Source organism: Bacillus australimaris (assembly GCF_001307105.1).
GTDB lineage: Bacteria > Bacillota > Bacilli > Bacillales > Bacillaceae > Bacillus > Bacillus australimaris.
In genome coordinates, this window is sequence record NZ_LGYN01000001.1 from 287,361 (window position 1) to 343,766 (window position 56,406).

Below are 56,406 nucleotides of genomic sequence, written 5' to 3' on the forward strand. Positions count from 1 at the left end.
GGATAATGTATTCCAAATCGGGTCCATAACAGAGTTGATAATAATTTGACCGTGGAGCCCAAAGAACCAAAGAATTTGTATAAAGAAAACAGCGATCAATGTCGGAATAAGACCGCTTCCAAGACCGACAAGCGGCGCCTGAATTGCATGATAAATCAGGTCATGCATATTTGTATGAAAGACTTGTGTAATGATGATATTGATCAATAAAAAGGTTGTGAGTGTCAAGGTAGCCGGGATCAATGCAGCAAAAGACTTTGAAACAGCCGGCGGAACCCCTTGCGGCATATTGATCACAAATTTCTTTTGGACAAAATAACGATAAATTTCAGCAGACAAAAAGCCTGTGATCATCCCAAGGAACATCCCTTTTGCGCCTAAACGATCGACTGGGATCACGCCTGCAATCGTTGCACCGCCTTCTTGTTCTAGTAAAAACGGAGTCAAAAGCAAGAAAGAGGCTAAAGCAATCACACCGCCAAATACAGCTTCCACATCATAGCTTTTTGATAAATAGTAGCCAATCCCAAATACAACAAACACACTCATAATGCTGATGGTCGCACTCGGTGCGATACTCAGTGCAGACTGGACGCCTTCCAGTACAGTTTGACTCATGATTTTATCTAAGAATGGCAAATTCATTAGCACGACCATAATAGAACCAAAGATGGTAAGCGGGAACGCAAGCATAAAGGCATCCCGTAATACACCTAAATAGCGGTTGTTGTTCAATCTCCCAGCAATCGGAACCAAAATGGCACTTATTCTATCAAACATTGGTTTCCCCCCTTGTTTATACCCTTTATTGTTTAAGCGATTGGAATATCGGCAGAAGCTCTCCCACAAGCTCCTTGATGGTAATGGTCGACATTAAGTGATCTTCGGCGTGCATGAGCAGCAGGGAGAAGGATGTTGTTTCCCCGCCCGCCTCTCGCTGCACGAGCTGAAAATGAATGTCGTGTGCATCCTGTAAATCTTCTTGTGCTTCTTTCATGAGACCAAATGCCTCTTCTTCTGCACCTTCTCGAAATTGTTTAAGAGCTTGAAGCAATTTGCTGCGTGCATTTCCGCTGTGTAAAATCAATTGAAAGCTGACTTGTTCCTCCGTGAGCCCTTCGAGTGTTTTCTTTTCCATGCTTTAAGATTCCCCCATCAATGTTAGCGCTTGTTCATACGCTTTTTGTCCATCGGCAAGACCGTACGCTTGCATATCAATGACTTCTACCTCAATCCCATATTTTTTTGCTTCTTTTTGAAGGTCTCCTTTTAAAAAGCTCATTTGCGGTCCAATTAACACAACATCTGCATTTGCCATTTCTTTTCTTGCTTGATCTTGCCCTACTGCCCAAATTTCTGCTTCGTCCCCAATTGAATCGGCATGAGCTTTCATCTTTGTGACTAGTAAACTCGTAGACATTCCAGAACTGCATGCTAATAAAATACGTTTCATTTCTCTCACCCCATCGTTGTAATAAAAGCGCTTCCATTTAATATTATATATTTTTATTTCTAAATGTCTAGACATTTAATTTTATTTGTCTGTATTTAATATAAAAAAGAGCGTACAATACGCTCTTCGACTTTGTCTTTATCCTTTTCCCGCCTGAAACCCAGGATACTTTGTCATGCCCCCATCTACATATAACGTCAAGCCTGTGACATAGCTCGCCTCTTTTGACGCCAGCCAGACAGCGCATGCTGCCACTTCTTCTGGCTTTCCAATATAGCCGATTGGAATCAGCTCAATCACACCTTTTTTCAATTCTGGATCATCAAATTTCTCTGCATTGATCGGGGTATCAATGGCGCCTGGTGCAATGCTGTTTACACGGATTTTTTTAGGTGCATATTCTAATGCCAATGTTTCTGTCAAAAGTTTGGCGCCTCCTTTACTTGCTGCATAATGCACGAAATGAGGCCAAGGAATTTGCTGATGAACCGACGACATATTAATAATCGAGCCTTCTATCCCGTGTTCCGTCATATACTTGAGTGCATCACGGCACCCTAGAAACATACCTGTTAAATTGGTAGACATGACTTTGTTCCAATTATCCAGCGTCATTTCAGTGGAAGGCACTTCATTTTCAATGCCTGCATTATTAATCATGACATCAAGACTGCCGAATGTATCAATGGCTTTATCAATCATCGCCTGCATATCCTCTTCCTTTGAAACATCACCTTTGATTTTCACAGCCTGTCCGCCATTTTTTTGAATATCTGCAATGGTGTCGTCTGGATTCTCTTTATCGGAGAAGTAATTGATCACCACATTGGCTTTTTCTTGTCCAAACCGGCGGGCCATCGCTTGACCTATCCCTGTACCTGCGCCTGTAATCAGGACTGTTTTTCCTTTTAAATCTGGATACATTTGTGTAACCTCCTATTTTGTAAAGCCTAGCAGCACGCCGCCTGCAATGATCATCAAGCAGCCTGTAATCACAAAGCTTGTTCTAGATGCTTTCTCTTTTAATAAGTAAATACCGCCCAAAGTTGAGATCACAATACCTGTTTGTGACATTGAAAAACTTACAGCCACGCCAATTAGGGGAATGGCTAAAAGCAGCCCTAGATTTCCTGTCGACCAAACAAGACCGGCAATGATATTTCTAAACGTATATTTGCTAAACGGATCCTGTTTTAAACTAATCGCTAAGGATGAAAGCAGCATGCCGACAGATTGCGGAACAAGGGCAGACCAGCCGTCAATATCAAACCATCTTAAAATAACGACATATCCGACGTAGCCGACGGTTGAGATGAGCAGAATGATGATTCCTTTTTTAAAATTGCCTCCGCCACTCTCGCCTTCATTCCTTTTTTGACCGAGCGATGTCATGACAACACCTGCAATGATCAGTAAAATGGCACAAGAACCAATGAGTATGACCGTCATCGTTTGCCATTCTTTAAAGACCATGACGCCAAATAGGGTTGTGCTCACAAGCTGCATACCCGTTGATAAAGGAACAGCCTTGGACACTCCGAGAAAAGCAACACTTGAAAGCTGATTCATTTGTCCAATACTCCAAAAGATACCTGAAATGACGGAGACCGCAAAAATAAGCGGTGTCAGCTCTGGCATTTTGATGAAAAAGGCTGCTATTGAAAACAAAAACGCGCCGATCGTAATGCCGAGGGTTTGCTGATACGCATTCCCGCCAAGTTTGACACTGATGAGAACAATACTTCCCCAAAATATCGCTGGGAGAAGTGCATATAAGATGCCCACTTCTATCCCTACTTTCCTATCTTTTTTTATAGCATCCCTCTTTTTCACATTTTTAGCCGAAAATAAGCAAACAAAAAAACCTTACCAAAGGTAAGGTTTTTCAGTCGCTCTATTTTTATTTCATCCATTCAGTATGGAATACGCCTTCTTTATCTGTACGCTCATACGTATGTGCACCAAAATAGTCACGCTGTGCTTGAATTAAATTCGCTGGAAGGACAGCTGTGCGATAGCTATCAAAGTAAGCAAGTGCACTTGAGAATGAAGGAACAGGAACTCCTTGTTCCACTGCAAGTGAAATGACTTTACGTAGTGATGATTGATAGTTTTGAGCAATATCCTTAAAGTATGGATCAAGCAATAGATTTTTCAGTTCAGGATTACGGTCATAAGCTTCTTTAATTTGTTGTAAGAAGGCTGCACGAATGATACATCCACCGCGGAAGATCATCGCAATCTCACCGTATTTCAAATCCCAATTATATTCATCAGACGCAGCTTTCATTTGCGCAAAGCCTTGTGCGTAAGAGCAGATCTTACTCATGAATAGGGCTTTTCTAACCGCTTCAATCAGCTCTTGTTTATTCTCAGCTGATTGTGCCGGCTCAGGACCTTGGATCAATTGACTTGCTTCCACACGCTCATCTTTCATTGCTGAAATGTAGCGCGCAAAAACAGACTCAGTAATGATCGGAAGCGGAACACCTAGATCAAGTGAGCTTTTGCTTGTCCATTTTCCAGTTCCTTTTTGACCAGCTTTATCTAAGATGACATCCACAAGCGGCTGGTTTGTTTCTTCATCCACTTTTGTGAAAATGTCAGCTGTAATTTCGATTAAATAACTGTCAAGCTCGCCTTTGTTCCACTCTGAGAAGACTTCATGAAGCTCCCCTGCTGACAATCCAGCAACATGCTTCAAGATAAAGTATGATTCAGAGATCAATTGCATATCTCCGTACTCGATGCCATTATGGACCATTTTGACATAATGTCCTGCTCCATCTGGGCCGATATACGTTGTGCAAGGCTCGCCATCTACTTTTGCAGAGATCGCTTCTAAAATTGGTTTTACTAGCTCATGCGCTTCTTTTTGACCGCCTGGCATGATGGAAGGACCTTTTAGAGCACCTTCTTCACCGCCAGAAACACCTGTACCAATGAAGTGAATACCACTTTCTGCAAGCTCTTGATTACGTCTTTGTGTATCCTTGTAATATGTATTTCCACCATCAATTAAAATGTCACCTTTCTCTAGGTGAGGGAGTAATGATTGAATGGTTGCATCTGTTGCTGCACCAGCTTTCACCATTAAAAGAATTTTACGCGGTGTTTCAAGCGACTGAACAAATTCTTCGATGCTGTATGTGCCAACAACGTTTTTCCCTTCGGATTCTTGGAGAAACTCTTCTGTTTTGCTGCTAGATCTGTTATAAACTGATACGGAGAAACCGCGGCTTTCAATATTGAGGGCAAGGTTTTTCCCCATAACGGCTAGTCCAACCACACCGATTTGTTGTTTTGACATAATTCTGACGTCCCTTCTAACACACTATATTGATTACTGCTGAAATGATGTACCCTTTGAAATTACCACAACATCACCTCTTTTATCAAGTTTTCAGTCTAGTCATTTCCTCTTTCGTCCTGAAAAAAGTCTTTATTAAAACTTGTACCGCTTGTTTTGCTCTCTTTTTCCTTAATCGTCATCCCTCTTTGAACCAATGATTTCCCATATTTTTCTTTCAGTCCATCTAAAATGGTTTGGAGTGGCTCTTCTTTTGCATCTTCTTTATATGAAAATAAATCCAGCTGTTTGACGGCTGCTTTTCGTTCTACAAGGTCTGTACCCGTCACACCTAAGAGCCTCACCGGCTGGTCATTCCAATGTTTAAGGAATAACTGCTTTGCTGCTTCAAATATGTCTTCCTTTCGATCTGTTGGATTTGTGAGCATGACACTTCGTGTGATGTTTTTCCAGCTTGCATATCGAATCATAATAAGTAGCCGATTCGCCATCACTTCTTTTCTCCTTAATCTTGCACTCACAGATTGTGACAGCTTATCAATTAATGTGACAAGTTCATCTGAATCATCAGAATCATGAGGAAGGGTTGATGAATTGCCGACAGATTTAAATTCGTAAATCCTTTCAGGATCTACAATGCCGTCATGGTCACCATTCGCCTTTTGCTTTAATCTCGGTCCATTAATGCCTAGCAATTCTTTTAGCGTATATTCATTCGCTTTCGCTAAGTCTTCAATGGTATGAATTCCGATGGTTTTCAATTTATCTGCCGTTTTTTGTCCCACCCCGTGCATATCACCAGCAGGGAGCGGCCAAAGCATGTTCGGAACATCTCGTTTCCGTAAAATGGTGATGCCCATTGGTTTTTTCCAATTAGACGCCATTTTCGCTAAAAATTTATTCGGTGCAATGCCGATGCTTGAAGGAAGCATCAGCTCCTCTACAAGCCTCGTTTGAATATCATGAGCTGTTTTGACCGCATGCTCAGCATATGGCGTATGCGTTATATCAATATAGCCCTCATCGATCGATACAGGTTCGACTAAATCACTATATTCTCTTAGGATTGTAAACATCTCCTGTGAGGAACTGCGATAACGGTCAAAGTTCGGTGTACGGACAATTAGTCCCGGACAAAGCCGCTTCGCTTCCCACAAGGGCATCGGGGGCTTGACACCTAACGCTCTTGCCTCGTAGCTGCACGTCACAACAATCCCTTTTCGCTCTTTCGCATTACCGCTAATGGCTAAAGGTTTCCCTCTCAAGGAAGGATCATACGCCATTTCTACATTGGCATAAAAAGCATTCATGTCTATATGAAAAATAATATTTGACATTGGCATAACCCCATTTTCTAGTATACCTATCTTTTGATCAGTTGTTCCTCATATATCAAACATGATGGATCTCTTTTATGTTCGATTATACATTGATTTATTTCATCTTTCCTTAAAAAAACCTTCTCTAAAAAAGAGAAGGTTCCACGGACATTTAAACTTTTTCTTCAATTATACCATGTTGATATTGAATGTCTTCATATGTTAATACTTCATTTTTATGTTGATATAAATGTTTCACAACCGGGGTAGGCTGTTGATTAAACGTCATGCTCAAACTTTGATTGGAGTAGTGTCCAGCTGGATCAATATAATACTTGTAATCAATGACTCTTGCTACATCAATGTCTGCGTAAGCAATTCCTTCTGTTTCAGCTGGAACCATTTCACTGATCGGTTCTCCATCCGGACCGTAAATGCACGTATGCCCACTCTTAAATGTTTCAAAGTAATCTCTTTGTTCCTGCGTTAAACAAATCATCTCTTTCATTTCTTCCGTATATATAGATGAAGTCATCAGCACAAAGGTTTGAGTCGCGATGGCATAATATCTGCTTGAAATTTCATCATCAAAATAACCCGGCCAGGATGCTACATGTACCTGCTCATTTTGGGCATTCATCGCCATAAGATCTAGGGGGACTTGATGCTCCCAGCACATCAATCCGCCAAGGTTTCCAATTTCAGTTTGAAAAACCGGCATCATACTTCCGCTTCCATCCCCCCAAATCAGTCTTTCTGCTACAGAAGCTCTCATTTTCCGATGTTTTCCTATTAAATCTCCATTTGGATTAAACCAAAGCTGAGCTAAATAGAGAGAACCACCATCTTTTTCACTGCATGATATACAAACGTACGTTTCATTTCTTTTTGCTGCCTCGCTTATTTTTTGAATAGCTAAGCTAGGAATTTCAACTGCATTTTTATACAATTCATGATAGAACTTTCGTGTATATTCTGGATGACCAATAAAAGCAAACCAAGGATAACCAGGTAAAAATGCTTCTGGGAATGCCACAAGCTTTGCGCCATTTGAAGCTGCCTCATCAATTAGTTCACACGATTTCTCAACGGTTGCCTCCAAATTTAAGTAGATAGGTGCTGCTTGTACCGCAGCTGCTCGAAACTTTGGGTAAATACTTGTCATATTCAAAACCTCCATTTCTTCTATTCCCCTTCATTATAAGATGGGAATTATGAAGTTTGGATGACAATTGACATTTTATACAAATAAAGGATTTTTATTTAATAGAGAAACCACTGGCTTCTGTTAGACATTTAACAATGTGTATAGTACACTGTGAGTAATGAAATGGATGTGATAATCATGATTATTGATACATTCAATGAAGTCTTTTTCCTTGTTGAATTCTTTACGATTATTCTTCCAGCGCTGACGGCCATCGGCATTGCGTTTTTATTAAAAGACTGCCGAATGAACGAACATCTTGGCGGACATCGTTTGGAAGAGTTGGACGCATCTTGCTTGAGTCGAACAGACTTTCTGTTTATCATATATGATCGCATTACAACTTGGATTAGTAAAGTCATTCGAATGAAAAGATCATCAAATGATGATGAAGACCATTCGCTTCCTCTCACTAATTAAATTTTTTTAATCATGAGGAGGAAACGAATTGAAACGTTTATTGACTGTTTTTACGACTTTATGTTTGATGATGATTGCGTCACCTGCATTTGCAGCGAGTGCGCAAACGAATACGAACTCTGATGGGTTTTTCCATCATTATTTTGTCCAGCCTTTTTCTGAACTGATCATTTGGCTTGCGAACTTCTTCAATGATGATTATGGTTTATCCATTATGTTCGTCACCTTGATTGTCCGTCTGCTGATTTTCCCGCTTTTTGCGAATCAATTTAAGAAGCAAAGAGTCATGCAGGAGAAAATGGCACTGGTGAAACCACAGATTGACCAAATACAAAGCAAATTGAAAAAAACAAAAGAACCTGAAAAACAAAAAGAATTGCAAATGGAAATGATGAAAGTATACAAAGAGAACAACGTGAACCCGCTGGCAATGGGCTGTCTGCCTATGCTGATTCAAATTCCAATTGTTCTTGGCTTTTACTCAGCGATCCGTTCAACACCTGAGATCGCAACACACTCGTTCTTATGGTTTAACTTAGGACAAACTGATCTATTGGTAGCAATTTTTGCAGGGGCTATGTATTTCTTGCAATTTTATGTTACGCAAAAATATGCGAAGCAGTCTGGTACCCAGACAGAGGCTGCGCTGAAGCAGGCAAAAGTGATGGGCATGATTTTCCCAATCATGATGCTGTTTCTTTCAATCAATGCACCCGCTGCTCTTCCTTTATACTGGATGACAAGCGGACTATTACTCACGATTCAAACGATTATTTTAAATGTGATGTACCAAAAATCAAAAACGAAAGCGGCCGCTAACGAACAAGCCAAACCAGCTGCTGAATAAAAATAAACCCCTTATCTAATGATAAGGGGCTTTTCATTATGCCAATTCTTCTTTCAACCGCTCTGGCAATTGTTCGAGATCCTCAATTTTCCCAAGGAACTTATTTGGGTCCACTTGTAAAATCATTTTGTTTTCTCTCTCCACAACGCCAAAGAAATATTCAGAGGCTTTCGTGTTCATATGAAATGGCTTGATCTCGCTTTGCTCAATATCGATGATATCTTTTGCATCTGAGACAAGACAGCCAATCATTTGATCGTTTAATTCAAATAGTAACACCTTGGACTGTTCGTTCACATCAAGAGGCTTTCCGTGAAGCATCACGCCTGTGTCACTGACAGGAATAACCTCTCCTCTTAATGACATCAGCCCTTTAATTTCTTTTGGAAGATTCGATACTTCTTGTAAATAAGGGACCTTCTCAATCGAACGAATATGCTCTACACTGATGCCAAACTCCTCTTGCCCCACCTGAAAAATAATGATCTTTTGCGTGCTCACAGAGTCTCCTGCCTTTACGATGGATTTGTCGTTTCTTCGATAATGGCGAGAACCATTTCAGCTGTTTTGACTAATTCTTCAATCGGCATTTTCTCATTTTTTGTATGAATATCTTCATATCCAACAGCTAGGTTGACAGTTGGTACGCCGTTCCCTGCAATGACGTTTGCATCACTGCCTCCGCCGCTTGTCTGTAGTTCTGATGGTCGGTCAATTTTCGCAGCCGCTTTTTTCGCCACTTCTACAACTTGATCGCCGTGTGAGAATTTAAAGCCTGGATACATGATGTCAATTTGTACATCGGCACTTCCGCCCATTTCTTTAGCGGTTTTTTCAAAGGCTTCTTTCATCTTCGCTACTTGAGCTTCCATTTTTGCAGGCTCTAAAGAGCGTGCTTCAGCCAGAATATCGACTTGATCGCACACAATATTCGTTTGTGTTCCGCCTTCAAAACGGCCGATATTCGCTGTTGTTTCTTTATCAATTCGGCCAAGCGGCATGCTCGCAATCGCTTTTGAAGCAATGGTAATTGCAGACACGCCTTTTTCAGGGGCGACACCCGCATGAGCTGTTTTTCCGTAAATCGTTGCACGTACTTTTGCCTGAGTTGGCGCAGCTACAATAATCGTACCGACCTTGCCATCTGAATCAAGGGCATAGCCGTATTTCGCTGTCATCAATTTCGGGTCTAACGCTTTTGCTCCAACAAGTCCTGATTCCTCACCAGCTGTGATGACAAATTCAATCGTCCCATGTCGTACATTTTTCTCTTTCAGCACACGGATCGCTTCAAACATAGCGGCAAGCCCTGTTTTATCATCAGCCCCTAGGATTGTTGTTCCATCTGTTTTTACATAGCCGTCCTCAATGACTGGTTTTACACCATTTCCCGGAACAACTGTATCCATATGAGAGGTGAAATAGATCGTATCTGCCTCTTGATTTCCTTCCAGTGTGCAGACGAGGTTGCCTGCACCGTGGCCTGTTACTGCTTTTGAATCGTCTTCAACCACTTTAAGACCAAGCTGCGAAAATTTTTCTTTTAATACTTCAACAATTTTCTCTTCGTGTTTTGTTTCTGAATCAATCTGAACTAATTCTAAAAATTCGTCTAGTAAGCGTTTTTCATTAATCATGATCATGCTCCTCCTCTTATAGCGGCATGTTGCCATGTTTTTTTAACGGTCTATCTTCTTCCTTACTGCGAAGCACATCAAATGAGCGAATCAATCGCTCTCTCGTTTCAGCTGGCATGAAAATATCGTCTATGAGCCCTGCCTGAGCCGCTTTCCATACACTTGGTTTCTTATCAATCTCACGCAAATCAGGATGAACGATTTCGTCTGCGAACGTTTTCCCCATCACATCAATTTCAGCTTCTGGCCATGCATAAACAAAGTCAGCACCTAAGCCCTTACTGTTCATCGCGACATATGCACCGCCAAACGCTTTTCTTAAAATCACAGTGATTTTTGGAACAGTCGCTTCAGCGTACGCATATAAAAGTTTTGCGCCGTGGCGGATAATTCCCGCATGCTCAGCTTTCTCCCCTGGTAAGAAACCAGGAACGTCCACAAAGGTTAAGAGCGGAATATGAAACGCATCGCAAAATCGAATAAACCTGGCCGCTTTATCGGCTGCGTTAAGATCAAGGCTTCCTGCCAGCACCTTTGGCTGATTGGCAACAACACCAATTGAGGCCCCTTGTAATCTGGCAAAACCTGTGACGATATTTTTTGAGAAACAAGGCTGCGTTTCAAAGAATGAGCCTGAATCAGTTATCCCTGCCACCACTTGTTTGACATCATAGGTGCGTGATGGATCCTTTGGCAGTAATCTGCCCGGATCGGCAGTATCATGCGTTTGTGCTTCAGTATGCATGACCGCCTGTTGTTTCGTTTGTATGTACGTTAAAAGAGTTCGAACCGCTTTTAACACGTCTTTCTCATCTTTCCCAGTATAGTGCACATTCCCGCTTGTCTGATGCTGAACACTTGCACCGCCAAGACGGTCAGGACAGACCGTTTCTCCTGTTGCCTTTTCTATTACTTTCGGACCAGTTAAAAACATATGAGCTGTCTGCTCTGTCATGAAAACAAAATCAGTTAATGCAGGTGAATAAACCGCACCTCCAGCACAAGAACCTAAAATAACAGATATTTGCGGGATTTGACCAGAGTACAACACATTCCGTTTAAAAATCTGTCCGTATCCCTCTAATGATACCACACCCTCTTGAATTCTCGCACCACCTGAGTCTTTTAGACCGATGACCGGCATGTGATTTTTAGCCGCCAGATCCATTAAAGACACAATTTTTTTAGCATGCATGTGACCTAAGGAGCCCCCATAAACGGTTGCGTCTTGTGCATAAACACATACTGGCTTTCCATGAATGAGTCCCGTTCCAATGACAACGCCGTCACCGACATGCTCTGACAAGTCGCCGGTTGCAAATGATTGAATTTCCATCAAACTGCCCTCGTCTAGAAGCTCATGCAGCCGCTGACGAACCGTCAGCTTTCCTTTGTTTCTGTGAGCCGCAGCTCGTTTTTCACCACCGCCAATTAATGCTTGCTCTCGCCACTTTGACAAGTCATTGAACGATTCATTCATCGCCATGTTCCTCTCCTTTCAAGGACTCGCACAACTCAAATAACACACCTGATGTTTCTTTAGGTGAAATAAAAGCAATCTGCTTTCCGCTGGCGCCCATCTGTGCAGATTTTTGGAGAAGCTGCACACCAAGGTGATCAAGACGGCTAAGATCCGCCTGAATGTCACCTGACCTTAACGCAATATGATGGAGCCCCTCTCCTCTTTTTGTTAAAAAGGTATGTAGTTTACTGCGCACTGACATCGGTTCAATTAATTCAATGAGCAGCTTATCAAGTGAAACGAAGGACGCTCTAATCTCCTGCTCAGGAATTTCTTGTATGTCTGAAAAATGCCAGTTAAATAGCCGGCGAAGTGTTTGAGATGTTTCTTTAATAGAGAAGACCGCAATGGCAATATGATCGATTTGCTTCATCCGTTCACTTCCTTTATAGATCACTTGTCGCATATGAAAAAACCAGATAGAATAAAGACAGGTGCGCTTGTCGCAAAAATCTTCGGTTATAGGGGTGCGATATGTCTCAGAAATTCATGAAATTTATGGTATTGCTTATGATTAGCCTGCTGTTAATTTCTTCACTTTTAGCAGGAGCGGCAGCCTTTTTATAAGGTTTCTATAAAAGCAGACAAGCAGGTGATTCGTTTTCATCAACGAATGGCCTGTTTGTCTTTGGCAAGCGTTTCAAAAGAATCACTTGATTTTGTAATCCATACCTTTGTACCAACTGGAAGCTGATCAAACAGAAGCTCTACATCTTGATTATGAAGCCTCACACAGCCTGCTGTAATAAATTTCCCAATCGATGTTTCGTCACTCGTTCCATGAATTCCGTAGGTTCTACCATCTGTTCCTCGTGCATCAAATCCAATCCATCTTCGCCCAAGAGGGTTATTCTTCGCACCGCCTTCAATATTCTTCCTCCTGTAATAGGGGTCTTTCGCTTTGATCATAATGGTAAATTCACCTTCTGGCGTTAAATCCGCTGTTTTTCCTGTAGAAGCAGGATATACTTTTTGTATTTTTCCTTGATCAATAAAGGCTAATTCATTTGTTTGTTTATTAATAATGACAAACGGGTCTCCTGGAAGCGGGTTTTGTCCGAGCGGCCAGATAGGCGAAAGGGACATGGTTAGTACGGTATAAAATAAAAGACGCATAGGCTCCTCCTTTTTCATTAGATTGACCAATGAAGGAGGAACTCATGCGTCTCTATTCTTTCATCCCTTTAAAATAGCTTTTCAGTACTAAATATTGTTCCATTTCCCCGAGGAAATGAAAGAGTGCAGCTCTTGCCTCAAATTCTTCTCGTGTTTGCGGGAGAGGAAGTGCATCGAACTCTTCTTTCATATCAATGAGGCGTCTTAAAAACTTATGCGCTGTGTTCCCAGGGTGAATATGTTCGCGTAAGTCTCTAATATATTCTGCAATGATTTGTCCATGCTCCGTTGTGACGGAAATGGACGTAATTTTGGGCAGCACACGCTCAATGATTTCAAATTGCTTTTGTCTCATGTTGAAATAATGATAATACAGGTTTTCATGTCTTAACACATGGTTTTCAACATCACGATATGCAAGAGCTTTCGCTTCTTTAATCAACTGATGTGTCTCTGGTATTTCCTTTCCTGTCCAGTCTTGTTTCCCTGTCATTAAGTATTGCTCAATTTCCTCAAAGATTTTTGCAAAGTTGGCTTCAATCTGTTCGCTGTAGCGTTTAAGCTTTTTATCAACACTAGGCATATATAGGTTCATAATTAGTGCAACCCCAACACCAATGGTAATCAGCAGTAGTTCATTCCAGATGAGATGGAGGGTAATCCCGCCAGACATGTATAAATGGAGGATGATGACTGAACTTGTCACAATCCCTTCTTTAATTCGAAGCAAAACCGTTGTTGGAATAAAGACAAGCAGCATCAAACCAATGACAAAAGGATGATACCCAATCAGGTCGAAAAATAAGTAAGAAAACAAAATAGCAAGACTGCATGCGGCAAAGCGGGCTCCCGATGCTAAGAGGGACCTTTTCTTCGTCACCTGAATACAAAGGATCGTAATAATCCCTGCAGCTGAATAATTTTGCAAGCCAAGCAATTGTGCAATATAAATAGCGATCGCTGTTCCTAATGCTGTTTTCAGCGTTCGGTAGCCGATTTTAAACATGATGTGATTCACTCTTTTCTGTCTTGTTTCCATTCACTTTTGTGAAGTGATGAACTTTTTTTACTTTCCCCATTATAATCAAAAAAAGAAGGAGATGTTAAGTCTCCTTCTCTTTTTTCTTTATAATATTTTTTGTAAGAAGTCTTGCGCACGCTTCGAAGACGGTGATTCAAAAAATTGCACAGGGTTTGCATCCTCTACAATTTTCCCGTCATCCATAAAGATCACGCGGTCAGCCACTTCTTTTGCAAAGCCCATTTCATGTGTGACGATGACGAGGGTCATACCAGATTGAGCCAGCTCTTTCATAACCTCTAACACTTCCTTCACCATTTCAGGATCTAGTGCTGAAGTGGGTTCGTCAAACAGCATAATGTCTGGTGTCATGGCAAGCGCACGCGCAATCGCCACACGCTGCTTTTGACCGCCGGACAAACGGTTTGGGAAGTCATCTTTTTTCTCTAAAAGCCCTACCTTTTTCAGCAGATCTTCAGCTTGTTTGATGCTCTCTTCCTTCGATTGATTCTTCACATTCATTGGCGCATACGTGATATTTTCCAGCACAGTTTTATGCGGGAACAGATGGAAATGCTGAAACACCATTCCGATGTTCTCACGCACTTTAAGTGCATTCGTTTTTGGATTTGTGATTTCGGTGTCCTTAATTGTGATCACACCGGAAGTCGGCTTTTCAAGTAAGTTGATGCAGCGAAGAAATGTCGATTTTCCTGAACCAGATGGTCCAATCACCGCTACAACTTCCCCTTCTTTAATGGTGGTGTCGATCCCCTTTAATACTTCGTTTTTCCCAAAAGATTTTGTGAGTTTCTCTATTTTAATCATTTGATTTTAACTTCCTTTCCACCGATTTGCCGACAAAGGTGAGAACAAGCACGATGACATAATAGATAAGACCCGCAAAAATAAGCGGTTCAAGATAATTATACGTAACGGCCCCTGCTTGATAGGCTCGTCTCATGACATCGCCCAGTCCAATGACTGTCACAATAGCTGATTCTTTTGTCAGTGTAATCGTTTCATTCACAAGTGCAGGTGAAATATTTTTAAATGCCTGCGGAAGCAATAAGTCCTTCATCATTTTAGCATAAGGAATACCTAACGCAACGGCTGCTTCTTTTTGACCTTTATCAATTGCATTAATACCTGCACGAATGATTTCAGAGACGTATGCCGCTGAGTTGAGTGAAAATGCCGCTACAGCAGCCCAGTATTGATCGATTTGAAACCCAAGAAGCTGAGGAAGACCAAAATAAATAATGAGCAATTGAAGCACGAGCGGTGTGCCTCGGAAAATTGACGTATAGAAATCCGCAAGCCAAATGAGCGGCTTAAATACACTAATCTTACAAAGGGTTAATAAAATTCCTAAGATAAATCCAAGAAAAAGCGATACCACTACAATAGAAAGCGTGACCTTAAGTCCTTCTAAAATAAAGGGCATCTGAGGTATTACATCTTTAAAATCCAACATGACATTCTCCTTTTTTTGCTTTCATACGACATCAAAACAGGAAAAAAGTTCAACTCGTGTTGAACTTTTCAGCGCTTTCTACTTGATTTTCATGTATGACGCTGATTCTTTTCCTGACTTACTTTTCATCAGCAAACCATTTTTTAATTAATTTATCAAGTTCACCATTATCTTGCATTTCTTTTAATGATTTATTAAATTTCGCTGTTAAGTCGCTATTTTTCTTGAATGCAATGGCTGAACCTTCGTTTGAGCTATTCAATCCAAATGCTTGGAAGTCTTTTTCCTTTTTCAAGTAACCAGCAGCTACTTTATCTTCAATAATAGCTGCATCAAAACGGCCTGCTTTGATCTCTTGAATGATATCAGAGATTTTATTACGGTCTTCAACTGTTAGGTTATATTTCTTTTGCAAACCATTTGCTTCTTCCTGTTGAATAGAACCTAATTGAACGCCGACTGTCTTGTCTTTTAAGTCTTTCTCTGCTTTAATTCCGCTAGATTTTTTTGATACAATTAAGTTTTTAGCATTGTAATAAACATCAGAGAAATCCACTTGTTTTTTACGTTTTTCTGTAGGTGTCATTCCTGCAAGGACAATATCAGCTTTGTTTGTTTTAAGGGCGGATACAAGGCTTGCAAAGTCCATATCTTGTATTTCTAGCTTGTAGCCGTTCTTTTTTGCTATTGCTGTTGCCAGGTCTACATCAAATCCAACAATTTTATCTCCGTCTTTTGATTCAAATGGCGGATAATCTGCTGATGTCGCCATAACGAGTGTTTTGTCGTCTCCTGATGCGTTTGAATTATTAGAAGAAGTTCCGCAAGCTGCGAGTGCAGCTGCAAGACCAGCTGTCATAAGTAATAATAACCACTTTTTCATATGATGATGCCTCCCAGTATTTAAAATCATGTGTTGATTTGAATATTTATTCACTATAATGTATTTTAAACACTTTCTTTTTAAGATGCAATAGTATTTTGCTAAAATTATTTTGATTCCATTGTCTTATAAAACAAGAAGCAGCCCGATCTAAAGACCGAGCTGCTTCTATTTATTCATTCAAAAGTCACATGTTAGATTTCTTCGCAATGCTCATCAAAAGCGGCTTGTAGTTTTGACACTACTTCCATTGGCTCGTGCCCTTCAATTTCATGACGTTCAACCATTTTGATGATTTTTCCGTCTTTTAATAATGCAAAGGATGGTGAAGATGGTGGAAAGCCTTCAAAGTATTCACGGGCTCTTGCTGTTGCCTCTTTGTCTTGTCCAGCAAACACTGTCAGCAATTGATCTGGACGCTTATCATAATGAACAGAATAGCCTGCAGCTGGTCTTGCAATACCGCCTGCGCAGCCGCATACTGAATTCACCATGACAAGTGCTGTTCCTTTTTGAGTCAGGGCTTCGTCTACCTCTTCAGCTGATGTAAGCTCAGTGTAGCCTGCCTGCTTAATCTCTTCTCTCGCTTGTTTCACAATATCATTCATAAATAAATTAAAATCAATATTCATGTCCGTCCACTCCTTTTGCGTACCATAACCATTTTAACTCCATCATATCAAGGAAAACGCCTGCGGGCAAATGTGTTGTCTTTTCCTTCGCAACCTTTTTTTGAACATCGTTTATGAGCTGTCAAATTGGGGAAAAGTGATGATAAAGAGATGAAAGGGAGAACTGCGTGATGGCAAAATTCAAAAAAGCGATGCTCATTTATAATGGAAATGCTGGACAAAAAAACATGGAAAAAACACTTGGTCAAACAGTGCCTCTTCTTTCTCTACATATTGATGAACTCATTCTTAAACCAACAAAACAGCCAAAAGACGCCTATGATTTCTGCCGCCATATCGATGAAACGGTGGAACTGCTTATTATTTTAGGCGGAGATGGGACCGTGCATGAATGCATGAACGGTATCGGCGGTTTAGCAAAAAGGCCCGCTGTAGCGATATTACCAGGCGGGACATGCAATGATTTTTCTAGAACGCTTGGAATTCCTCAACAAATGCAAAAAGCTGCTCAAATGATTGTTGACGGCTTAGAAAAAAAGGTCGACTTAATCAAGGCAGAAGATCGATACTTATTAAACTTTTGGGGAATTGGGCTTATTGCAGAAACCTCCAACAATATCAATGACAAGGAAAAAGCCGTACTCGGTAAAATCAGCTACTTCACAAGTGCCCTGCGCACCCTGCAGCAAACAAATCCTTTTCCCGTACGGATTGAGACTGAAAAGGAAAGCTGGGAAGAGGAAGCTGTCATTGTTCTTGTAATGAATGGACATTTTATTGGTACAAATAAAATTGATTTGCCAAATGCAGCTATTGATGATGGAAAAGCGGAAATCTTAATTTGCAGAAATACGAGTTTCTCCGCTTTAAAGGAAATCTTTTCGATGAACCGTGAAGAGTTAGAGGATTTCACTGGCGATCTATCTCTCATTCAAGCGTCCAGTATTCGTATCCACACGGAAGAAGAAATGGATGCCGATACGGATGGTGAAGTTTATATGAAGGCCCCCTCATCTTTAGAGGTGTTAAAACAGCATTTGACCTTTATTGTTCCAGCAGAATAAAAAACGCCCGACATCATTTTGATTCGGGCGTTTTTTTAATATAGCGTCTGTATAAATATTCAAGTACATATCCGAGCAATGTCCCGGCGAGAAGTGATATTCCTAAAAAGCTATTGGCTACTCCTTTAAACCCGCCGACAATCAGCAAGCAGTACGCAATTTGAATAATTGAAACGATCGATATGATGAGCAGTAATCTTTCAGGATGATTGCGTGATTTAGATATGTACCGCAGAAAAGCAAACGCAATCGCTGTGATAAACATGAGTCCAATCGTTAGAAAAGCAAAAAAGTCTAGTCCAGACATATCATCGCTCCTTTCTCTTAGATGTGGAAATCCCCCTCTCATGACCGGGAGGGGGGAAAAAATGATTAATAAACAGATGTCTGTTCGTCGATGCCTTCAAGAATTTGTTTAATTCGTTGAAGGAATCTGCCGCATACAAGACCATCTAGTACTCTGTGATCTAATGAGAGACAAAGGTTGACCATGTCTCTAGCCCCAATCATGCCATTTACAATCATTGGACGCTTCACGATCGATTCTACTTGTAAAATCGCCGCTTGCGGGTAATTAATGATTCCCATAGATTGAACCGAACCAAATGATCCTGTGTTGTTGACAGTGAATGTACCGCCTTCCATATCACTTTGCTTCAGTGTTCCTTGTCTCACTTTAGACGCAAGCTCATGAATTTCTTTGGCGATGCCCTTAATGGTTTTTTCATCTGCATCCTTAATGACTGGCACAAAAAGAGCGTCCTCTGTAGCGACAGCAATCGAAACATTGATTGCTTTCTTTTGCACAATTTTATCTCCAGCCCACATGCTATTCATTTCAGGGAATTCCTTTAAGGCTTGAGCCACTGCTTTGACAAAGAACGCAAAGAACGTCAAATTAAAGCCTTCTTTTGCTTTAAATTGATCTTTCAGCTGATTTCTTCTTGTCACAAGATTTGTCACATCGACTTCCATCATTGTCCATGCATGCGGAATTTCATGCTTGCTTCTCAGCATATTTGCCGCAATTGCCTGCCGAATTGGCGTGACTGGCAGTTCAACATCACCAGGCATGGAAGAGATGGAAGGCGCTGCTTTTGCTTTTGATGGCTGTTCAGGCTTCGGTTGAACAGCATGTTCATTGATAGGTGCTGTATTCTCTTGAACGCCGCCATTTTCAATGAGCTGCAGCAGATCTTTTCTTGTGATTCGGCCGCCTGCTCCTGTTCCTTGAACAGCCGCTAAATCAATTCCGTGCTCATCTGCTAAACGAAGGACTGCTGGAGAGTAACGTTTCTTTTGACTTTGATTCTCTTTAGTTTGATCTGCTTCAGGCGCTTCGCTTTGCTCAGGTGCTGCTGCTTCTTTTACACTCTGAGGCGCGCTACCTTCTATTTCAATTTCACAGAACACTTCTCCTACTTGCAGCGTTTCGCCTTCTTGAGCCGATAGCTTTGTAATCGTTCCTGTAAAGGATGACGGAACTTCTGCGTTCACTTTATCTGTCATGACTTCCGCAATCGGATCGTATTTATTCACATGATCGCCAGGTGAAACGAGCCATTTGCTAATCGTTCCTTCTGTTACACTTTCACCTAGCTGAGGCATTTTCATTTGTTCAATTGCCACTTGAAACCCTCCTCTTTCTTAAAACGCCGCTAGCTCTCTCATTTCAGCTTCTACCTTATCTGGATTGACCATGAAGAATTTCTCCATAGTTGGTGCATAAGGCATTGCCGGAATCTCTGGTCCTGCCAGGCGTTTGATTGGTGCGTCTAAATCAAATAAGCAATGCTCCGAAATGATCGCCGCAACCTCACTCATGATGCTGCCCTCTTTTGTATCTTCCGTTAACAGAAGCACTTTGCCTGTTTTTGATGCAGCTTCAATAATCGCTTCCTGATCAAGCGGATACACTGTTCTCAGATCGAGAATATGAGCGGAAATACCGTCTTTTGCAAGGCGGTCTGCTGCTTGCAGCGCAAAATGGACACACAGGCCATATGTAATGACCGTAATATCATCGCCTTCACGTTTCACATCTGCTTTTCCAATCGGAAGTGTATAATCCTCTTCAGGCACTTCTCCTTTAATAAGACGATATGCACGTTTATGTTCAAAGAACAATACAGGATCTGGATCACGCACTGCTGCCTTTAAAAGACCTTTTACATCATAAGGAGTAGAAGGCATCACAATCTTCAAACCAGGCTGGTTGGCAAAAATCGCTTCGACCGATTGTGAATGATAAAGTGCCCCGTGTACACCGCCCCCGTAAGGTGCGCGGATAACCATTGGACAGCTCCAATCATTATTTGAGCGGTATCTAATTTTTGCAGCCTCTGAAATGATTTGGTTGATTGCAGGCATAATAAAATCCGCAAATTGCATTTCTGCGATTGGACGCATCCCATACATCGCTGCCCCAATACCTACACCCGCAATGGCTGATTCTGCAAGAGGTGTATCCATGACGCGCGCTTCTCCAAATTGCTCGTAAAGTCCCGCTGTCGCTTTAAATACGCCGCCCTTTTTCCCGACATCCTCTCCGAGCACAAACACTTTCGGATCTCGCTCCATTTCTTCTTTCATTGCCAGTGTAATGGCGTCTATATATGACATAACAGGCATTTTTCTTCCCCCTTACTCCGCATACACGTAACGAAGTGCGCTTTCTGCATCAGCATAAGCTGCGTTTTCCGCTTCATCAGTGGCTTCGTTTACGATTTGCATGATTTCTTTTGTCATTTCTTCTTTCATTTCAGAAGTCATGACGTTTCCTTCGATTAAATACGTTTCATATTGGATGAGCGGATCTTTCTTTCTCGCTTCGAGCACTTCTTCTTTTTCTCGATAGCTTGAATCATCGTCATCACTTGAATGCGCAGTTAAACGGTAAGAGATTGTTTCAATCAATGTCGGGCCTTCGCCTCTTGCTGCACGGTCTCTCGCTTCTTTGACTACGGCATATACTTCAAGCGGATCATTTCCATCAACGGTTACGCCTGGCATTCCATAGCCAATCGCACGATCTGAAATACGTTCACATGCCACTTGTTTGTCATACGGCACAGAAATCGCGTACTTATTGTTTTCACACATGAAAATAACAGGCAGTTTATGCACAGCAGCGAAGTTAGCGCCTTCGTGGAAATCGCCTTGGTTTGATGAACCTTCACCGAACGTGACAAAGCTGACAAAATTTTTCTGTTCTAGACGTCCAGCAAGTGCAATCCCCACCGCATGAGGAACCTGCGTTGTAACAGGCGATGATCCGGTCACAATGCGATTTGCCTTTTGTCCAAAATGACCCGGCATTTGTCTTCCGCCTGAGTTTGGATCGTCTTGTTTTGCAAAACCAGACATCATTAAGTCTTTTGCTGTCATCCCAAAGGCAAGAACAACCCCCATATCACGATAGTAAGGTAAGACGTAATCTTCTTCTCTATTCAGCGCAAAAGCAGCGCCGACTTGCTGCGCTTCCTGTCCTTGACAAGAAATAACGAATGGAATTTTCCCAGAACGGTTTAAAAGCCACATCCGTTCATCAATTTTCCTTGCTAGAAGCATTGTTCTATATATATCAATTGCTTGTTCATCTGATAATCCTAGTTCCTGATGACGCATGTTACTCATCATGTTTCCCTCCTTGATTAAAAATGGATCGCCTTCCCGTCAACAGCAAGGGCTGCTTCGCCAATCGCCTCTGATAAGGTCGGGTGAGGGTGTATCGTTTGCCCCACTTCCCACGGCGTTGCATCAAGTACTTTGGCTAATCCAGCTTCAGATATCATATCTGTTACATGAGGACCAATCATATGAATTCCTAAAATATCATCTGTCTTTTGATCGGCAATGATTTTGACGAATCCATCAGACTCCCCGTTCACAAGCGCTTTTCCAATCGCCATAAATGGAAATTTTCCTATTTTGACTTCAAAGCCCTGCTCTTTTGCCGCCTGTTCAGTCAGTCCAACACTAGCGGTTTCCGGGTGAGAGTAAACACATTTCGATACGAGTGTTTCATCGAGCGGTTTTGGATCTTTCCCAGCCATATGTTCTACGGCAATCATACCTTCGTGTGAAGCCACATGTGCCAATTGAAGTCCACCAATGACATCTCCTATTGCGTAAATATGCGATTCTTTCGTTTGATAATGCTCATTTACGACAATGCCTTGTTTTTCGGTTTGGATGTCTGTGTTTTCAAGACCTATTCCTTCGATATTAGGTACTCTGCCAACTGAAAGAAGAAGTTTTTCCGCTTCAAAGGTCTGTACGTCTCCATCCTTTTCCGCTTGAATCGCAACGTGATTTCCCTGCTTTTCTACAGTATCTGTCAGTACCTTCGCATTTGTCACAAAGGTGATGCCTTTTTTAGATAATAACTTTTCCATTTCTTTGGAAATATCATGATCCTCTGTTGGCAAAATGCGATCTGCAAATTCGATCACTGTGACGTTTACACCAAAATCGTTGAGCATGGATGCCCACTCAATTCCAATGACACCTCCACCGACAATCAGGATCGACTGCGGAAGCTCTGACATTTCAAGTGCATCATCTGATGTGAGGATGTGTGTTCCATCCGCTTCAAGCCCTGGCAGCACACGTGGTCTTGATCCTGTCGCAATGATGACCTGCTTCGGAATCAGCATCTCATTTTCATCTCCATTTGCCATTTCTACGGAGATCGTTCCTGGCATTGGCGAAAAAATAGATGGACCAAGGATACGGCCGATCCCTTCATATACATCAATTTTCCCTTGTTTCATTAAGTGTTTGACGCCGCCTGCTAATTTTTCTACAATCTCTGTTTTTCTTTTCTGCACACTCGCAAATTGCAAGGCAATGCCGCCCGTCTCAACACCAAAATCAGCTGCACGTTTGACGGTTTGATAGACTTCTGCACTTCTGAGAAGCGCTTTTGACGGAATGCAGCCTTTATGAAGGCATGTTCCGCCAAGCTTTGCTTTTTCTACAACTGCTGTTTTCAATCCAAGCTGCGAGGCACGGATGGCCGCTACATAGCCGCCTGTGCCCCCACCAAGAATGACGAGGTCATATTCAGTTGCCATGACTTGTCACTCCTTTCTTCATCCGTTGATCATTTGGGTATTCTTTTGGTGATTCTTCTTCTTTTAAAATACGAAGTGCACCTTCTGCTAAGGACTGCAGTTCATTTTCACCTGGATACACAACAACATCTGAAATCCAGTCAATATACCCTCTAATACTTGACGTAATCTGTTTGCTGTATGCAAGTCCGCCTGTTAATACAATGACGTCCACTGCTCCTTTTAACACAGCACTCGCTGCACCAATTTCCTTGGCAATTTGATAGCACATTGCTTCATAAATCCGTGCTGCACGCTCATCACCTGCTTCTATCATGCGTTCTACTTTTACAGCGTCTGTCGTGCCAAGATAACCCGCAAGCCCACCTTCGCCAATAATGCGTTTGAGCATTTCCTCTTGGGTATACTCACCAGAAAAACAAAGGTTCACGAGGTCACCTGTTGGTAAGGTTCCCGCTCGCTCAGGGCTGAAAGGACCTTCACCATGCAGACCGTTATTGACATCGATGACTTTCCCTTTTTCATGTACACCAATGGTGATACCGCCGCCCATATGAGTAATAATCATGTTCAACTCTTCGTAACTTTTTCCAAAAGAAGCAGCTGTTTTTCTTGCGACCGCTTTTTGATTTAATGCATGAAAGATACTTTTTCTTTCGATCGTTGGCAGTCCTGAAATACGAGCAATTGGCTTTAGTTCATCCACCACAACTGGATCGACAATAAAAGCTGGGATATTCAGGCCAAGGGCAATTTCTCTTGCGATGATCCCGCCGAGGTTGGATGCATGCTGGCCGGCATATCCTTCTTTTAGGTCTTCCACCATTTGCTCATTGACTTCATAGGTGCCTCCTTCGATTGGTCGAAGAAGGCCGCCGCGTCCGCAAACCGCATCAAACTTTGAGATGTTCATCCCCTGTTCATGCAGTGTTTTTAAAATAACTTCTTTGCGGAATGAAAATTGATCAATGATATGTGGAAACTGCTTTAATTCCTCATCTGTATGTCTTAGTGTCGTTTCAAAAATAGAACGGTCATTGTGAAACACACCGATTTTTGTTGAAGTAGAGCCAGGATTAATCGTGAGAATACGCCATTCTTTTGTCAGCAAAAACAAAACCTCCGTTTCAACTCATTCTTCAAATTAGCGACGACTTAAAATATGTTGACCATTTTGCAGGAATTGACTTCTTGATTTACGCATTCTTTCAATTCGTTCTTCAGCCAATCGGTCTGCCGCTTTATAGGTTGGAATGGCATCACGGTTAGAAATTTCAATCACACGTTCAATATTTTGATAAATGCCTTCGACTTTTTTCATCGCACGATCTGCATTATAGCCGTAAAGCTCATCAGCAACGTTAATCACACCGCCGGCATTGATGACATAATCAGGGGCATACACAATCCCCATTTCATGGATAAGATCTCCGTGATGCGTTTCTCTTAGCTGGTTATTCGCTGCACCTGCGATGACCTTTGCTTTTAACTTAGGAATTGTCATATCGTTAATGGTTGCGCCAAGTGCACACGGTGCATAAATATCACATTCTTGATCATAGATATCTTCTGGATCGACAGCTTTTGCCCCGAAGTCTTCAACAGCTCGCTTGACAGAGTCTTTGTTGATATCTGTGACAATGAGCTGTGCGCCTTCTTCGTGCAGATGTTTACACAGATTGTAGGCTACATTTCCAACGCCTTGGACGGCAATTGTTTTTCCTTCTAATGAATCTGTACCGAATGCTGCTTTTGCAGCTGCTTTCATTCCTTTATACACGCCATAAGCCGTGACTGGTGACGGATTTCCGGACGAACCGAATGCAGGAGAAATACCTGTTACATAGTCTGTTTCTTCATGAATAAGATCCATGTCTTCTACCGTTGTACCGACATCTTCCGCTGTAATATAACGCCCATTCAGCCCTTGAATGTAACGCCCAAATGCACGGAACATTTCTTCATTTTTATCTTTTCTCGGGTCACCGATGATGACTGTTTTTCCACCGCCAAGGTTAAGACCTGCTGCCGCGTTTTTATACGTCATTCCTTTTGCTAGACGCAACGCATCTTCAATTGCTGCTTCTTCGTTTTCATACGTCCACATTCTCGTTCCACCTAGTGCTGGTCCAAGTGTTGTATCATGAATCGCAATAATGGCTTTTAAGCCAGATTGCTCATCCTGACAAAATACAAGCTGTTCATAATCGTATCGTTCCATATATTTAAAAAGTTCCATTGTATTATTCCTCCTATTACTTCCGCTTAATTTGATGTACAGATGGCAAGCGCGATTGAATAAAGCTTACTTTCGGCTGAATCAGACCGGCTAGTTAAAGCAATCGGCGCCTTCGCTCCTGCCACCACAGCTCCCACCTTTGCATGTGCAAAGTAGATGAGAGATTTATAAAGAATATTTCCTGCCTCAATTGTTGGCACAAGCAAAATATCTGCATGGCCGGCTACATCACTCGTAATATTTTTATGAGAAGCTGCCGTATGAGAAATGGCATTATCTAAAGCAAGAGGCCCATCAATAAGGCATCCAGAAATTTGACCTCTACGATTCATTTGCGCCAGACTTGCCGCAGTTAAAGTGGAATCCATTGCTGGATTCACAACCTCTACCGCAGAAAGCACGGCAACCTTGGGCATGTCGTTTCCGACAGCTTGTGCTACTTGAACAGAATTGATCGTAATTTCTTTCAGCATATTTAAATCGGGCGCGATGTTCATCGCAGAATCCGTCACATAGATAAAGCGATCAAAGCCCGGTACTTCAAATGCCGCGACATGTGATAGGACACTCGCTGTCCGAAGCCCATACTCTTTATTCAGTACCGCTTTTAAAAGGACGGCTGTCGGGACATGTCCCTTCATCAAAATATCTGCATGCTTCTCACTGACTGCCTGCACGGCAATTTTGGCAGATTCTTCGGGAGAATCTGAATGAATGATATCTATCCAGTCCTCATTGATCTCATGCTGTTTCACTAGCTCCTTCAGGTTGCTTTTGTTCCCAACCAGCAGAAAGCGAGCGACTCTTCGTTCAATTGCCATCTTAATGGCATGAAGCACTTCTTCGTCTTCTGCATGAGCCACAGCCGCCGTTTTATTTTGCAGCTGGGCAGCTTTCATAATCAGATCATCAAGCTTCATATATGCCCACCTTTCCTTATGCTCGGTTCATGTTTTCATATGCAAGTTCCGTGCCAGTTTGAAATGCAGTGAAATGAGGCTTTTTGCATGACATTCATGCAATCATTTGCAGGCAATATGCATTTTATTGCATGCTATCTTTTGCAAGTTGATATTTATCCATTTTATAGTAAAGGTTCCGAATGCTGATCCCTAACGTTTTCGCTGTTTTCGTACGATTGAATTGATGCTTTTCAAGGGTTTGTTTAATGAGCTGCGCTTCAAATGCCTCAACAGCATCTGAAAGTGTCTCTCCCTCAAATTGACTGACAGCAAGTTCCTGCTGCTCTTTTTCTTCCGGTTCTTCTGACTCCATGAACGAAATATGCTCTTCATCAATCCATTCTTCTTGCGGGTTCAAAAAGATCATGGCTCGTCCAAGTACATTTTCAAGTTCTCTTACATTCCCAGGCCAGCTGTATGATCGCAGTCGATGAAGTGCCTGTTCCGTCAAACCGCTCACATTCCGGCCATAGTCTAAATTGATCTTCTGGATGAGACGTTTGCTTAACGAGTCAATATCTTCAAGGCGCTGCCTGAGCGGCGGGATGGAGATCGGATATCTGTTCATGCGATAATATAAATCCTCTCTGAACTTTCCTTCCGCCATCGCTTTTTCAATATTGACATTTGTTGCCGTGATTACACGAACATCAACCGGTATGGCCTTTGTTCCTCCTACCCTGACAATTTCTTTCTCCTGCATCACGCGAAGCAGCTTCGCTTGTGTACTTGGGGTCATTTCACCAATTTCATCTAAAAAGATACTGCCTTGATTCGCCTCTTCAAACAGTCCCTTTTTTCCGCCGCGCCTTGCACCAGAAAACGCTCCTTCCTCATAGCCAAAAAGCTCTGACTCTAAAAGAGTTTCTGACAAAGCCGCACAGTTGACCCGTACAAAGCGATTATATTTCCGGTCACTTTCATTGTGAATAGCGTGCGCAAACAGCTCTTTTCCAGTACCTGATTCTCCCCGGAGTAAAATAGTAGCTGGCGTTTTTGCCCCTAGCTTTGCCTGTTCAAGTGCCACAAGCATTTGCTCACTTTCTCCAATAATGTCTTCAAATGTATACTTTGCTTCAAGCGTCCGGATGAGCTGCCGCGCTTTATTCAATTCATTCGTGAGCGATTGAATTTCTGATACGTCATGAATGACGCCAACACTGCCTTTTAAAATGCCATCAACGATGACTGGTGCTACGTTGACAATCACATCCTTTTTATTTGGCCCGACTTTCATTCTAGCGCCTCGAACCGGTCTTCTTGTTTCAAGCACCTTCAAATGCATGCTTTCTCCTTCAGAAATATCCGCACCTGCTGGTTTGCCAACAACATCTTTGTCTGTCAGACCCGTCATTTTCGTGTAAGCTCGGTTGATCAAGATTCCTTTTCCCTGCTCATCTACAACCGATATGGCTTCATCTGATGATTGAATGATCGCCTCAAGCATCGTTCGCACTTCTTTGAGGTTCGTTACTTCCTCCGCGAGCTCCACGGCATCTGTAATATCTTTAAAGATAGACAAAGCGCCTAACATTCTCCCTGCGTCATCAATAATTGGCAAACGTGTTGTGACAATTTGTATTTGCTGATTGAGAAATTGTTTTTGATTAAATTCTGGCTCTCTCGATCTTAAAATGTAAGGAAGCTTTGTGTTTGGAATCACTTCTCGTATGTGACAGCCAATCGCATCTTTTTGCGATCGCCCAACCATTTTGGCGGCTGATCGATTAAACAAAACGACTTCTTCATCCATATTGATAAAAATCATGCCATCGTTCGTTGCATTAAAAATGCGGTCATGTTTATAGGTTTGTTCCTTTAACATTTGAATCAGTTGCTGTTTTTCTGACATTAATTCTGATATGACGTATGCCATCGAACTTGGAACAATAACAGCATGCTCTGGCTTTACTTCAATCAGTTCTTTATGCACAGCAGAACTGCCTGTTGTTTCAATGATGATATCAATGTCATCTTTTATGTATTCTTTCCAATCTGTTGTCGTATCAATTCCATTCTTTTTCGCTTCTACCATCCCCGGTGCCTCAAGGTCAAGGTCGGCGATCGCAACGATTTGAATCATATTTGTTTTCAGCAATGTTTCAAGTAATGCTGATCCACCCTGTCCTGCACCGACAATCAAGACTCTCTGCATCCCGTTACCCCTTTATATGAAAAAATTTGCACACCATAATTTTCCGTTGCAAAAAATTGCACAACTCTTATATTACCACGTTTTCCTTTCTTGACAAAATATTTTTTGAATTAGACAATGGAAGTAAATGACGTTTAAGGGGACATTTGATGGGGAGAATACTTGCACTAGTGATTATTTTAATACCTGGCGCGCTTGCAGCACTTGGGATTAAGCTGCTGCGTGACACTGTTTTCGGCATCATCATTGCACCATTTCCATTTTTATGGCTGCAAGGAATTGCAGGGTTGTTATTTTTAGGAGTGGGTCTTTATGTCGTTGCGGGGTTTATTTTATATAGAGACCGTAAACGGAATAAAGTAACTGCTCGCTTTAAGTAGAGATAAACACGAAAAAAGACCCGCTGTTCATAGCAGGTCTTTATTTCATTTCTTCTCTTATTTTCACGGCTCGGTCAGGAAAATCAGTAAAAATTCCATCGACACCTAAGGAAAACATGTTTTTCATTTGCTTTTCACTATTTACTGTAAACGGCCTGATCGCTTGCTTTGCAGCATGGAGAGCTGACACGACCTCTTTCGTCACGCCTGCACCCTTAATGTTTGGATGATAACCTCTTGCTGGTACTGTTTTTAAATACATCTCCGGCTGATGAATCACATCCATTGTGAGAACAGCAAGTTCAATTTGCGGCATCAGCTTGTGAAAAAGAGCTAAACTGCCGTGATGAAAAGATGAGACTAGGACACGGTCTTCTATTTGAAAGTACTCAATTTGTTCTTTTACTTTCTCTTCGATACCCGGATATCGGTAAATGGAGTTTTTTAGTTCAATATTGATGATCAATGATGATTTCTGGGTCACTAGTTCTAATACTTCCTCTAAAAGAGGAATGGATACAGCCCCGGTTTCTTCATAGAAAGAATGACTCGCATCTCCTACTTTTAATTCCTCATATGTATGGTCTTTCACTAACCCTTTCATGTTCGTGGTTCTGTTCAGTTTCTCATCGTGAATGACAGCAAGTCTGCCGTCTTTCGTCAGTTGAACATCCAGTTCAATTCCGTCAGCTCCAGAATGGAGTGCATGCTCAAAGGCTATCATGGTGTTTTCAGGATAGATGCCTTTAAAGCCTCTGTGTGCAAAAATTTTCGTCATAGGTCACCTCTAAAAATGATGCTTCCTTTCATTATGACGTGTTTTTTTTCTTTTTTCCAGTTTGAGCACATAAAAAAACCTCTTCTGATTGGTACGAAGAGGTTGACACATAAATTCGATCACGTAATCGCTCTGATGGCTTGCTCTGTCGTCTCTGCGTCAAGAGCAAAAAGGGAAGAAACAACTGCGACTGCTGTAACGACGGTTACACCTAACAACAACTTTTTCATAAGATAACCTCCACTTTCTTTTGAAGTATTTGTGCATCGAATTTCTTTTCAAGAAAACGTATAGCATTTTGATAATCATTTCGTTCCTTGAAGTATTTCGATATTTGCTCAGACAAATCCTCAAGCTCCACATATAATCTATTTTTTTCTATGTAGTCTAATTTTTCAGAGAATACGTCTGCTGCCCCACTATTCTCGCACATCAAATCCAAAATTTCAAATTTTACTATATATTCATTATTTTGGATATCGCAACTGTAGTGAATACCCTCTTTAATATATTCCTTCGCCTCCTGATCTCCTAGATGAACTAAGGCATTTGCCAGAACATATAAAGATTGAATGTAATAATGGCTATTGTCGCGGTGAATTTGAATGCCCATTCCTTTTTTGGCGTATTGCGCGCATTTTTCATAATCATGCTTTGCATAATAAAGAACGGCTAAATTGTGATAACATTTCCCAATCAGCACTTCATTGTTCATACGCTTACTTTTTTCGAGTGCTTCTTGATACTTTTCCGCTGCTTCATCAAATTGGAACAAATCAATACAATTACTTGCGTGTAAAATCAAGCTATCAATCGCCTGCGCTGTATACTCTTCATGCGCTTTAAATGTATCGATGGCTTTTTTAATATGATTAATGGATATGAAATTTTGTTTCAGTTCGTAATAGACCGAAGCAACCTTATGGTGAAAAGTTCCTACTTCAAGGTCTTCATTCACACGTTTTAGCCGCTGTTCTGCAATTTTGTAAAAACTAATGGCTTCATCATACTTTTTCACATATGCAGCATATTGGCCTTTGTAAAAGTAAAAATAAAAATTAATAATGTCATCTGCTTTCTCATCGAGCGTTCCGACACTTTTCATAATTTGATTGGCTTTTTCAATATTTCCAAGTAACATTTCATGTCTGCCGTCAACAAGCTGATAATAAAGGAGAACTTCGCGGTCCTCATCTGTATTTTTTAGCAAATTCTGAATTTTCTCTTTATAAACAGCAGATTTTTCTAGGTCATTCTGAGAAATGACCCTCGTCCACTTGCTAATTTCGTTGGCCACCTCAGCAGAGTGGATTTTCAGCTTTCCCATAACCTCACCCTCTTCTTTTCATTATTATAGCATAGTAAAAGAATGTGAAAATTATTAAATTCGACAATGGGAATATTCAGTTCAAATGGCACAACCTCTAAGAAGCCAGTGACTTTAAAACGCCAACCAATCGGGTCAATAGAAATAGAACTTTCGATCTCATTTGCTTTAATTACCAAATCCATCAGACCTTATCCTCTCATCCTTTTTCTTACGAATGAGCGTTTTCTTCTTCTATTATTGAAACCTAACAACTGATTGGCGTAGCTGATTACCAATACTTTATGTCATTTTTATTTTTTCATGCTTTATTTTTCATTTTATTCTGAAAATAAAGCAGCCCGTTTGTCCAATTTAAACACTAAGTTGATTTTACCAACACGACCATATTTTGACAACTTTTTCCGAAATAAAAAAACGCCTCTATAAAGAAACGTTTTTTCATAAAAAATATACTAGCTTGCTCTATGCTCTAATCGAAGACGATCAGCCACCATGGCAATAAATTCTGAATTGGTTGGTTTCGCTTTTGACATGCTGACAGTATAACCAAAGAGTGAAGAAATGGAATCGATGTTTCCTCTGCTCCAAGCGACTTCAATGACATGACGAATCGCTCGTTCTACCCTGCTGGCGGTTGTGTTAAATTTCTTCGCAATGTCTGGGTACAATACTTTTGTAATACTGCCGAGAAGTTCAATGTCATTGTACACCATAGAAATCGCTTCTCTTAAGTATAAATAACCTTTAATATGAGCTGGTACGCCAATTTCATGAATAATGGTCGTAATGCTCGCATCTAAGTTTTTACGTTTTGGTTCAGGTTTGTTACGAAGAACACTGTTTTGGATAGATGAAGACCGATGGGTGACTTGTGTGCCGTTTCCACTGACTTGACGAATATGACCTACTAGATTTTCCATATCAAATGGCTTTAAAATGAAATAGGATGCACCCAAATCAACTGCTTTTTTCGTGACATCTTCTTGTCCGAATGCCGTCAGCATAATAACACTTGGCTGTTTCGTCATTTCATTGTTTTCACGGAGGCGTTCCAATACAGCAAGACCGTCTAAATGAGGCATGATAATATCTAAGAGGAGAACGTCGGGCTCTTTATCTTTAAATAATGTCAGACATTCCTGACCATTATACGCCACGCCAAGTACTTCCATATCTTCCTGTCCCTCAATGTACTCTGTCAAAAGGCCAACAAGCTCTCGATTATCATCAGCTACACACACTTTAATTTTCTCCACGTTCTTTCCTCCCCAATGTCGATTCCTTTAGTCTTTTGCATTTCTCTTCTGAGTGTTCAATTCGACAAAACCATGCTATCCCCTTTAAAAAACTTTAATTTTCCGAATAATAGAGCATTATCTAGCTTTTTCTACGTTTTTCTTAACGAATCGACGATTATTGCAATTTGACAACATGCTTTTTTTCATTTTGTCGAAAAATCTCTTTTTCCTTATTTTATAACATGATGGCAGAGAAAGAAAGGGTAGAAAAAAACTGCCGGAAGATTCGCGGCAGTTTGATGATCAGCTTGCTTTTTTGTTTTTTTGATAAAGATCGATTCCTGCTTCTGACAGCATCCATTCAACGTGTACACCGTACCCGCTAGTTGGATCATTGACAAATACGTGTGTGACTGCACCAATGACTTTGCCGTTTTGGATGATCGGACTTCCGCTCATTCCTTGGACGATTCCGCCTGTTTTACTTAAAAGACGCTCATCTGTCACCTTTAATACCATCCCTTTTGTTGCTGGGAATTTCTGCGGTGTCGTGCTGACGATTTTTATATCAAACTTCTCCACTTTATCATGATCCACAACGGTTAAGATTTCTGCGGGTCCTTCTTTTACTTCATTTGATAAAGCAACTGGAAGCGGTTTGTCTGCTACATGATTTTCAAGCTTTTCGGTTAACGTACCAAAGATACCGAATGGGCTGTTTCGAGAAATATCACCGATCGTTTTACGTTCGGAGGAGAATCTCGCCAATTTTTCCCCAGGGTTGCCACCTGTGCCTTTTTCAATCGATGTCACAGTTGATCTGACAATTTCACCATTATCGACAACGATTGGTTTTTTTGTATCCATGTCAGAAATCACATGCCCAAGGGCACCATATTTTTTAGAAGTCGGCTCATAGAAGGTCATCGTGCCAATTCCTGCTGCGGAATCACGAATGTAAAGGCCAATTCGATAGATGCCTTCACTTGCATCTTTTGCAGGTGTTAATGTTGTTTGAAAGGTTTTATGGTCTCTTTTGATGAGTAAACGAAGTGTTTCACCCGTTTTCCCTGCTTTCTGGATAAATGGGGTGAGGTCATTCATTTTCTCCATCTTTTGACCATTGATTTCAATGATCATATCCCCTGATTGAATGCCTGCAGCTTCACCTGGTGATTTTTTGCCGTCTGCTGTTGTGATTTGATGAAAACCTACAACGAGAACTCCAACAGAGTGGAGCTTGACGCCAATGGATTGTCCTCCAGGAATGACTTTTAATTCAGGGAGAACGTCGACTTTTGTTTTCTTAATAGGAAATCCTTTAAAATCATAAACAATTTCGGCTTTTCCCGCCTTTTGTCCTGTTACTTCAAGCTGTTTCTTTTTCTCTGAGAGACTAAAGGCTGGTGAAGAAGCATTGGCTGACGCTTCAATTGATGTGTCAATTGATTGCTTCTGTTTTTCAAATACCGCAACATTTGTTGGAATACTGATGTATTCTTTCACTATGCTCATAAACCCTGTACTTATTAAAGAAACAAGGAGAATCACACCAATGGCTTTTCTCATCTTTTCGGGCATTCATTTTTCACTCTCCTCGCTCCTTACCCACACCAGAACACTCATGTTTTGGCTACATCTTTACTTTTGCCTTCTTCGAGAGGATTTATAACCGGCAGCTTTAGAAAATGATTGGATAAATTGATAAAAGAAAAAGACGATTTTATGGGTATATACGCAGGTTTTTAGACAACATAAAAAAGGCAGCTGATGAATCAGCTACCCTGTTGTTTTGACATCATTTGCTTGGTGCAATAGTTCTTTTGCGTGCTGTTTTGTCAGCTCAGTGACCTCCACACCCGCAATCATCCGGCCGATTTCACTCACTTTTTCTTCATGACTTAATGGCTTAACACTCGTTAGGGTTCGGCCTGCTTTTGAGCGTTTCGAAATGAAGAGATGTGTGTCAGCCATTGCTGCTACTTGAGGCAGATGTGTAATGCAGAGCACTTGTGAGCCAGCAGCTACTTTGTAAATTTTTTCAGCGATGGCTTGAGCGACTCTGCCACTGACGCCTGTATCTACCTCATCAAAAATAATGGATGTGACTTCTTGTTTGGCTGAGAAAATACTCTTCACAGCAAGCATAACACGTGAAATTTCTCCACCGGAGGCTACTTTCGATAAAGACTTCATTGGTTCGCCTGTATTTGTAGAAATGACAAATTGTGCTTGATCGATTCCATTTTTCCCGAGCTGAACAGGCTTTCCGTCTAATAATGGACAATCTGTACTGCCAAAAGGCGCATACCGAATAGAAAAAGCTGTGTCAAATGATGACTTCTCCATATACAAATCCTTGAGCTCCGTTTGAATTTGCTTCGCCAGCTTTTTGGCCCATTTTTTACGAAGCTCCGAAACGTTGAGCGCTTCCAGCAGGGCATCACGGCTCATCGCATCCAATTTGTTTTTGAGTGTTTGCAGATGGCTGTCTCGATTTTGAATTTGATCTATTTCTTCTTCAATCTTCGCTGCATACTCCAAAATTTCCTCAACTGTTGTGCCGTATTTTCGTTTTAACTGCTTCAATTCATTCAGCCTAGACTCAATAAAATCAAGACGTGCCGGGTCAAATTCTAATTGATCCAGCATGTTTCTCATTTGAAAAGTCGAATCCTCTAATAAGTAATAGGAGTTCGACACTTGTTCAGATAGCTTTTTCAAATCATCATTGATCTCAGATACCTGCTCGAGCTCACTTGAACTCATACCAACCCAATCAAGTCCCCCTTGCTCATTACGCAATGCGTTATATGCATTTTGAAGTGAGGAATAGATTTTCTCGTAGTTGCTGATCTGATGACGCTCTTCCTGAAGTTTCTCATCTTCTCCCGGCTCTAATTGCGCCGCCTCTATCTCCTCTAGCTGAAATTGCAGTAAATCTAACCTGTGCACCATTTCTTGCTCATTCTCAGATAGCTGTCTTAGCTTTTGAGCTGTCTTCATATATTGATCATACGCTTCTTGATATTGCGATAAAGCAGGTCCAATTTCTTCTGCCCCAAATTGATCAAGCAAATGCAGATGATTTTCATCTTCCATGAGCAACTGGTTATCATGCTGTCCGTGGATATCAAGTAAAAGCCGCCCTACTTCACGTAAAACTGAAATGGTGACAAGCTTTCCATTAATGCGGCAGATGCTTTTCCCACTGTTGTTAATATCACGACGAAGGATCATCATCTCATCGGAAGCGTCAATTCCTTGCTCTTCACATAGTGAAAAGACTGGATGATCTGCTGGTACAAGAAAAAGCCCTTCAAGCTCTGCCTTTTTTTCACCGTAGCGAACAAATTCAGAAGATCCTCTTCCTCCCACAAGAAGGGAGACAGCGTCAATCATGATAGATTTTCCGGCACCTGTTTCCCCTGTTAGAACCGTCAGTCCTTTTTCAAATGAAACCGTTAACTCTTCAATGATCGCAAAGTTTTTAATGGTTAATTCTGCTAACACTCATTTGACACCTCTTTTAGTCACCTGATTCTTTATAGAAGTTCTAAAATTTTGCTCGAAACTGTTTCTGTATCATCTGGCGTGCGGCAAATGATTAAAATGGTATCATCCCCGCAGATCGTTCCCATAATTTCTTCCCAATCTAGATTATCCATTAAAGCACCAATGGCTTGTGCATTCCCCGGCATTGTTTTAAGAACGATTAAATGACTGGCAGCATCCATTTTAATAAATGCATCCATTAGCGATCGCTTCAGCTTTGACAACGGGTTAAACCGCTGATCTGCCGGAAGACTGTATTTATATGTTCCATTGTTCGTCGGAACTTTCACTAAATGTAATTCTTTAATATCTCTAGAAACGGTCGCTTGTGTGATGTTATATCCATCGGCTTTTAAAATATCGACCAATTCGTCTTGTGTTTCGATCTCTTGGCTTGCAATGATTTCTCTGATTTTAATATGCCTTTGACCTTTATTCATGTTTGACCCCCCTAGGCGTTTCATTCACAGTTTGTCTTTACGTTCTATGTTATATGATGCACACTTCAAAAAACAAGCATTACGTAAGAAACGGCTGATTCTCGTCTTTTGACCATGTAAAAAGGAATAATAGCGAGCTATTATTCCTTTCAGCGTGTAGACAAACCCTTGCATTCGGTGTCAGTCCTGCGCGTTGGTGCTCACGAATGTCAAATTCGCTCCGCTCCAGTGCTCGAACTTCCTAGACTTCAAAGGTTTTCTATCACGCTGAAAAGAAGACAAAGGGCTAAAATAAAGATCATTTTAACCCTTTGTCACAATCTGAAAAGGAATAATAGCGAGCTATTATTCCTTTTGTTTCAATCATCTCATGTGTCAGCCGGCTCAGGGCTGTTTTTCTTTTCTTTCAATACGGAGTGGGCTTCCTTGACGACTTTCTCAAGTTCTGAAACCGAAAGTGCTGTATTCTCCTCTTGATCAGGATGAAGCACTAAATGGAGCAGGAATTCAATATTCCCGTCTCCACCAGTAATAGGCGAAAATGAGACATCCTTTACATCATAGCCTTCTTTTGCAGCAAATTGATTCATCTCTTCAAGGACACCAAGGTGAACAGACGGCTCACGCACAATGCCTTTTTTTCCGACAAGCTCTCTGCCCGCTTCAAATTGAGGCTTGACGAGCGCAATACAGTCACCACCCGGAACAAGAATATGCTTTAAAGCCGGCAGGATAAGTTTAAGTGAAATAAAAGAGACATCAATGGAAGCCACTTCTGGCAATCCTTCAGTAAAATCAGCCGGGACGGAATGACGGAAGTTGGTGCGCTCCATAACGATCACTCTGTCATCCTGCCTTAATTTCCACGCAAGCTGATTATAGCCAACATCTACAGCATATGATTTGACCGCTCCATTTTGAAGAGCACAATCTGTAAATCCGCCTGTCGATGAACCAATATCAATCAGTAATTTCCCTTCAACTGTTAGGTCAAATTCTTTTAGCGCTTTTTCAAGCTTTAACCCACCGCGGCTCACATATTTTAGAGGATTCCCCTTCACTGTGAGTGGTGTATCACGAGCAATTTTCTCTCCTGGTTTATCCAAACGGTTTTCATTTGAGTAAATGATCCCTGCCATGATGGCACGTTTTGCTTTCTCTCTCGTTTCCATTAGTCCTTGTTCGACTAATAAAACGTCAAGTCGTTCTTTCTTTGATGTCATGATCCAATTCCTTTTCTTGGTGCTGCGGGAAGCAGGTCACGTAAAGTCTCAGCAACCTTTGCTTTCGTTAGACCAATTTCTTCAAGCAGGGCATCAACACTTCCATGCTCAATAAATTCATCTGGGATGCCCATACGTTCTACTTTGATATGTGATGCTTTCTTGTCATGTATATATTCTAATACGCTGCTGCCAAACCCGCCTTGGAGCACAGCTTCTTCAATCGTTAAAATCGGAATACCTTCAGAAAGAATGTCATTTAACATCGCTTCATCAAGCGGCTTAATAAACCGGGCATTGACGACACGGATTGATTTTCCTTCTTTTTGAAGTTCCTCTGCTGCCTGCATCGCCATTTTAATCGTTGTTCCAAAAGTTAAAATGACTGCATCCTTTCCTTGACGAAGAACCTCCCAAGATCCAATCGGAATGGTTTTAAGCTGTTCATCCATTTTCACGCCAAGTCCGTTTCCGCGCGGGAAGCGCATAGCGATAGGACCGTCATCATACTGAATGGCTGTATTGACCATGTGCTGTCCTTCATTCTCATCCTTCGGCATCATGAGCACCATATTCGGCATATGGCGCATGAAGGCAATATCAAACACACCTTGATGCGTTTCTCCATCTGCACCGACAAGTCCCGCACGATCAATTCCGATAAATACATTGAGGTTCTGGCGGCAAATATCATGTAGCACCTGGTCATAGGCTCTTTGCAGGAACGTTGAGTAAATTGCTAAAAATGGCTTCATGTCCTGCGTCGCAAGCCCAGCTGCCATTGTCGCTGCATGCTGCTCGGCAATTCCAACATCAAACATTCGCTCTGGAAATTCCTTTGCAAAACCTTCAAGTTTTGATCCAACAGGCATCGCAGGGGTGATGGCAACAATTCGCTCATCTTCCCGCGCCAACTTTCTGACGGTTTCACTGACAAGACCACTCCATGACGGTGCAGCAGCTGCCGGTTTCACAAAGTCACCTGTATCAATTTTGTATGGTCCTGTGCCGTGCCAAGTCCCGATTTTATCGGATTCTGCCGGCTGATATCCTTTTCCTTTTTTCGTGATGACATGCAGAAGGACAGGACCTTTTGTTTTCTTTGCATATTCAAGGTTTTCAAAAAGATCTTCATAAGAATGTCCATCAACAGGGCCTAAGTATGTGAATCCCATTTCTTCAAAGAACATCCCGGAAACAAGTAAATATTTCAGGCTGTCTTTAATACGCTCTGCTGTGGCAGCGAGCTTTCCACCTACAGCTGGAATTCGCTTGAATAAATATTCGAGCTCATCCTTTACCCATTGGTATTTACCCGCTGTACGAAGTCTGCCAAGCATTGTGTGAATCGCACCGACATTTGGTGCAATACTCATTTCATTATCGTTTAGGATGACGATCATATCTTTCTTTTCATCACCTATATGATTCAAGGCTTCAAGCGCCATACCTCCGGTTAATGCGCCATCTCCGATAATCGGCAGGATATATTCATCTGTCCCTTTAATATCCCGTGCTGCTGCCATACCCATTGCGCCAGATAATGAGGTTGAACTGTGACCTGTTTCCCAAACATCGTGCTCGCTTTCATTTCGTTTAGGAAAACCGCAAAGTCCTTTATATTGACGAAGTGTATCAAACTCCGCCCCTCTTCCAGTTAACAGCTTGTGAACATAAGACTGATGTCCAACATCCCAAAGGAATTTGTCTTTCGGGCTGTCAAATACTTTATGAAGGGCAACAGTGAGTTCAACAACACCCAAGTTCGGACCGATATGCCCGCCAGAGTTAGCTAAGGACTCAATTAAAAACATACGAATGTCAGCACTTAGTTCCTCTAATTCTGCATTTGACATTCCTTTTAGAAACGTTGGATTTTTTATTGATAAAAGATCCAATCAGGATCAACTCGCTTTCAACAAAATTTCTATCTACATATATAATGCCCTATTCCGGTGAAAACCAAGTAGGAATAAGAGTTGTCTCATCATGATAAACTGTTTACAGTTTACCACAATTGCTCGAAGACCCTCAAATCTAGGCTGTTTTTAATGATCTCTTGAGGCAATCAGATCACATAACTCATGCAGCAATTGCTGCTCTAATTTAAGATTTGAGACAATTTCTTTTGCACGTGTAATGTGCTCATTCAGTTTTTCTTTTGCTCCTGAAAGCGTTAATAAAGAAGGATATGTCGACTTTTCATTCGCTGTATCTGAGCCAACCCGTTTCCCTATTTTTTCCTCACTGCCTTCAAGGTCTAAAATATCATCACGGATTTGAAAAGCGATGCCGATATGATAGCTGAACTCTCTTAGCTTTTCGATATCGTCATTTGATGCCCCAGCCAGCATTGCACCTGCTGCAACGCTGAATGTGAGAAGCTTTCCTGTTTTCCGGGCGTGAATGGATTCTAGTTCAGCAAGCGGCACTTGGTTTTGCTCTGCTTCCATGTCATCAAATTGACCGCCAACCATTCCTAGTGCACCTGCTGATTTGACAAGCTCATCTATGATTCTGAGCTTTTGGTCAGCAGAGACACTGCTGGATAGCTGCGATGTAATCAGGCGGAAACTTTCTGTTAAAAGTGCATCACCCGCTAGCACCGCTGTTGCTTCGCCGTATACTTTATGGTTGGTCGGCTTTCCTCTGCGAAGATCATCGTCGTCCATGCAAGGAAGGTCGTCGTGTATCAATGAATACGTATGGATCATCTCTACTGCACAGCCAACTGGTATGCCATCTTCTTCATTTTTTCCGTAGGCATGTAATAAAGCAAGAACGAGAACAGGACGGAGTCTTTTTCCTCCAGCTTTTAGAGAGTAAAGCATCGAAGATTTTAGGTCTTCTGGAATATTCAATTCCTGAACATATGTAAATAAATAATCTTCAATTGCCTTTTTTCGTGTTGTTAAAAAATCATGCAAATTACTTGTCACCAGCATCTGCCTCCTTCACTGAGAAAGGAGCTAGCTCACCGTCCTCTTTCAAAATGAAATCCATTTGCTTTTCAACGTGCTGTAATTTTTCATGACAAAGTTTTGAAAGTGTCATGCCTTCTTGGAAATAATGAATGGCTTGCTCAAGTGGTACATCTCCTTCTTCGAGCTTCCCAACAATCTCCTCAAGACCTTTCATCGCCTCTTCAAATGTCATTTGTTCTTCTTTTTGTTTATTTGAGTCTGTCATGATGATTGCCCCTCCTTCTCAATAACCTCACAAATCAGACGGCCATCCTTCATGGTGATGGTCAGCTGATCCTTCGTATCGACTTGGTTCACACTTTTAATCAGTTCATCGTCTTTATAGGCTAAACTGTAGCCTCTTTCCATCACTTGAAGTGGATTTAATGCATTTAGTTTACCAAGAACAGATTGGAACTGCGAATGAATTGTTTTCATTTGCACATTCATGCTGCGAATGAGCTGTTCTGTTTCATTGGCGTGGCGTTTTTTCGCCTGAAGCAGCTGTTCTTTTGGATGAAGCGGCTTCAGTCTGTATGTCTGGCGGTCTAACTGACTGCGCTTTTGATCAATTTGTCTCGTCAGCTGTTTTTGAAAACGGTCAAATACCAAATCGAATTGCTGCTCTTTTTGCTCCTGTAATCGTTTCGGAAAACGGAAGGCGTAAGAAGATTGAAGCGCTACAAGGCGATCCTTCGCTTGAGATGTTCGATTTTTTACCGCCCTTGTGAGCCGAATGTCGATGGATTTGATTCGTTCAATTAAATCGGCTGTGCTCGGAACAGCGAGCTCGGCTGCTCCTGTTGGTGTGGGTGCTCTCATGTCTGCAGTGAAATCACTGATCGTAAAATCCGTTTCGTGCCCAACTGCAGAAATGATGGGAATGTTTGATGCGAAAATCGCTCTTGCGACGGCTTCTTCATTAAAGGCCCAAAGTTCTTCAATCGAACCGCCTCCTCTTCCGACAATCAATACATCACAGAGCTGTTTATCATTCGCTTCCTTGATCCGCTCTACGATTGAACGCGTCGCATTTTCACCTTGGACCAGTGCGGGAAGCACAATGATTTTTGCTTGCTGGTAGCGCCGGTTAATCGTTGTGATGACATCTCTAACAGCCGCTCCTGTTGGAGATGTAATGACACCAACAACCTCCGGGTATTCAGGAATTGGTTTTTTATAGCGCGCATCAAATAAGCCTTCACTTGCCAGCTTTTTCTTCAGCTCTTCGTAAGCGAGATGAAGAGCACCAACACCATCAGGCTGCATTTCTTTTGCATATAATTGATAGTTGCCGCTTGGTTCATATACTTGAATCCCGCCGCGTACAAACACTTTCATTCCGCTCTTTGGTGAAAAAGGCAGCTTCGATGCGGAGCGCTGAAACATCACAGCTTGCATGCGTGCGTTTTCGTCTTTTAAGGTGAAGTAAACATGACCTCTTGAATGAATCTTTACATTAGATAATTCACCTTTGATCCAAATGTCTTCTAAATGCGGATCCACATCAAATTTTCTTTTTATGTATTTTGTAAGGGCTGTGACCGTCACAAAGGCTTTTTCACTCATGACGTATTCCTCCTCTTCAAAAACGCACATTCATCCACCAGCAGCATGCAGGTGGATGAATGAAATAAAGCTTATGCTAATGTACGTTTTGCTGATTTAACCGTATTGTGTGCAAGCATCGTAATCGTCATTGGACCGACTCCGCCAGGAACTGGTGTGATGTAGGAAGCTTTTTCTTTTGCTTCTTCAAAATCAACATCTCCAACAAGCTTCCCAGTATCTAAACGATTAACTCCTACATCGATGACAATTGCACCTTCTTTGATTTGGTCAGCTTTAATAAAGTTTGCTCGACCGACGGCAACAACTAAAATGTCCGCTTTTAACGTATGTTCTGAAATATTCGCCGTTCTTGAATGGCAGTAAGTAACCGTTGCGTTTTCGTTTAACAGCAATTGTCCAACTGGTTTGCCGACAATATTGCTGCGTCCAACAACGACCACTTCTTTTCCAGAAAGATCGACACCCGTTTTGTTCAATAATTCAACAATGCCTGCTGGTGTACAAGGAAGGAATGTGTCTTCCCCAAGCAGCATTTTCCCGATATTTAATGGATGAAAACCATCCACATCTTTCTCAGGTGAAATACGTTCAATGACGGCTTTTTCAGAAATGTGTTTTGGCAGTGGAAGTTGAACAAGAATCCCGTGGAATTGATCGTTCGCATTGTACTGATCAATCAGCTGAAGCAATTCTTCTTCTGTTAAAGAAGCGTCTAAATGATCAAGCTGGAAATGCATGCCCATTGCTTCTGCCGCTTTTTTCTTCCCGCGTACGTAAGAAAGTGAAGCCGGATCATCACCGATTAGAATAACGGCAAGACCAGGTGTGACTCCTTTTTGTTTTAGCTCTTCTACTTCTTTTGCTAATTGTTCACGTTTTTCTTTTGCTGTTTCTTTCCCATCGATGATTGTTGCTGTCATGTCGAATCCTCCTATTACTGCTTTAGGTCATTTTTAATGTTTGAAAGTACACCATTTACAAATTTCGGTGCTTTATCATCGCCGAAAAGTTTGGCGAGTTCAATCGCTTCATTCATTGAGACACTAACTGGGATGTCTTCTTGATACACCATCTCGTAAACAGACAGCCTTAAAATGGCTCTGTCTACGTTTGCAATACGATCGAGTTTCCAATTCACTAGATGCTGTGAGATCATGTCATCGAGCTTGTCCTTTTGTTCAAGCACACCGAAAACCAGTTCCTCGAAAAAAGGATCTGATTCTTGTTCATCCAGCGCATGTGTAATGGCCTCTTTCGGATCAATATTGCTCACATCAATTTGAAATAATGTTTGTAGCGCCTTTTCTCTTGCAGTTCTTCTTTTCATTATTTACTCCTTTAACCACTTTATCCGCTTGTCGTTAAGCCATACAGAGATCATAACATATTTTGTCCGTGGTCGCACCAAGATCCATGCGAGCTGTGACGAAAAACGAATCAATCAACACGTGACATCATTATTATTCGGAAATCACCCAAAAATGAGCTTTAAAAAACCAAAGAGGCAATGCCTCCTTGGTTTCAATTGAACCCTTTTTTACATTTCTTGATCTACTTCAGCTTCAGGTGCTTTTGTATCAAATTGAATGCCAACGACATGAATGTTGATTTCATTAATTGTTAAGGCAGTCATGTTTAAAAGGGTTTGACGGATATTTTCTTGTACAGCAGTGGATACCTTTGGAATGGACAAGCCAAATTCAACCACACAATATACATCAACTGTGATGCCTTCATCAGAGACATCTACTTTTACACCTTTACGGTGATTTTTTTTACCAAAGCGTTCTGCTACATCAGCAGCGAAATTGCCGCGCATTTCGGCAATGCCTTCGACCTCTGAAGCGGCGATCCCAGCAATGACTTCAATCACTTCTGGTGCAATTTGCACTTTTCCCAATTGATCTTCATCAAGGTTCATTTCAAGCAAATTGTTTTCTGACACGATCATTCACCTCCGAAAGCTGTGATTATTTCATGATTTGGTATGTTTCTAAAAACTTCGTATTAAAATTACCACTCACAAATGTTTCATGCTCAAGCAATCTTAGGTGGAATGGAATGGTTGTGTAGACTCCTTCAATGACGAATTCTTGAAGCGCTCGTTTCATTTTCGCAATCGCTTCTTCTCTCGTCTTACCATATGTGATCACTTTCGCAATCATGCTGTCATAATATGGCGGAATCACATAGCCCGGATAAGCGGCAGAATCAACACGTACACCTAGTCCGCCTGGCGGAAGATACATTTTGATTTCACCAGCTGAAGGCATGAAGTTTTTCTCTGGGTTCTCAGCATTAATACGGCATTCGATTGCCCAGCCTTCATATACGACATCCTCTTGTGTAAGAGAAAGCTTCTCACCTGATGCGACCTTGATCTGTTCTTTGATCAAGTCTACACCTGTGACCATTTCCGTTACAGGATGCTCTACTTGAATACGAGTATTCATTTCCATGAAGTAGAACTTCTCTTCATTATAATCATAAATGAATTCAACTGTTCCAGCACCAGTGTATTCAACAGCTTCAGCTGCTTTTACGGCTGCTTCACCCATTTGCTCACGGATGTCTGCATTCAGTGCTGGTGATGGCGTTTCTTCAAGCAGTTTTTGCATTCTTCTTTGGATCGAGCAATCACGCTCTCCTAAGTGAATGGTATGGCCATGCTGATCTGCTAACACTTGGATTTCCACATGTCTAAAGTCTTCAATGAATTTCTCCAAGTAGACACCTGGGTTACCAAAGTTTTGCGCAGCTTCCTGCTGCGTGATGGTCACACCGTTAATGAGCTCTTCTTCTGTACGAGCCACACGGATTCCTTTACCGCCGCCGCCTGCAGTTGCTTTAATAATGACAGGATACCCAATACTAGCTGCTGTTGAAACAGCATCATCAAGATCTTTTACAATTCCTTGAGAACCAGGAACAATCGGGACGCCTGCACTCTTCATTGTTTCTCGCGCAACATCTTTTGTTCCCATTTTGGAAATCGCTGACGCAGTTGGTCCAACAAAGATTACGTTACATTCCTCGCAAAGCTCTGCGAAGTCTGCATTTTCTGCTAAAAAGCCGTATCCTGGGTGTATGGCATCTGTACCTGTTAATTTTGCTACACTCACAATATTTGTGACATTTAAATAACTATCTTTAGAAGCAGTTGGTCCGATGCAATATGCTTCATCAGCCATTTGTACATGCAGCGCATCGCGATCCGCTTCAGAAAATACCGCAACAGTTTCAATTCCAAGCTCTTTACAAGCGCGGATAATTCTAACTGCGATTTCTCCTCTGTTTGCAATTAATAGCTTTTTAATCATGATCGTACTCCTTACTCTGCTTTCACTAGAAAGAGGGGTTGTCCGAATTCTACAAGCTGACCGTTTTCAGCTAATACTTCGACGATTTCACCTTTTACTTCTGCTTCGATTTCATTGAACAGTTTCATCGCTTCAACGATACATACAACTGAATTTTCCTTCACCTTAGAACCTGTTGTCACGTATGGATCTGCTTCTGGTGAAGATGAAGCATAAAATGTGCCAACCATTGGGGATGTGATTTTATGCAGATTTTCAGACACAGCAGCCTCTTGTACAGGGGCTTCGGTCTGAGCTGGAGCTTGTGCTGTAGGAGCTTGTTGAGCTGGAGCTGCTTGGACAGGAGCCACTGGTGCTTGTGCCGCAACTTGCTGAACGACTTCTTTGTTTTTCTTTAGTTTGATTTTCGCACCTTCGTTTTCGTACGTAAATTCATCGATTGTAGAGTCGTCAATTAATTTAATCAGTTCATGAATTTCTTCAATTTTTAACATGGATTTGCACCCCTATGTATGGATTTATCTTTTTATTATAGGCTAGTACTAAAAGTACGTACTATACCCATCTTACAGGAGGATTTCAATGAATTCAACTACTATTGTGGTGAAGCGCCTCGTAAGCGCACTTTGGGAAGGCCGTTAAACCGCATAAAAAAACGCCCTTTTCGGCAAAGGGCGCTCGTTCAATTTTTATTGATTAGAGGGCTCAAATGTGACAGCTACGTTGTCAAGACCTCTTATTTCTTTTGTGACCATATCAATAATGTCGGCCGCCTGAGATTTGGATTTTTTGTCAGAACGAACCGTGATGTTCACTTTATCTCCTTCAGCACTCACCAGCGCATCTTTATATCCTTTTGTTTTAATTAAGGTCTCGAGCTGACGCTCAGTTCCTTCCGCTTCACTAAGCGCTGTCATTTGGTCATACGCTTCACTTTTTTCTTGTGCTGTTGCATCGTCACTGGAGACGATTTCGTTGAATTCTTCGCGCTGCTTGCTTCGTTTATCTTCAAGCTCTAGTCTGTATGTTGTAAACAGCTCATCGTCTGTTTGCTCTGACACAGCCTTTCCTTCTTCACCGCTTGTTTCAATATCCTCTTGTTTGCCGCTTGTTTCTTTGTCAGTGGACTTCTTATCAGCACCTTTTTCCGTTCCTTTGTCCATTCCTTTTTCTGTTTCAGTCTTTTTCTCTTCCATACCTTTTGATTTCGTATCTTCTACTGTCACAGCATTTTCACCTTGTGGAGACATGATATAGTACACACTTAATACGACAACTAAACTTAGCATCGTTAATAGCCAAACCGTTTGTTTTTTTAACATCATTCCGAATCCTCCTTGATTTTTTTAGGGGCAACAGCCACTCTATGGCTCGGTACATCAAGTACTCTTGTAACCGCTTCAATGATGGTTTTCTTTATTTGAACGTTGTCTACTCCTTGAGCAACAACGAGGACACCTCGAATGTCTGGTTTTTTCGTTTGAACAACGACGGGTGTTTCTTCATTGCCATTTTTAATGATGACGATTTCTTCTTCTTTTGTTTGATCTGTAACACTTCGTACGCCGCCTTCTTTATCTGTTTCCTCGGTCGTTGTGCTTTTATTGGATTTATTTTTTTCAAACACTTTTAAAGACGTTGCATCGACATTGACCACAATTGATACATCCTCAACGCCAATGATTGTCTCTAAAATTTCTTTCAGCTGATTTTCGTATTCTTGCTCCACGTCCTCAATCGAATTCTTTGATTTACCTGAGGATGCCGGTTTGAATACCTCCTGCTCTTCTGAGGATATTTTTTTAGAAGCAGGAACCGCAGCCTGCTGTTTGCTTGATGGCGGTGACAAGATCTGACTGACTAACATGAAAGATACGCCGATGATGAAGACAAGCAGCAAGTAATGATGCTTCGTTAATTTTGGTTTCCCTTCACCTTTTTCAGGCGGCTGTAAGAATGATTTCAGCTTTTGTTTCCAGTCCTTGTTATTCATGATCTGCTGCGTCACCTCCCTCAATGTTCAGCGCGATGTGCTCAGGACTCGTATTCCAAACATCAGCAAGTGTCTCTTTTACCCTTGTGATCTCTTTGCTAGAAGATCCAGCGCTTTCCTCCTTTTGCCTGGAGAGATCAATGTCCACCTTTGCCACCGTTTCTACAGCATCACCTGTGAGCGGGGAAAGAACTGCTTTGATGCGAAATTGATCCGCCTCCATATTCTGATCCAGATGCTCCTCATCAGCCAGCACTTCTACGTGTTTCATTTCATAGCTCTCCTTCTTTAGTGGCTCCTTTGCGCTTTTTTCTAGTTGGACAGCCATTTGCTTTAAAATATATGCACGCTGAGAGGCTTGTATTTCTTTTTTTTCTAAATTCATCTGATTTTTTATTTCTTCTGACTGCGCTTCTTCCTTCCCTTTCATCAATTCTGAGAAAATTTGATCAGGATCCGCTCGAAATAAAGCAAAAATCGGATTGAGCATCACCACGATTAGCAGCAGGCTGACGACCATTTTTGCATACTTTTGCATGCTCGAATTGGGAAGCAGAAGATCAATGACAATCGCAAATAAAATAAAGAGAATAATACTTGTGATCCATTCCGTGAGAAAGCTCAACAGATGTCCCCTCCTTACTTCATCATCATGGTCAGGTTACCAGCAGTGATGATGACGGTAATACTTAAAAAGAACATGAGCGACACAACAGCAAGTGCGGCAAATATATACAGAACACTTTTTGAAATGACATCAAGACAGCTGATGATGGGTCCGCCCCCTAATGGCTGAAGGATGGCAGCGGCAAGCTTATATATAAGAGCTAATGAGAGTACTTTAATCGCCGGGAAGGCGGCAATTGAAATCAAAATGGCAACTCCAACAAGCCCAACCGTATTTTTAAGTAAAACAGAGGCGCTGATCACAGTATCCGTCGCATCTGTAAACATTCTGCCTAGGACAGGGATGAAGTTTCCTGTAATGAATTTGGCTGTACGAAGAGCGATTCCATCCGTAATGGCCGCAGATGCACCCTGCACGGAAATGACACCGAGAAACACGGTTAAAAAAACGGCAAGCCCGCCAATTGCCACATTTCTTAACAATTGGGCAAGCTGGGTGACCTTGTATTGTTCGGTCAACGTACTAACAATGCTCAATATCGCTGATAAAAAAATGAGCGGAAGAACGACATACTGAATGAAAACACCGCTCGTGTTCATTAAAAATAAAATAACGGGATGAAAGAATCCAGCTGAGACAAGCCCGCCTGATGAAGCGATGAGCGCTAATAAAAGAGGAATAAGAGCAAGAATAAAACTAGTCATCGTTTGTATGGCTTCTGTTGCGTAGGAAATCGCCACATGAAAGCTGTTGAGCGCAATAATGATTAAGACCATATAAACAAGAGCATATGCGACTTTGCTGACGGTGCTTTGCTCAAAGGCATTTTGCAAAAGCTGCAAAAGCGAACAAAAGATGGTGAGTAAGATCAATGTGCCTAGGAGCTTTCCGTTTGCAATGACCTCGTGAAAAAGATAATGAACAAAGGCTTTCAGCCATGTTTGGGGAGACAGCTCTTTATCACCGTCAATCATTTCCTTCACTGTGCCTTTTTGGCTCTCTGGCAAGAAACCGCCATACTCGTCCAATATGGTTTCCCAAAAGTCACTGATGGAATGAAGCTCTAGTGCATCAGCCTGTCCACTCGCCACTTCCTCTGCTGCTGGTTCTTCATTTGATAAAGGTACTTTTTCTTCTGCACCACCTGCTTGCGGAGCGATCAGCCAAAAGAAAAGCATCAGTCCCATTACAGCTGTCACCCGTTTCATTGTCATCACCTCTTTTCAATTACGTCATGGACGGGATCATACCTAAGATCGTCTCAATGATGACTGTTAAAATCGGGACTGCCATGACCAAGATGAGGATCTTACCGCCAAGCTCTATTTTTGATGCAATGGCGCCTTGTCCAGCATCTTTCGTCAGCTGAGCGCCAAATTCCGCAATATAGGCAATGCCAATAATCTTCAATATGGTTTCAACATACTTCATATTGACACCGGCACTTGCCGCAATTTTTTCAATCATCGAGATAATGGCATAGATTTGATCAATTAAATAAAGAAAAATCACACATCCTGTAAAAACAACAAGCATAAAGGCGAAGGTTGGCTTTTGTTCTTTGACGATTAATGCTAAAAAAGTAGCGATTAAACCAAGTCCAACAATTTGTATGATTTCGATTTGTAAGCCCTCCCCTATCCTTGAAATAGAAATACGGCTTTAATCTTTTTAAACAAATCATCTACAATGGTTGCGACCATAAATAAAATGTAGATAAACCCAAGCAGCGTCACCCACTGAGCATACTCCTTTTTTCCCATTTGATCTAAAATCGTATGGAGAAAGGCCACGACGATGCCTACTCCCGCAATTTGAAAAATGACGTTTACATCAACGCCCATGCTCTCGACTCCCTTCCTCTCACATCAATAAAAGAATCAGTAGTAATCCGCTTAAAAATCCGAGGCTTCTGACCATTTTTTCATTTTTTGCTTGAGCGATTTCAGCTTCTTTCTCCTCTGATTCCAAATGGCCTAAAGCAAGCTTGATATACTTTTGCTGAGAAGTGACATCATGCTGACCAAGTGTTTCTCCAAAGTGCTTCAGGGCCTCATATTCGCCTTTTTTCAATACGGTTTTTTTCCAAACATCCTCAAGGCTCTCGTTCCATGCATGTCGTGCAGAAAAAGTCCCCACTCTAAGTTTTTCTGCAAATTGTTCAAACAGCTCATTCACAGGAGGACCGACCTGCGAAGCAATTTGCTTTGCAGCCCGCGCTAGAGGGGTTTGACCATACATAATTTCAGCTTCAAGAGATTGGAGAGCAAACCGCAGCTGCCGAATTTGTTTAGGCCGGTCGCTGTATCGTTTGGCAAACTCAAAGCCTCCCCATGTCGTGGCCGCAACAATGAAAATAGCGCCAATGAGCTTTAACATACGTCCACTCCCCGCCTCCATTTCACCTCATGTCCGTCTTGGTCATACATCCGTCCGATTGTGCCAGGCCCATTGTTTCTATTTAATTCAATATACCGTTCAAACACACGAAGCTCCCATAACGGCTTAAATGAAGGACGTTTGTATACATCTTCAAGTGAATATCCATGAGCTGAGACGATGATGTTGACTCCTGCATGAATCGCTTCTAGAAGTGCCTGTACATCCTCGCTTTTCCCAATTTCATCTATAATCATGACCTCTGGGCTCATAGACCGAATCATCATCATCAGCCCTTCAGCTTTTGGACACGCATCGAGTACATCAATTCGGTGGCCAAAATGGTGCTGCGGCACCCCTCTTATACATCCGGCGATTTCAGAGCGCTCATCAATAATTCCTGTTTTTCTAGGAGGAATGGCTTTTGTTCCTGTACTAGCAAGACGTGCTATATCCCGCAGCAATGTGGTTTTCCCCGTTTGAGGCGGACCGATGATAAGTGTATTGTGCCAGCGCTCTTCATATAAATAAGGTAGAAAGGGAAGTGCTATCCCGATTTTTTCTTTTGCAATCCGGATATTAAATGAAGAGATATCTCTTAATCCTTTGACGAACCCATTTTCAACGATCACCTTTCCTGCAAGTCCTACACGGTGCCCGCCAAATATCGTGATATAGCCCTGTTTTAGCTCTTCCTCAAGTGTGTACATGCTGTAATTGCTCAGTCTGCCTAATAGCTGAGACGCATCTTCACCTGTTGTGTGATAAGAAAGAAAACGCGGCTTTCCTCCTTGCATCAATTCAATAGGGCGATCCGTACGAATGCGGATTTCCTCTATTTGCGCCCATTCTTCTTCTTGCAGCAGGCTGAGTTCTTGTCCAATTGAGTGCGGGAGAATATCCAACAAACTCCGCAACGAATTCCCCTCCTTTTTTTCTTCTCTAAAATGTATGATGTGAGCTGTTAATTATGCCAAGCCTTTCACTTATAGATCCCAACTAGAATAAAGACGACACCAATGAAAATAAACACGAGCTTGGCATAGGATAACTGCCCTGCAATTTGATAGATTCCAATTGTCATCGTGATAATAAAAATGAGCGGACCGATGATCGCCAATATACTATTGATGACCACCGCTTTCCGTACATCATTTGTGACTAAAATGAGAATAGCGGCCGTCAGTTCAATGGCGGCAGATAAGAATCTCATCCCTGCCATTGCAGCAACTGACGGGTGTAGACCTGGGAGAAATTGTTTCATATAGAACCTCCAGCTTTTTTTACACTATATGCTTGACTATCTGGAAGTAGTCTTGTTTTTCAGGAAGGAAGAGAGATGAATGAGAGAATTGAGAGAAGACTTGCCTTGAGGAGTCATTTTTCCAATAAAAAAAGACTGTAAACACGAGGTTTACAGTCTTTCTTCCGTTCATTACGCTCTTGAAACGTATGAACCGTCTGATGTATTAATCACTAGTTTATCTCCTTGGTTCACAAAGAAAGGAACGTTGACGATTAAACCAGTTTCAGTTTTTGCAGGTTTTGACCCGCCTGATGTTGTATCACCTTTAATACCAGGCTCTGTTTCTACTACTTCTAGTTCTACCGTATTTGGTAGTTCGACACCAAGTGTTTCAGCACCGTACATTACGATTTGAACAGACATATTTTCAAGTAAATATTTCAGCTCATCTTTGATTTGTGCTTCACTTAGTTCAAGCTGCTCATAAGAACTTGTATCCATGAAGACATGCTGATCGCCATTAGCATATAAGTATTGCATTGTTTTTGTTTCAATTTGAGCTTTCGCTACTTTTTCGCCTGCACGGAATGTTTTTTCTTGAATGGCACCAGTACGCAGGTTACGCAGTTTCGAACGAACAAACGCTGCGCCTTTCCCTGGTTTTACGTGTTGGAAATCCACTACACGCCAAATACTGCCATCCACTTCAATTGTCAGGCCTGTACGAAAATCGTTTACTGAAATCATTTTGTCATCCTCCTACATTTCACCATCATAATATGATAAGTTCTTTCGGTGAGTGGGTCAATCGTTTATTGCCGTCAGCTGTCAGGACAATATCATCCTCAATTCTCACGCCGCCGACATCTGGCAAGTAAATTCCCGGCTCAACTGTGACGACCATTCCCTCTTCTAAGACGACGTCTGATCGTGAGGAAAGGCCTGGCGCTTCGTGTACTTCCATACCTAGCCCGTGGCCTGTTGAATGCCCGAAGTATTGACCATAGCCATACTTTTCAATGATGTCTCGTGTGATGCGATCAGCTTCTCTTCCTGTTAAGCCTGGCTTGATTCTATCCACACCAGCGTTTTCTGCTTCTAATACGATATGATAAATTTCCTTTAGTTTGTCGCTTGGTGTTCCAACAGCAATTGTTCTTGTCATATCAGAACAATAGCCTTTATAGTAAGCACCGAAATCAAGTGTTACTAAATCACCAGATTCAATCACCTTTTCACTCGCTCTTCCGTGTGGCAGGCTTGAACGAACACCTGAGGCGACAATCATATCGAATGAAGATCCTTCAGCACCTTCTTTTCTCATGAAAAATTCAAGCTCGTTCATGACAGCAATTTCCGTCAGGCCCGGCTTGATGTAAGTGAGAATATGATCAAAGGCGTGATCTGCAATCTTCGCAGCTTCCTCTAATATCTTAATCTCTTCACTAGACTTAATCAAGCGCAACTTTTCAACGGATTCTGAGACTGGAACAAGCTCTATACCGCCTGCTTTAGCTGCGTACTGCTGATACGTGGCAAATGTCATATGGTTTTGTTCAAACCCAAGACGTTTCACCCCAAATTCCTTTGCCGTTTGGACAGCGGTTTCCACAATGTTTCCTTTATGTTCAATGATGTCATAGCCTTTGACTTGGTCCTTTGCTTGCTCTGTATACCGGAAGTCTGTGATAAAAGCAGCACGGTCCTTTGAAACGACGGCAAGACCGGCTGATCCAGTAAAGCTGGTCATGTACTGTAAATTAAAGCTGCTCGTAATGACTAGGCCATCAATCTCTAATTCGTTTAAAAGTGTTCTTAGCTTTTCAAGTTTCATGATACCGCTCCCCCTTCACTGACTAAATAACGAATCGCCAATTTATACCCTTCAAGACCAAGTCCAACGATTTGCCCTTGACATACTGGAGCAAGTACAGAATGATGGCGGAATTCCTCTCTTTTATGAACATTTGTAATATGTACTTCAATGACAGGTAAAGAAATACTTGCAATTGCATCTCTCAGCGCATAGCTGTAGTGTGTAAAAGCACCGGGGTTAAACACGACACCGTCGTACTGATCTTCTGCTTCGTGGAACGCATCAATCAAATCTCCTTCGTGATTCGACTGGAAAAACGTTAATTGGATATTTGCCCGTTCTGCAAACTGGAACAAATCTGTTTCTAAATCTGTCAGCGTCTTACTTCCATAAACAGCAGGCTCTCTTTTGCCAAGCCTATTTAAGTTGGGCCCATTCAGTACTAGAAAATGAGGCATATGACCACTCCTTCACTCTAATTCAATCTATATCGATATCTGTTTCTTTTTCCTTAGAAACCTTTCGTTTCCAAAAATATTTTATCATATGAATGGGTGATTTACACTTTATTCTGTCTTTTTCCCGAGTGCCCTTGCAAGCTTCTGACTCGTTAATTCATTATATTCAAACGAAATGCTGTACCCGACAAACATGCCATATAAAATATATAGGCAAAATGTCGTAATAATGGTGCTTTGCTGCAAATCTTGCACTTGCTTTACATCTGGGAAAATGGGATTGAATACGTAAAATACGAGCAGCCATAAAAGCGCACCATAAATGAGTCCCATCCAAAAACCTTTGATTCTTTTTAACAGCCCATAATAAATAAAGGCCGCTCCAATAGATAAAATGCCTAACAGCACAATACTAATAAAAGTGCCAAGTCCTCCCTTTTTCCATTCTCCAAGCACAAATGGCTGAAGAAGCATATTAGGACTCACCTCTGAAAAATGAAACACATAGGTCAGAAATCCGATAAAGCCCCAAAAAACACCGCCAACAAAGCCAGCTGCTGCTGCTCTTGCCACCAGTGACGATGTCTGCACTGCCTGATTTTTTTCTTCTTGGTTTTTCTTTTCATCACGTTTCATTTGTGAACACCTCCAGCAAGTAGTATGTCCAAAATGTCATGAAAAAAAAGGATTTCCAGAAGGATTTCCATGCGTGAGTGTAAAAATTTTATAACAGGGTATACTGGCTAAAAAGAGGTAGATAGAATTCTAGTAGATAATCGACCTGTGCGCTAGTGATTTCCCCTCATTTCCTGTACAATAAAGGTATAAGGAAATGCATGTAAATTACAGGAAACAGGCAGGTTGATGAAATATGTCCAATCAAACAAAACCCCCAGCATATGGAGGGCAAGCAGTTGTCGAAGGTGTCATGTTCGGAGGCAAAAAGAACTATGTGACAGCGATTCGGCGAAAGGACCAGTCCATTGAGTTTTTGAAGCTTCCCCGGACCTCCAATAAACGAACCGCCTTTCTCAAGAAGATCCCCTTTGTCAGGGGCGTTGCTGCACTTGTTGAAGCAAGCGCAAACGGCAGTAAGCACTTAAATTTCTCCAGTGAGCGATATGACTTAGATCCTTCTGAAGATCATACTCTTGAAAAAGAACAAAAAGGCTCGAAATTATCCATGATTTTCGGCATTGCTGTGATCGGAGTTCTCTCTCTTCTCTTTAGTAAATTTGTTTTCACCCTAGTGCCTGTCTTTTTAGCAGAGCTTGTGCGTCCCATCTTTTCAGGGAATTTTGCACAAATCGCAGTTGAAACGTTCTTCAAATTGGTCCTTTTATTAGGCTATATTTACTTTATTTCCATGACCCCTTTAATTAAAAGAGTATTTCAATATCATGGGGCAGAACATAAAGTCATAAACTGCTATGAACAGAACCTTGACATCACAGTGGAAAATGTTCAAAAGCAATCCCGTCTGCATTATCGATGCGGCAGCAGCTTTATTTTATTCACTGTTATTGTCGGAATGTTCGTCTATTTACTCGTACCGACAGATCCTTTATGGGTGAGAGTTCTGAATCGCTTGGCGCTCATTCCGGTTGTTCTGGGCATTTCATTTGAAGTGCTTCAGCTCACGAACAAACTCCGAGAAGTGCCTGTGCTTAAAGTGCTTGGCTATCCTGGCCTTTGGCTGCAATTGCTCACAACAAAAGAACCTTCTGACGATCAAGTCGAGGTAGCCATTGCAAGTTTTAATGAACTTCTTCGTTTAGAGGAAGCGGCTGAGAAACAAGCGTCAGATTCTGCTCATCAAGTGATCTAACTTATAAATCCGGTAAATTCCTTCGGAGGTGGACAGTTATGAATCGCCGAGTACATCCTGCTTTTACCATTATTTTCGCTTTAGGTGTTTTGGGATTTGTGTATTTACTCACAACGAATCCAGGCAGACTTTTTACAATGCTGCTATCAGTTGTGATCATTGGAGCGGCCCTATTTTTCCTATTTAAATGGCTGATGAATCGAAGAACTGGAACAGAAGGTAATCTTTATCGTAAAGCAGTCAAACAATCAAAACGTCGCTACCAGCAGCCTAAACCAAAAACGAAAAGCCAGATGAAAAATCGGGTCACTCATTTGCGAAGCGTGCCGACTGACCACAAGTCTAAGCCCGTCCTTCTCAAAAAGAAAAGCCAAACACATTTGACTGTGATTGAAGGCAAGAAGAACAAAAAGAAGAATCGCGCCTTATTTTAAAATGTCCAGCTTTTTAAAAATTGCTCGGCCTTCTGTCTGCCTAGATCGACGAGCGCCTTTTTCTTTTCTGTCATGAGATGAAAATCAGTGGCAATGACGTGTTCTACAGGAATAAAAATAATATGACGTTCGTGTTTTGTGGCGATATGTCTTTCGTCATGAGCACCACGCATCGTTTCAAAAAGAGCGCCAAACAGTTCAAACGCATTGCGGATGGAGTGTTGAGGGCGTTCTTTTTCGTTTGGGGTTAATGTGACACCGACGAACGGTCTTTTTTTCTCTTCAGCAAACAGCCAAATTGGAAAATTGCTCAGCACTCCCCCATCTACAATCGTACAAATGCCTTTTGAAGACCTCAGTTTGACAGGCTCGAAAAAATAAGGCAGGCTGCAGCTCATTCGAATGGCCCTCGCAACGGAAAATCGCTCTGGATTTAAGCCGTATGAAGGAAGATCATCTGGCAGTACGAGGATTTTTCCATTC

General features: G+C 41.7%; 65 protein-coding genes (2 of these 65 running past the window's edge). 7 read left to right on the forward strand and 58 right to left on the reverse strand.

The window, feature by feature from the left end:
• The 8 genes from celB to AKG37_RS01550 all read right to left on the reverse strand — a co-directional run.
• Positions 1 to 780, reverse strand: partial view of a PTS cellobiose transporter subunit IIC gene (celB, locus tag AKG37_RS01515; RefSeq protein WP_060697267.1) — the 5' portion only. The gene continues 567 nt to the left of window position 1, outside the view; 780 of the gene's 1,347 nt are visible here — the first part of the coding sequence; its start codon is at positions 778 to 780; its stop codon lies beyond the left edge, outside the window.
• Between the two features lie 25 nt (positions 781 to 805).
• Positions 806 to 1,138 (reverse strand): PTS sugar transporter subunit IIA, encoded by a 333-nt coding sequence (locus AKG37_RS01520; protein ID WP_060697268.1) that lies wholly within the window; start codon positions 1,136 to 1,138, stop codon positions 806 to 808.
• Between the two features lie 3 nt (positions 1,139 to 1,141).
• The gene (locus AKG37_RS01525; protein WP_041086064.1) at positions 1,142 to 1,453 is read right to left on the reverse strand and encodes a PTS sugar transporter subunit IIB; all 312 of its coding nucleotides are present in this window, start codon (positions 1,451 to 1,453) and stop codon (positions 1,142 to 1,144) included.
• A 138-nt stretch (positions 1,454 to 1,591) separates the two neighbouring features.
• Positions 1,592 to 2,377, reverse strand: coding sequence for a glucose 1-dehydrogenase (locus tag AKG37_RS01530; RefSeq protein ID WP_060697269.1), 786 nt, complete (start codon positions 2,375 to 2,377; stop codon positions 1,592 to 1,594).
• Positions 2,378 to 2,389: 12 nt separating this feature from the next.
• Positions 2,390 to 3,238: a GRP family sugar transporter gene (locus tag AKG37_RS01535; RefSeq protein WP_060697270.1), complete on the reverse strand. Its 849-nt coding sequence runs from the start codon at positions 3,236 to 3,238 to the stop codon at positions 2,390 to 2,392.
• Between the two features lie 115 nt (positions 3,239 to 3,353).
• Positions 3,354 to 4,763: an NADP-dependent phosphogluconate dehydrogenase gene (gndA, locus tag AKG37_RS01540; protein ID WP_060697271.1), complete on the reverse strand. Its 1,410-nt coding sequence runs from the start codon at positions 4,761 to 4,763 to the stop codon at positions 3,354 to 3,356.
• A gap of 98 nt (positions 4,764 to 4,861) precedes the next feature.
• Complete coding sequence (locus tag AKG37_RS01545) at positions 4,862 to 6,106, reverse strand: DNA polymerase IV (RefSeq protein WP_060697272.1); 1,245 nt, start codon at positions 6,104 to 6,106, stop codon at positions 4,862 to 4,864.
• A 148-nt stretch (positions 6,107 to 6,254) separates the two neighbouring features.
• Positions 6,255 to 7,247, reverse strand: a complete 993-nt coding sequence (locus tag AKG37_RS01550) for a carbon-nitrogen hydrolase family protein (protein ID WP_060697273.1) — start codon at positions 7,245 to 7,247, stop codon at positions 6,255 to 6,257.
• Between the two features lie 180 nt (positions 7,248 to 7,427).
• On the opposite strand from AKG37_RS01550, the gene AKG37_RS01555 reads away from it, so the two are divergent.
• A complete protein-coding gene (locus AKG37_RS01555; protein WP_060697274.1) occupies positions 7,428 to 7,709 on the forward strand; it encodes a hypothetical protein in 282 nt (93 codons plus the stop codon).
• 28 nt (positions 7,710 to 7,737) lie between these two features.
• On the forward strand, positions 7,738 to 8,556 hold the full coding sequence (locus AKG37_RS01560; protein WP_060697275.1) for a membrane protein insertase YidC: 819 nt from the start codon (positions 7,738 to 7,740) through the stop codon (positions 8,554 to 8,556).
• 36 nt (positions 8,557 to 8,592) lie between these two features.
• Here AKG37_RS01560 and AKG37_RS01565 read toward each other — a convergent pair whose 3' ends face one another.
• The 4 genes from AKG37_RS01565 to mce are packed head-to-tail and all read right to left on the reverse strand — an operon-like array spanning position 8,593 to position 12,088.
• Entirely contained in the window at positions 8,593 to 9,057 is a 465-nt protein-coding gene (locus AKG37_RS01565) for a chemotaxis protein CheW (protein ID WP_060697276.1), read from the reverse strand.
• Between the two features lie 14 nt (positions 9,058 to 9,071).
• Positions 9,072 to 10,193 carry a M20/M25/M40 family metallo-hydrolase gene (locus tag AKG37_RS01570; RefSeq protein ID WP_060697277.1) on the reverse strand — a complete coding sequence of 374 codons (1,122 nt, stop codon included), beginning with the start codon at positions 10,191 to 10,193 and terminating at the stop codon, positions 9,072 to 9,074.
• 16 nt (positions 10,194 to 10,209) lie between these two features.
• A complete protein-coding gene (locus tag AKG37_RS01575) occupies positions 10,210 to 11,679 on the reverse strand; it encodes an acyl-CoA carboxylase subunit beta (RefSeq protein ID WP_060697278.1) in 1,470 nt (489 codons plus the stop codon).
• Positions 11,666 to 12,088 (reverse strand): methylmalonyl-CoA epimerase, encoded by a 423-nt coding sequence (gene mce / locus AKG37_RS01580; RefSeq protein ID WP_060697279.1) that lies wholly within the window; start codon positions 12,086 to 12,088, stop codon positions 11,666 to 11,668. Before mce ends, AKG37_RS01575 begins: the two co-directional genes overlap by 14 nt.
• Positions 12,089 to 12,189: 101 nt before the next feature.
• On the opposite strand from mce, the gene prli42 reads away from it, so the two are divergent.
• Complete coding sequence (prli42, locus tag AKG37_RS18775) at positions 12,190 to 12,282, forward strand: stressosome-associated protein Prli42 (protein WP_017357951.1); 93 nt, start codon at positions 12,190 to 12,192, stop codon at positions 12,280 to 12,282.
• 39 nt (positions 12,283 to 12,321) lie between these two features.
• Here prli42 and AKG37_RS01585 read toward each other — a convergent pair whose 3' ends face one another.
• From AKG37_RS01585 to AKG37_RS01610, 6 genes are all read right to left on the reverse strand, one after another.
• Positions 12,322 to 12,831 carry a L,D-transpeptidase gene (locus tag AKG37_RS01585; RefSeq protein WP_060697280.1) on the reverse strand — a complete coding sequence of 170 codons (510 nt, stop codon included), beginning with the start codon at positions 12,829 to 12,831 and terminating at the stop codon, positions 12,322 to 12,324.
• Between the two features lie 52 nt (positions 12,832 to 12,883).
• A complete protein-coding gene (locus AKG37_RS01590) occupies positions 12,884 to 13,837 on the reverse strand; it encodes an aromatic acid exporter family protein (protein ID WP_024422917.1) in 954 nt (317 codons plus the stop codon).
• A 120-nt stretch (positions 13,838 to 13,957) separates the two neighbouring features.
• Positions 13,958 to 14,680 carry an arginine ABC transporter ATP-binding protein ArtM gene (locus AKG37_RS01595; RefSeq protein ID WP_060697281.1) on the reverse strand — a complete coding sequence of 241 codons (723 nt, stop codon included), beginning with the start codon at positions 14,678 to 14,680 and terminating at the stop codon, positions 13,958 to 13,960.
• The gene (locus AKG37_RS01600) at positions 14,673 to 15,329 is read right to left on the reverse strand and encodes an arginine ABC transporter permease ArtQ (RefSeq protein ID WP_003215691.1); all 657 of its coding nucleotides are present in this window, start codon (positions 15,327 to 15,329) and stop codon (positions 14,673 to 14,675) included. The genes AKG37_RS01595 and AKG37_RS01600 overlap by 8 nt, the downstream gene beginning before the upstream one ends.
• A gap of 118 nt (positions 15,330 to 15,447) precedes the next feature.
• On the reverse strand, positions 15,448 to 16,212 hold the full coding sequence (locus tag AKG37_RS01605; RefSeq protein ID WP_060697282.1) for a transporter substrate-binding domain-containing protein: 765 nt from the start codon (positions 16,210 to 16,212) through the stop codon (positions 15,448 to 15,450).
• A 194-nt stretch (positions 16,213 to 16,406) separates the two neighbouring features.
• Positions 16,407 to 16,844, reverse strand: a complete 438-nt coding sequence (locus tag AKG37_RS01610) for a BrxA/BrxB family bacilliredoxin (protein ID WP_060697283.1) — start codon at positions 16,842 to 16,844, stop codon at positions 16,407 to 16,409.
• 170 nt (positions 16,845 to 17,014) lie between these two features.
• On the opposite strand from AKG37_RS01610, the gene AKG37_RS01615 reads away from it, so the two are divergent.
• Complete coding sequence (locus AKG37_RS01615) at positions 17,015 to 17,908, forward strand: YegS/Rv2252/BmrU family lipid kinase (protein WP_060697284.1); 894 nt, start codon at positions 17,015 to 17,017, stop codon at positions 17,906 to 17,908.
• A 13-nt stretch (positions 17,909 to 17,921) separates the two neighbouring features.
• Here the strand turns inward: AKG37_RS01615 and AKG37_RS01620 are convergent, their stop codons facing one another.
• From AKG37_RS01620 to AKG37_RS01660, 9 genes are all read right to left on the reverse strand, one after another.
• On the reverse strand, positions 17,922 to 18,215 hold the full coding sequence (locus tag AKG37_RS01620; RefSeq protein WP_060697285.1) for a YesK family protein: 294 nt from the start codon (positions 18,213 to 18,215) through the stop codon (positions 17,922 to 17,924).
• 65 nt (positions 18,216 to 18,280) lie between these two features.
• The gene (locus AKG37_RS01625; protein WP_060697286.1) at positions 18,281 to 19,537 is read right to left on the reverse strand and encodes a dihydrolipoamide acetyltransferase family protein; all 1,257 of its coding nucleotides are present in this window, start codon (positions 19,535 to 19,537) and stop codon (positions 18,281 to 18,283) included.
• A gap of 18 nt (positions 19,538 to 19,555) precedes the next feature.
• A complete protein-coding gene (locus AKG37_RS01630; RefSeq protein ID WP_003215848.1) occupies positions 19,556 to 20,539 on the reverse strand; it encodes an alpha-ketoacid dehydrogenase subunit beta in 984 nt (327 codons plus the stop codon).
• Between the two features lie 12 nt (positions 20,540 to 20,551).
• Positions 20,552 to 21,544, reverse strand: coding sequence for a thiamine pyrophosphate-dependent dehydrogenase E1 component subunit alpha (locus AKG37_RS01635; RefSeq protein WP_060697287.1), 993 nt, complete (start codon positions 21,542 to 21,544; stop codon positions 20,552 to 20,554).
• A gap of 17 nt (positions 21,545 to 21,561) precedes the next feature.
• Complete coding sequence (lpdA, locus tag AKG37_RS01640) at positions 21,562 to 22,986, reverse strand: dihydrolipoyl dehydrogenase (protein WP_060697288.1); 1,425 nt, start codon at positions 22,984 to 22,986, stop codon at positions 21,562 to 21,564.
• Positions 22,976 to 24,097, reverse strand: a complete 1,122-nt coding sequence (buk, locus tag AKG37_RS01645; protein ID WP_060697289.1) for a butyrate kinase — start codon at positions 24,095 to 24,097, stop codon at positions 22,976 to 22,978. The genes lpdA and buk overlap by 11 nt, the downstream gene beginning before the upstream one ends.
• A gap of 33 nt (positions 24,098 to 24,130) precedes the next feature.
• A complete protein-coding gene (gene bcd / locus AKG37_RS01650) occupies positions 24,131 to 25,225 on the reverse strand; it encodes a branched-chain amino acid dehydrogenase (protein WP_060697290.1) in 1,095 nt (364 codons plus the stop codon).
• A 26-nt stretch (positions 25,226 to 25,251) separates the two neighbouring features.
• Positions 25,252 to 26,145, reverse strand: coding sequence for a phosphate butyryltransferase (gene yqiS, locus AKG37_RS01655; protein WP_060697291.1), 894 nt, complete (start codon positions 26,143 to 26,145; stop codon positions 25,252 to 25,254).
• Positions 26,146 to 26,269: 124 nt separating this feature from the next.
• Positions 26,270 to 28,342 (reverse strand): sigma-54 interaction domain-containing protein, encoded by a 2,073-nt coding sequence (locus AKG37_RS01660; protein WP_060697292.1) that lies wholly within the window; start codon positions 28,340 to 28,342, stop codon positions 26,270 to 26,272.
• Positions 28,343 to 28,491: 149 nt separating this feature from the next.
• Between AKG37_RS01660 and AKG37_RS01665 the strand changes: the two genes are divergently transcribed.
• The gene (locus AKG37_RS01665; protein ID WP_060697293.1) at positions 28,492 to 28,722 is read left to right on the forward strand and encodes a DUF2627 domain-containing protein; all 231 of its coding nucleotides are present in this window, start codon (positions 28,492 to 28,494) and stop codon (positions 28,720 to 28,722) included.
• Positions 28,723 to 28,762: 40 nt separating this feature from the next.
• Here AKG37_RS01665 and AKG37_RS01670 read toward each other — a convergent pair whose 3' ends face one another.
• The 30 genes from AKG37_RS01670 to AKG37_RS01815 form a co-directional block, all read right to left on the reverse strand.
• Entirely contained in the window at positions 28,763 to 29,500 is a 738-nt protein-coding gene (locus AKG37_RS01670) for a glycerophosphodiester phosphodiesterase (RefSeq protein ID WP_060697294.1), read from the reverse strand.
• A 226-nt stretch (positions 29,501 to 29,726) separates the two neighbouring features.
• Positions 29,727 to 30,827 (reverse strand): response regulator aspartate phosphatase, encoded by a 1,101-nt coding sequence (locus AKG37_RS01675; RefSeq protein ID WP_060697295.1) that lies wholly within the window; start codon positions 30,825 to 30,827, stop codon positions 29,727 to 29,729.
• Positions 30,815 to 31,012 (reverse strand): hypothetical protein, encoded by a 198-nt coding sequence (locus AKG37_RS01680; RefSeq protein WP_060697296.1) that lies wholly within the window; start codon positions 31,010 to 31,012, stop codon positions 30,815 to 30,817. The genes AKG37_RS01675 and AKG37_RS01680 overlap by 13 nt, the downstream gene beginning before the upstream one ends.
• A gap of 270 nt (positions 31,013 to 31,282) precedes the next feature.
• Complete coding sequence (spo0A, locus tag AKG37_RS01685) at positions 31,283 to 32,086, reverse strand: sporulation transcription factor Spo0A (protein WP_060697297.1); 804 nt, start codon at positions 32,084 to 32,086, stop codon at positions 31,283 to 31,285.
• 285 nt (positions 32,087 to 32,371) lie between these two features.
• Positions 32,372 to 33,649 carry a SpoIVB peptidase gene (spoIVB, locus tag AKG37_RS01690; RefSeq protein ID WP_060697298.1) on the reverse strand — a complete coding sequence of 426 codons (1,278 nt, stop codon included), beginning with the start codon at positions 33,647 to 33,649 and terminating at the stop codon, positions 32,372 to 32,374.
• A 198-nt stretch (positions 33,650 to 33,847) separates the two neighbouring features.
• Positions 33,848 to 35,581, reverse strand: coding sequence for a DNA repair protein RecN (recN, locus tag AKG37_RS01695; RefSeq protein WP_060697299.1), 1,734 nt, complete (start codon positions 35,579 to 35,581; stop codon positions 33,848 to 33,850).
• Positions 35,582 to 35,613: 32 nt separating this feature from the next.
• Complete coding sequence (gene ahrC, locus AKG37_RS01700; RefSeq protein ID WP_024422938.1) at positions 35,614 to 36,063, reverse strand: transcriptional regulator AhrC/ArgR; 450 nt, start codon at positions 36,061 to 36,063, stop codon at positions 35,614 to 35,616.
• A 368-nt stretch (positions 36,064 to 36,431) separates the two neighbouring features.
• The gene (locus tag AKG37_RS01705; protein WP_060697300.1) at positions 36,432 to 37,286 is read right to left on the reverse strand and encodes a TlyA family RNA methyltransferase; all 855 of its coding nucleotides are present in this window, start codon (positions 37,284 to 37,286) and stop codon (positions 36,432 to 36,434) included.
• Positions 37,283 to 39,184, reverse strand: coding sequence for a 1-deoxy-D-xylulose-5-phosphate synthase (gene dxs, locus AKG37_RS01710; protein ID WP_060697301.1), 1,902 nt, complete (start codon positions 39,182 to 39,184; stop codon positions 37,283 to 37,285). The genes AKG37_RS01705 and dxs overlap by 4 nt, the downstream gene beginning before the upstream one ends.
• A gap of 150 nt (positions 39,185 to 39,334) precedes the next feature.
• Positions 39,335 to 40,231 carry a polyprenyl synthetase family protein gene (locus tag AKG37_RS01715; RefSeq protein WP_193391686.1) on the reverse strand — a complete coding sequence of 299 codons (897 nt, stop codon included), beginning with the start codon at positions 40,229 to 40,231 and terminating at the stop codon, positions 39,335 to 39,337.
• Positions 40,215 to 40,475, reverse strand: a complete 261-nt coding sequence (locus tag AKG37_RS01720; RefSeq protein ID WP_060697303.1) for an exodeoxyribonuclease VII small subunit — start codon at positions 40,473 to 40,475, stop codon at positions 40,215 to 40,217. The genes AKG37_RS01715 and AKG37_RS01720 overlap by 17 nt, the downstream gene beginning before the upstream one ends.
• The gene (gene xseA, locus AKG37_RS01725) at positions 40,472 to 41,818 is read right to left on the reverse strand and encodes an exodeoxyribonuclease VII large subunit (protein ID WP_060697304.1); all 1,347 of its coding nucleotides are present in this window, start codon (positions 41,816 to 41,818) and stop codon (positions 40,472 to 40,474) included. The genes AKG37_RS01720 and xseA overlap by 4 nt, the downstream gene beginning before the upstream one ends.
• A gap of 71 nt (positions 41,819 to 41,889) precedes the next feature.
• Positions 41,890 to 42,741, reverse strand: a complete 852-nt coding sequence (gene folD, locus AKG37_RS01730; RefSeq protein WP_060697305.1) for a bifunctional methylenetetrahydrofolate dehydrogenase/methenyltetrahydrofolate cyclohydrolase FolD — start codon at positions 42,739 to 42,741, stop codon at positions 41,890 to 41,892.
• A 14-nt stretch (positions 42,742 to 42,755) separates the two neighbouring features.
• Complete coding sequence (gene nusB / locus AKG37_RS01735; protein WP_008342218.1) at positions 42,756 to 43,148, reverse strand: transcription antitermination factor NusB; 393 nt, start codon at positions 43,146 to 43,148, stop codon at positions 42,756 to 42,758.
• Positions 43,149 to 43,358: 210 nt separating this feature from the next.
• Positions 43,359 to 43,766 (reverse strand): Asp23/Gls24 family envelope stress response protein, encoded by a 408-nt coding sequence (locus AKG37_RS01740; protein WP_060697306.1) that lies wholly within the window; start codon positions 43,764 to 43,766, stop codon positions 43,359 to 43,361.
• A gap of 25 nt (positions 43,767 to 43,791) precedes the next feature.
• Entirely contained in the window at positions 43,792 to 45,141 is a 1,350-nt protein-coding gene (accC, locus tag AKG37_RS01745; RefSeq protein ID WP_060697307.1) for an acetyl-CoA carboxylase biotin carboxylase subunit, read from the reverse strand.
• Between the two features lie 11 nt (positions 45,142 to 45,152).
• Positions 45,153 to 45,635, reverse strand: coding sequence for an acetyl-CoA carboxylase biotin carboxyl carrier protein (gene accB / locus AKG37_RS01750; RefSeq protein WP_060697308.1), 483 nt, complete (start codon positions 45,633 to 45,635; stop codon positions 45,153 to 45,155).
• Positions 45,636 to 45,830: 195 nt separating this feature from the next.
• Entirely contained in the window at positions 45,831 to 46,463 is a 633-nt protein-coding gene (locus tag AKG37_RS01755; RefSeq protein WP_060697748.1) for a SpoIIIAH-like family protein, read from the reverse strand.
• Positions 46,463 to 47,134: a stage III sporulation protein AG gene (gene spoIIIAG / locus AKG37_RS01760; RefSeq protein ID WP_060697309.1), complete on the reverse strand. Its 672-nt coding sequence runs from the start codon at positions 47,132 to 47,134 to the stop codon at positions 46,463 to 46,465. The genes AKG37_RS01755 and spoIIIAG overlap by 1 nt, the downstream gene beginning before the upstream one ends.
• On the reverse strand, positions 47,127 to 47,759 hold the full coding sequence (gene spoIIIAF / locus AKG37_RS01765) for a stage III sporulation protein AF (protein ID WP_060697310.1): 633 nt from the start codon (positions 47,757 to 47,759) through the stop codon (positions 47,127 to 47,129). Before spoIIIAF ends, spoIIIAG begins: the two co-directional genes overlap by 8 nt.
• Before the next feature lie 14 nt (positions 47,760 to 47,773).
• A complete protein-coding gene (gene spoIIIAE, locus AKG37_RS01770) occupies positions 47,774 to 48,970 on the reverse strand; it encodes a stage III sporulation protein AE (protein WP_060697311.1) in 1,197 nt (398 codons plus the stop codon).
• A 19-nt stretch (positions 48,971 to 48,989) separates the two neighbouring features.
• The gene (gene spoIIIAD, locus AKG37_RS01775; RefSeq protein WP_087978339.1) at positions 48,990 to 49,403 is read right to left on the reverse strand and encodes a stage III sporulation protein AD; all 414 of its coding nucleotides are present in this window, start codon (positions 49,401 to 49,403) and stop codon (positions 48,990 to 48,992) included.
• Positions 49,400 to 49,606, reverse strand: coding sequence for a stage III sporulation protein AC (spoIIIAC, locus tag AKG37_RS01780; protein ID WP_003153142.1), 207 nt, complete (start codon positions 49,604 to 49,606; stop codon positions 49,400 to 49,402). The genes spoIIIAD and spoIIIAC overlap by 4 nt, the downstream gene beginning before the upstream one ends.
• 19 nt (positions 49,607 to 49,625) lie before the next feature.
• Positions 49,626 to 50,141, reverse strand: coding sequence for a stage III sporulation protein SpoIIIAB (spoIIIAB, locus tag AKG37_RS01785; protein ID WP_060697312.1), 516 nt, complete (start codon positions 50,139 to 50,141; stop codon positions 49,626 to 49,628).
• On the reverse strand, positions 50,135 to 51,058 hold the full coding sequence (gene spoIIIAA / locus AKG37_RS01790) for a stage III sporulation protein AA (protein ID WP_060697313.1): 924 nt from the start codon (positions 51,056 to 51,058) through the stop codon (positions 50,135 to 50,137). The genes spoIIIAB and spoIIIAA overlap by 7 nt, the downstream gene beginning before the upstream one ends.
• 65 nt (positions 51,059 to 51,123) lie before the next feature.
• Positions 51,124 to 51,405 (reverse strand): YqhV family protein, encoded by a 282-nt coding sequence (locus tag AKG37_RS01795; RefSeq protein ID WP_050943774.1) that lies wholly within the window; start codon positions 51,403 to 51,405, stop codon positions 51,124 to 51,126.
• Positions 51,406 to 51,576: 171 nt separating this feature from the next.
• The gene (gene efp, locus AKG37_RS01800) at positions 51,577 to 52,134 is read right to left on the reverse strand and encodes an elongation factor P (RefSeq protein ID WP_060697314.1); all 558 of its coding nucleotides are present in this window, start codon (positions 52,132 to 52,134) and stop codon (positions 51,577 to 51,579) included.
• 25 nt (positions 52,135 to 52,159) lie between these two features.
• A complete protein-coding gene (locus AKG37_RS01805; protein ID WP_193391692.1) occupies positions 52,160 to 53,224 on the reverse strand; it encodes a M24 family metallopeptidase in 1,065 nt (354 codons plus the stop codon).
• On the reverse strand, positions 53,218 to 53,661 hold the full coding sequence (aroQ, locus tag AKG37_RS01810) for a type II 3-dehydroquinate dehydratase (protein ID WP_060697316.1): 444 nt from the start codon (positions 53,659 to 53,661) through the stop codon (positions 53,218 to 53,220). The genes AKG37_RS01805 and aroQ overlap by 7 nt, the downstream gene beginning before the upstream one ends.
• A 108-nt stretch (positions 53,662 to 53,769) precedes the next feature.
• The gene (locus AKG37_RS01815; protein WP_060697317.1) at positions 53,770 to 54,297 is read right to left on the reverse strand and encodes a YqhR family membrane protein; all 528 of its coding nucleotides are present in this window, start codon (positions 54,295 to 54,297) and stop codon (positions 53,770 to 53,772) included.
• Positions 54,298 to 54,532: 235 nt separating this feature from the next.
• Here AKG37_RS01815 and AKG37_RS01820 point away from each other — a divergent pair, with 235 nt between their 5' ends.
• Positions 54,533 to 55,489 carry a DUF1385 domain-containing protein gene (locus AKG37_RS01820; RefSeq protein ID WP_060697318.1) on the forward strand — a complete coding sequence of 319 codons (957 nt, stop codon included), beginning with the start codon at positions 54,533 to 54,535 and terminating at the stop codon, positions 55,487 to 55,489.
• A 38-nt stretch (positions 55,490 to 55,527) separates the two neighbouring features.
• Positions 55,528 to 55,923 (forward strand): SA1362 family protein, encoded by a 396-nt coding sequence (locus AKG37_RS01825; RefSeq protein WP_060697319.1) that lies wholly within the window; start codon positions 55,528 to 55,530, stop codon positions 55,921 to 55,923.
• Here the strand turns inward: AKG37_RS01825 and AKG37_RS01830 are convergent.
• Positions 55,920 to 56,406 carry the 3' portion of a patatin-like phospholipase family protein gene (locus tag AKG37_RS01830; protein ID WP_060697320.1) on the reverse strand. It continues 389 nt past the right edge of the window, so the window shows 487 of its 876 coding nt (coding positions 390-876); the start codon falls outside the window, past its right edge; its stop codon occupies positions 55,920 to 55,922. The genes AKG37_RS01825 and AKG37_RS01830 overlap by 4 nt on opposite strands.

What these genes read in the sequence shown, in the direction of transcription:
- AKG37_RS01615 (WP_060697284.1), top strand. Translation starts at nt 17,015, where the DNA reads ATGGCAAAATTCAAAAAAGCGATGCTCATTTATAATGGAAATGCTGGA.
- AKG37_RS01825 (WP_060697319.1), top strand. Translation starts at nt 55,528, where the DNA reads ATGAATCGCCGAGTACATCCTGCTTTTACCATTATTTTCGCTTTAGGT.
- AKG37_RS01630 (WP_003215848.1), bottom strand. Translation starts at nt 20,539, where the DNA reads ATGCCTGTTATGTCATATATAGACGCCATTACACTGGCAATGAAAGAA.
- folD (WP_060697305.1), bottom strand. Translation starts at nt 42,741, where the DNA reads ATGACAGCAACAATCATCGATGGGAAAGAAACAGCAAAAGAAAAACGT.
- spoIVB (WP_060697298.1), bottom strand. Translation starts at nt 33,649, where the DNA reads ATGCCCGAAAAGATGAGAAAAGCCATTGGTGTGATTCTCCTTGTTTCT.
- lpdA (WP_060697288.1), bottom strand. Translation starts at nt 22,986, where the DNA reads ATGGCAACTGAATATGACCTCGTCATTCTTGGTGGGGGCACAGGCGGC.
- xseA (WP_060697304.1), bottom strand. Translation starts at nt 41,818, where the DNA reads ATGAGTGAAAAAGCCTTTGTGACGGTCACAGCCCTTACAAAATACATA.
- AKG37_RS01675 (WP_060697295.1), bottom strand. Translation starts at nt 30,827, where the DNA reads ATGGGAAAGCTGAAAATCCACTCTGCTGAGGTGGCCAACGAAATTAGC.
- AKG37_RS01820 (WP_060697318.1), top strand. Translation starts at nt 54,533, where the DNA reads ATGTCCAATCAAACAAAACCCCCAGCATATGGAGGGCAAGCAGTTGTC.
- spoIIIAB (WP_060697312.1), bottom strand. Translation starts at nt 50,141, where the DNA reads ATGTTAAAGCTCATTGGCGCTATTTTCATTGTTGCGGCCACGACATGG.
- AKG37_RS01590 (WP_024422917.1), bottom strand. Translation starts at nt 13,837, where the DNA reads ATGTTTAAAATCGGCTACCGAACGCTGAAAACAGCATTAGGAACAGCG.
- yqiS (WP_060697291.1), bottom strand. Translation starts at nt 26,145, where the DNA reads ATGAAGCTTGATGATCTGATTATGAAAGCTGCCCAGCTGCAAAATAAA.
- AKG37_RS01600 (WP_003215691.1), bottom strand. Translation starts at nt 15,329, where the DNA reads ATGTTGGATTTTAAAGATGTAATACCTCAGATGCCCTTTATTTTAGAA.
- AKG37_RS01595 (WP_060697281.1), bottom strand. Translation starts at nt 14,680, where the DNA reads ATGATTAAAATAGAGAAACTCACAAAATCTTTTGGGAAAAACGAAGTA.
- AKG37_RS01530 (WP_060697269.1), bottom strand. Translation starts at nt 2,377, where the DNA reads ATGTATCCAGATTTAAAAGGAAAAACAGTCCTGATTACAGGCGCAGGT.
- AKG37_RS01570 (WP_060697277.1), bottom strand. Translation starts at nt 10,193, where the DNA reads ATGATTAATGAAAAACGCTTACTAGACGAATTTTTAGAATTAGTTCAG.
- AKG37_RS01575 (WP_060697278.1), bottom strand. Translation starts at nt 11,679, where the DNA reads ATGGCGATGAATGAATCGTTCAATGACTTGTCAAAGTGGCGAGAGCAA.
- ahrC (WP_024422938.1), bottom strand. Translation starts at nt 36,063, where the DNA reads ATGAATAAAGGTCAAAGGCATATTAAAATCAGAGAAATCATTGCAAGC.
- AKG37_RS01605 (WP_060697282.1), bottom strand. Translation starts at nt 16,212, where the DNA reads ATGAAAAAGTGGTTATTATTACTTATGACAGCTGGTCTTGCAGCTGCA.
- AKG37_RS01795 (WP_050943774.1), bottom strand. Translation starts at nt 51,405, where the DNA reads ATGAAACAATTTCTCCCAGGTCTACACCCGTCAGTTGCTGCAATGGCA.
- aroQ (WP_060697316.1), bottom strand. Translation starts at nt 53,661, where the DNA reads ATGCCTCATTTTCTAGTACTGAATGGGCCCAACTTAAATAGGCTTGGC.
- mce (WP_060697279.1), bottom strand. Translation starts at nt 12,088, where the DNA reads ATGAAGCAAATCGATCATATTGCCATTGCGGTCTTCTCTATTAAAGAA.
- AKG37_RS01610 (WP_060697283.1), bottom strand. Translation starts at nt 16,844, where the DNA reads ATGAATATTGATTTTAATTTATTTATGAATGATATTGTGAAACAAGCG.
- prli42 (WP_017357951.1), top strand. Translation starts at nt 12,190, where the DNA reads ATGTCTCAGAAATTCATGAAATTTATGGTATTGCTTATGATTAGCCTG.
- AKG37_RS01715 (WP_193391686.1), bottom strand. Translation starts at nt 40,231, where the DNA reads ATGCTGGTGACAAGTAATTTGCATGATTTTTTAACAACACGAAAAAAG.
- AKG37_RS01620 (WP_060697285.1), bottom strand. Translation starts at nt 18,215, where the DNA reads ATGTCTGGACTAGACTTTTTTGCTTTTCTAACGATTGGACTCATGTTT.
- efp (WP_060697314.1), bottom strand. Translation starts at nt 52,134, where the DNA reads ATGATTTCAGTAAACGATTTTCGTACAGGCCTGACAATTGAAGTGGAT.
- AKG37_RS01635 (WP_060697287.1), bottom strand. Translation starts at nt 21,544, where the DNA reads ATGAGTAACATGCGTCATCAGGAACTAGGATTATCAGATGAACAAGCA.
- AKG37_RS01705 (WP_060697300.1), bottom strand. Translation starts at nt 37,286, where the DNA reads ATGACATCAAAGAAAGAACGACTTGACGTTTTATTAGTCGAACAAGGA.
- AKG37_RS01545 (WP_060697272.1), bottom strand. Translation starts at nt 6,106, where the DNA reads ATGCCAATGTCAAATATTATTTTTCATATAGACATGAATGCTTTTTAT.
- AKG37_RS01665 (WP_060697293.1), top strand. Translation starts at nt 28,492, where the DNA reads ATGGGGAGAATACTTGCACTAGTGATTATTTTAATACCTGGCGCGCTT.
- nusB (WP_008342218.1), bottom strand. Translation starts at nt 43,148, where the DNA reads ATGAAAAGAAGAACTGCAAGAGAAAAGGCGCTACAAACATTATTTCAA.
- spoIIIAE (WP_060697311.1), bottom strand. Translation starts at nt 48,970, where the DNA reads ATGAAACGGGTGACAGCTGTAATGGGACTGATGCTTTTCTTTTGGCTG.
- AKG37_RS01680 (WP_060697296.1), bottom strand. Translation starts at nt 31,012, where the DNA reads ATGGATTTGGTAATTAAAGCAAATGAGATCGAAAGTTCTATTTCTATT.
- AKG37_RS01720 (WP_060697303.1), bottom strand. Translation starts at nt 40,475, where the DNA reads ATGACAGACTCAAATAAACAAAAAGAAGAACAAATGACATTTGAAGAG.
- accB (WP_060697308.1), bottom strand. Translation starts at nt 45,635, where the DNA reads ATGTTAAAAATTGAAGAAATTCATGAACTGATTAAATTAATTGACGAC.
- AKG37_RS01670 (WP_060697294.1), bottom strand. Translation starts at nt 29,500, where the DNA reads ATGACGAAAATTTTTGCACACAGAGGCTTTAAAGGCATCTATCCTGAA.
- AKG37_RS01550 (WP_060697273.1), bottom strand. Translation starts at nt 7,247, where the DNA reads ATGACAAGTATTTACCCAAAGTTTCGAGCAGCTGCGGTACAAGCAGCA.
- AKG37_RS01585 (WP_060697280.1), bottom strand. Translation starts at nt 12,831, where the DNA reads ATGCGTCTTTTATTTTATACCGTACTAACCATGTCCCTTTCGCCTATC.
- spoIIIAG (WP_060697309.1), bottom strand. Translation starts at nt 47,134, where the DNA reads ATGAATAACAAGGACTGGAAACAAAAGCTGAAATCATTCTTACAGCCG.
- AKG37_RS01520 (WP_060697268.1), bottom strand. Translation starts at nt 1,138, where the DNA reads ATGGAAAAGAAAACACTCGAAGGGCTCACGGAGGAACAAGTCAGCTTT.
- AKG37_RS01525 (WP_041086064.1), bottom strand. Translation starts at nt 1,453, where the DNA reads ATGAAACGTATTTTATTAGCATGCAGTTCTGGAATGTCTACGAGTTTA.
- AKG37_RS01815 (WP_060697317.1), bottom strand. Translation starts at nt 54,297, where the DNA reads ATGAAACGTGATGAAAAGAAAAACCAAGAAGAAAAAAATCAGGCAGTG.
- gndA (WP_060697271.1), bottom strand. Translation starts at nt 4,763, where the DNA reads ATGTCAAAACAACAAATCGGTGTGGTTGGACTAGCCGTTATGGGGAAA.
- spoIIIAC (WP_003153142.1), bottom strand. Translation starts at nt 49,606, where the DNA reads ATGGGCGTTGATGTAAACGTCATTTTTCAAATTGCGGGAGTAGGCATC.
- accC (WP_060697307.1), bottom strand. Translation starts at nt 45,141, where the DNA reads ATGATTAAAAAGCTATTAATTGCAAACAGAGGAGAAATCGCAGTTAGA.
- AKG37_RS01755 (WP_060697748.1), bottom strand. Translation starts at nt 46,463, where the DNA reads ATGTTAAAAAAACAAACGGTTTGGCTATTAACGATGCTAAGTTTAGTT.
- AKG37_RS01555 (WP_060697274.1), top strand. Translation starts at nt 7,428, where the DNA reads ATGATTATTGATACATTCAATGAAGTCTTTTTCCTTGTTGAATTCTTT.
- AKG37_RS01660 (WP_060697292.1), bottom strand. Translation starts at nt 28,342, where the DNA reads ATGCAGAGAGTCTTGATTGTCGGTGCAGGACAGGGTGGATCAGCATTA.
- bcd (WP_060697290.1), bottom strand. Translation starts at nt 25,225, where the DNA reads ATGGAACTTTTTAAATATATGGAACGATACGATTATGAACAGCTTGTA.